Genomic DNA, 57,333 nt, shown 5'->3' on the forward strand with positions numbered 1-57,333 from the left:
CAACTTCCTCATCGAGGGCTTCACCGCCTCGGTCGCGCAGCACGAGGGCGAGGTGCTCTACGTCGAGCTCCCGGCCGCCGTCGAGCTGACCATCCAGCACACCGACCCCGGTGTGCAGGGCGACCGCTCCACCGGTGGCACCAAGCCCGCCACCCTGGAGACCGGTTACGAGATCGGCGTCCCGCTGTTCATCACGACCGGCGAGAAGATCAAGGTCGACACCCGCACGGGCGACTACCTCGGCCGGGTGAACAGCTAACCGTGGCCGCTCGCAACAACGCCCGCAAGCGCGCGTTCCAGATCCTCTTCGAGGCCGATCAGCGCGGCACGTCCGTGCAGAATGTCCTCGCGGACTGGGTCCGGCACTCGCGGAGCGACGAGCGACAGCCGCCGGTGACCGAATACACGATGGAACTCGTCGAGGGGTACGCCCAGTACGCGCCCCGCATCGACGAGCTCATCGAGACCTATGCCGAGGGCTGGGACCTCGACCGCATGCCGGTCGTGGACCGCAACATCGTCCGGCTCGGCACGTACGAGCTGGTGTGGGTGGACGGGACCCCGGACGCGGTGGTGATCGACGAGGCGGTTCAGCTCGCCAAGGAGTTCTCCACCGACGAGTCCCCGTCGTTCGTGAACGGCCTGCTCGGCCGCTTCAAGGATTTGAAGCCGAAGCTGCGCCGCGAGGAGAGCTGACGCTCGCCGCGCGGGGTTCTCTGCCGACGAAGGGCCTGCGGTACGGGATCACCCGTACCGCAGGCCCTTCGTCGCGTCGGGACCCCCGGGCGGGGTTTCCGCCACAGGCGCGCGGGAGCCTCGCGTGGGAGCGTCGTGGGGCCCGGTCCCGTGCAGGTGCGTGGTGGCTCGTCGCGCCCGCGCGGCGGAGCCGCACATCGGCCCGGCCCCCGCCCCCCTGACGGCATGCCCGCCGGGCAGCCATTCCCGCCGCCCGGCGGCCCCGCGCGCACGAAAACCGCCGGGGGCGGTGGGAGGCCCATGGCTCCCACCGCCCCCGGCGGTACGTTTCTTCTCTTGCGGCTCCCGGCTCGACGGGGCCCGGGATCAGACCTCTTCGTGGCCGACGGCGCGCCGCGCGTCCGCGTCCAGGACGCCCCAGCTGATGAGCTGTTCGGTCAGGACCGAGGGCGACTGGTCGTAGATCACGGCCAGGGTGCGCAGGTCGTCCTGACGGATCGACAGCACCTTGCCGTTGTAGTCGCCGCGCTGCGACTGGATCGTGGCGGCGTACCGCTGGAGCGGGCCGGCCTTCTCCGCCGGAACGTGCGCGAGACGCTCCAGGTCGAGACGGAGCTTCGGCGGGGGCTCGGCCGCTCCGCCGGGCGTCGTGCCGGGCAGGAGCTCCTGGACGGGGACCCCGTAGAAGTCCGCCAGCTCGGCGAGGCGCTGCACGGTCACGGCACGGTCGCCGCGCTCGTACGAACCCACCACGACCGCCTTCCAACGGCCCTGGGACTTCTCCTCGACACCGTGGAGGGAAAGGCCCTGCTGGGTGCGGATCGCGCGGAGCTTGGCCCCGAGCTGCTTGGCGTATTCGCTGGACATAAAGCTCCCCGGACGCTGGAACATTGCGGCTCCGCCGCGTGGCTGGTAACTCACTGTGAGGTTACGCAGCGTTACTTGTCCGCGTCAAGCCGAACGGGTGGGAGCCCTGTGGGAGAAGGGGTCCGAGGGGGTCGGCCCCCGGGGAGGAGGCATTCCGGACCCCCTGGTACCGTGGACCACGCACATCTCGACGTCCTTTAAGAACCGTCCCGTGAGGCGGAGAAGGAGGTCCGTTTCCCATGGACACCAATAACACCGGTACTTCCGGCGAAGGCGATGCGGCACGGCCCGTTCTCGAAGGCCCCGACATCGCCCGCGTGCTGACCCGTATCGCCCACGAGATCGTCGAACGCGCCAAGGGCGCCGACGACGTGGTCCTGCTCGGCATTCCGACCCGCGGTGTCTTCCTCGCCCGCCGGCTCGCCGCCAAGCTCGAAGAGATCACCGGCCGCCCCATGCCGGTCGGCTCCCTCGACATCACGATGTACCGCGACGACCTGCGCATGCGCCCCGCGCGCGCCCTGGCCCGCACGGAGATCCCCGGCGACGGCCTCGACGGCCGCCTGGTGGTCCTCGTGGACGACGTCCTCTTCTCCGGCCGCACCATCCGCGCCGCCCTCGACGCCCTGGGCGACCTCGGCCGCCCGCGCGCGGTCCAGCTCGCGGTCCTGGTCGACCGCGGCCACCGCGAACTGCCGATCCGCGCCGACTACGTCGGCAAGAACCTCCCCACGTCCCTGCGGGAGACGGTCAAGGTCCAGCTCGCCGAGGAGGACGGTCGCGACACCGTGCTGCTCGGCCTCCAGCAGACCGCCCCGGCCGACAGCAAGTAGCCCCTGCCGCCGCCCGCGGCCCGCGATCCGGGTCGCAGGGACGCTGCTGCCTGCCGTCCTGCCTGCTGCCCACCTCCTCCGTACACCTGGAGAGAACCCCCGATGATGCGTCACCTCATCTCGGCCGCCGACCTCACCCGCGACGACGCCGTCCTGATCCTCGACACCGCCGAGGAGATGGCCCGGGTCGCCGACCGGCCGATCAAGAAGCTGCCCACGCTGCGCGGGCGGACCGTCGTCAACCTCTTCTTCGAGGACTCGACGCGGACCCGGATCTCCTTCGAGGCCGCCGAGAAGCGGCTGTCGGCGGACGTCATCAACTTCACCGCCAAGGGGTCCTCGGTCTCCAAGGGGGAGTCCCTCAAGGACACCGCGCAGACCCTGGAGGCCATGGGCGTCGACGCCGTCGTCATCCGGCACGGCGCGAGCGGGGCCCCGTACCGGCTCGCCACCTCCGACTGGATCGACGCGACCGTCATCAACGCCGGTGACGGCACCCACCAGCACCCCACGCAGGCCCTGCTCGACGCCTTCACCATGCGGCGGCGGCTGGTGGGCCGCGACGCGGGCCTGGGACGGGACCTGGAGGGCAAGCGGATCACACTGGTCGGCGATGTGCTGCACAGCCGGGTCGCCCGCTCCAACGTGGACCTGCTGCACACCCTCGGCGCCGAGGTCACCCTCGTCGCCCCGCCCACCCTGCTGCCGATCGGCGTGGAGAACTGGCCCGCCCGGGTCTCGTACGACATCGACAGCGTCCTCGCGAAGTCCGACGCGGTGATGATGCTCCGCGTCCAGCGCGAGCGCATGAACGCCGCCTTCTTCCCGACCGAGCGCGAGTACTCGCGGCGGTACGGGCTGGACGGCGAGCGGATGGCCAAGATGCCCGAGCACGCCATCGTCATGCACCCCGGGCCCATGGTCCGCGGCATGGAGATCACCGCCGAGGTCGCCGACTCCGACCGCTGCACGGTCGTCGAACAGGTCGCCAACGGCGTCTCCGTGCGGATGGCCGTCCTCTATCTGCTTCTCGGCGGCAACGAGTCCGCCGCCCAGTGACACCCTTCGTACCGAGGAGAACCGAGAAATCATGAGCAAGACCCTGATCCGTGGTGCGAAGGTGCTGGGCGGCGAGGTCCAGGACGTCCTGATCGACGGCGAGACCATCGCCGAGGTCGGCACCGGTCTGTCGGCGGAGGGCGCGGAGGTCGTCGAGGCCGACGGCAGGATCCTGCTGCCGGGCCTGGTCGACCTGCACACCCATCTGCGCGAGCCCGGCCGCGAGGACTCCGAGACCGTGCTGACCGGCACCCGGGCCGCCGCCTCCGGCGGCTACACCGCCGTCTTCGCCATGGCCAACACCTTCCCGGTCGCCGACACCGCCGGCGTGGTCGAGCAGGTCTACCGGCTCGGCAAGGAGTCCGGCTACTGCGACGTGCAGCCCATCGGCGCCGTCACCGTCGGCCTGGAGGGCAGGAAGCTCGCCGAGCTGGGCGCCATGCACGACTCGGCCGCCGGGGTGAAGGTCTTCTCCGACGACGGCAAGTGCGTCGACGACGCGGTGATCATGCGCCGTGCGCTGGAGTACGTGAAGGCCTTCGGCGGCGTCGTCGCCCAGCACGCCCAGGAGCCCCGCCTCACCGAGGGCGCCCAGATGAACGAGGGCGTCGTCTCGGCGGAGCTCGGCCTCGGCGGCTGGCCCGCCGTTGCCGAGGAGTCGATCATCGCCCGGGACGTGCTGCTCGCCGAGCACGTCGGCTCCCGCGTGCACATCTGCCACCTGTCGACCGCCGGCTCGGTGGAGATCGTACGGTGGGCCAAGTCGCGCGGCATCGACGTCACCGCCGAGGTCACCCCGCACCACCTGCTCCTCACCGACGAGCTGGTCCGCTCGTACGACCCCGTCTACAAGGTGAACCCGCCGCTCCGTACGGAGAAGGACGTGATGGCGCTCCGCACGGCGCTCGCGGACGGCACGATCGACATCGTCGCCACCGACCACGCCCCGCACCCGCACGAGGACAAGGACTGCGAGTGGGCCGCCGCCGCCATGGGCATGGTCGGCCTGGAGACCGCGCTGTCGGTCGTGCAGCAGACGATGGTGGAGACCGGGCTGCTCGACTGGGCCGGCGTCGCCGAGCGCATGTCCGCCAAGCCCGCCGCCATCGGCCGCCTGGCGGGCCACGGCCGGCCCGTCGCCGCGGGGGAGCCCGCGAACCTCACCCTCGTGGACGCCGCTTACCGTGGACAGGTGGACCCCGCGGGCTTCGCCTCCCGCAGCCGCAACACCCCCTACGAGGGCCGTGAGCTGCCGGGACGCGTCACCCACACCTTCCTGCGGGGCCGGGCAACGGTCGTGGACGGGAAACTCACGTGACATCTCACCTGGTAATGGCGGCAGGCCTGGCAGCCGAGCCGAAGTCGGCGGAGGTGACGAACTGGGCCGGCCGCATCGGCTGGGTCGTCGGACTCGCCCTCTTCGTCGCCCTCGTCTACTGGCTGATGCGCCAGGGCTGGAAGTGGCGCGCCACCCTCCAGTCGGACCTGCCCGAGCTCCCCGAATCGCCGGCGGAGCCCGGTGCGGCGAAGCTGAGGATGAGCGGCCGCTACCACGGCTCCACCACCGCCGGGCAGTGGCTCGACCGGATCGTCGCCCACGGTCTGGGCACGCGCAGCCGGGTCGAGCTGACCCTGACCGAGCAGGGGCTGGACGTCGTACGCCCCGGCGCGGACGACTTCTTCGTCCCGCGCGAGCGGCTCGTCGAGGCCCGCCTCGACAAGGGCATCGCGGGCAAGGTCCTCGCGGAGGGCGGCCTGCTGGTCGTCACCTGGGAGCACGGGGGAAAGCAGCTCGACTCCGGCTTCCGCTCCGACAGGGCCGCCGAGCACGCGGCCTGGGTCGAGGCCATCAACTCCATGAACAACGTACGTACTACGGAAGGCACCGCACGATGACGATCTCCACCCGGGGAGCCGGACAGGCTCCCGCCGTACTCGTCCTGGAGGACGGCCGCAGCTTCCGCGGCCGCGCCTACGGGGCCGTGGGGGAGACCTTCGGCGAGGCGGTGTTCAACACCGGCATGACCGGTTACCAGGAGACCCTCACCGACCCCTCGTACCACCGCCAGGTCGTCGTGATGACCGCCCCGCACGTGGGCAACACCGGCTACAACGACGAGGACGACGAGTCGGCGAAGATCTGGGTCGCCGGATACGTCGTGCGCGACCCCGCCCGCGTTCCGTCCAACTGGCGCTCGCGGCGCTCCCTGGACGACGAGCTGGCCGAGCAGGGTGTCGTCGGGATCTCCGGGATCGACACCCGCGCCCTCACCCGCCACCTGCGCGAGCGCGGCGCGATGCGCGTCGGCATCTTCTCCGGTTCCTCGCTCGCGGACGACGCCGCGCTGCTGGCCCGCGTCAAGGAAGCCCCCCAGATGAAGGGCGCCGACCTCTCCGCCGAGGTCGCCACCAAGGAGACGTACGTCGTCCCCGCGGTCGGTGAGAAGAAGTTCACCGTCGCCGCCATCGACCTCGGCATCAAGGGCATGACCCCGGCGCTGATGGCCGAGCGCGGCATCGAGGTCCACGTCATGCCCGCCACGGCGAGCGCCGAGGAGCTGTACGCCGTGCACCCCGACGGCGTCTTCCTCTCCAACGGCCCCGGCGACCCGGCGACCGTGGACCTGACGGTGATCAAGGAGGTCCTCGCCAGGAAGACCCCCCTGTTCGGCATCTGCTTCGGCAACCAGATCCTCGGCCGCGCGCTCGGCTTCGGCACGTACAAGCTGAAGTACGGCCACCGCGGCATCAACCAGCCGGTGCAGGACCGCACCACCGGCAAGGTCGAGGTCACCGCGCACAACCACGGCTTCGCCGTCGACGCGCCCCTCGACAAGGTCTCGGACACGCCCTTCGGCCGCGCCGAGGTCTCCCACGTCTGCCTGAACGACCAGGTGGTGGAGGGCCTCCAGCTCCTCGACCAGCCCGCGTTCAGCGTCCAGTACCACCCCGAAGCGGCGGCCGGTCCGCACGACGCCGCTTACCTGTTCGACCGCTTCATCTCGCTCATGGAGGGCCAGCGTGCCTAAGCGCACCGATATCCAGTCCGTCCTGGTCATCGGCTCCGGCCCGATCGTCATCGGCCAGGCCGCGGAGTTCGACTACTCCGGCACCCAGGCCTGCCGCATCCTCAAGGCCGAGGGCCTGCGGGTCGTCCTGGTCAACTCGAACCCCGCGACGATCATGACCGACCCGGAGATCGCCGACGCCACGTACGTCGAGCCGATCACCCCGGAGTACGTCGAGAAGATCATCGCCAAGGAGCGCCCCGACGCCCTCCTGCCCACCCTGGGCGGTCAGACCGCGCTCAACACCGCCATCTCCATGCACGAGCAGGGCGTCCTGGAGAAGTACGGCGTGGAGCTGATCGGCGCCAACGTCGAGGCCATCAACAAGGGCGAGGACCGCGACCTCTTCAAGGGAGTCGTCGAAGAGGTCCGCAAGAAGATCGGCCACGGCGAGTCCGCCCGCTCGGTCATCTGCCACTCGATGGACGACGTCCTCCAGGGCGTCGACACCCTCGGCGGCTACCCGGTGGTCGTGCGCCCCTCCTTCACCATGGGCGGCGCCGGCTCCGGCTTCGCGCACGACGAGGAGGAGCTGCGCCGCATCGCCGGCCAGGGCCTCACGCTCTCCCCGACCACCGAGGTGCTCCTGGAGGAGTCCATCCTCGGCTGGAAGGAGTACGAGCTGGAGCTGATGCGCGACAAGAACGACAACGTCGTGGTCGTCTGCTCCATCGAGAACTTCGACCCGATGGGCGTCCACACCGGCGACTCGATCACCGTCGCCCCGGCGATGACGCTCACCGACCGCGAGTACCAGCGGCTGCGTGACATCGGCATCGCGATCATCCGCGAGGTCGGCGTCGACACCGGCGGCTGCAACATCCAGTTCGCGGTCAACCCCGAGGACGGCCGCATCATCGTCATCGAGATGAACCCGCGCGTCTCGCGCTCCTCGGCCCTGGCCTCGAAGGCGACCGGCTTCCCGATCGCCAAGATCGCCGCCCGCCTCGCCGTCGGCTACACGCTGGACGAGATCCCCAACGACATCACCGAGAAGACCCCGGCCTCCTTCGAGCCGACCCTCGACTACGTCGTCGTCAAGGTTCCGCGCTTCGCCTTCGAGAAGTTCCCGGCCGCCGACGCCACCCTCACCACCACCATGAAGTCGGTCGGCGAGGCCATGGCCATCGGCCGCAACTTCACCGAGGCCCTGAACAAGGCGCTGCGCTCGCTGGAGAAGAAGGGCAGCCAGTTCACCTTCACCGGCGAGCCCGGCGACAAGGCCGAGCTGCTGGAGACCGCCAAGGTCCCCACCGACGGCCGCATCAACACCGTCATGCAGGCCATCCGGGCCGGCGCCACCCAGCAGGAGGTCTTCGACGCCACGAAGATCGACCCGTGGTTCGTCGACCAGCTCTTCCTGATCAAGGAGTACGCGGACGAGCTGGCCGCCGCCGACAAGCTCGACCCCGAGCTGCTCGCCGAGGCCAAGCGCCACGGCTTCTCCGACGTGCAGATCGCCGGGATCCGCGGCCTGCGCGAGGACGTCGTCCGCGAGGTCCGGCACGCGCTGGGGGTCCGCCCGGTCTACAAGACGGTCGACACCTGCGCCGCCGAGTTCGCCGCGAAGACCCCGTACTTCTACTCCTCGTACGACGAGGAGTCCGAGGTCGCCCCCCGCGAGAAGCCCGCCGTGATCATCCTGGGCTCGGGCCCGAACCGCATCGGCCAGGGCATCGAGTTCGACTACTCCTGCGTCCACGCCTCCTTCGCGCTCAGCGACGCGGGCTACGAGACCGTGATGGTCAACTGCAACCCGGAGACCGTCTCCACCGATTACGACACCTCCGACCGCCTGTACTTCGAGCCGCTCACGCTCGAGGACGTGCTGGAGATCGTCCACGCCGAGTCGCTGGCCGGCCCCATCGCCGGTGTGATCGTCCAGCTCGGCGGCCAGACCCCGCTCGGTCTCGCCCAGGCGCTCAAGGACAACGGCGTGCCCGTCGTCGGCACCTCCCCGGAGGCCATCCACGCCGCCGAGGACCGCGGCGCGTTCGGCCGGGTGCTCGCCGAGGCCGGCCTGCCCGCGCCCAAGCACGGCACCGCCACCACCTTCGCCGAGGCCAAGGCCATCGCCGACGAGATCGGCTACCCCGTCCTCGTCCGCCCCTCGTACGTGCTCGGCGGCCGCGGCATGGAGATCGTCTACGACGAGACGCGCCTCTCCTCGTACATCGCCGAATCCACCGAGATCAGCCCCACCCGGCCGGTCCTGGTCGACCGCTTCCTCGACGACGCGATCGAGATCGACGTGGACGCCCTCTACGACGGCACCGAGCTCTACCTCGGCGGCGTCATGGAGCACATCGAGGAAGCCGGCATCCACTCCGGCGACTCGGCGTGCGCGCTGCCCCCGATCACCCTCGGCGGCCACGACATCAAGCGCCTGCGCGCCTCCACCGAGGCCATCGCCAAGGGCGTCGGCGTGCGCGGACTGATCAACATCCAGTTCGCCATGGCCGGGGACATCCTGTACGTCCTCGAAGCCAACCCGCGCGCCTCGCGCACCGTCCCCTTCACCTCGAAGGCGACCGCGGTGCCGCTGGCCAAGGCCGCCGCCCGCATCTCGCTGGGCGCCACCGTCGCCGAACTGCGCGCCGAGGGCATGCTGCCGAAGACCGGCGACGGCGGCACGCTGCCGCAGGACGCGCCGATCTCCGTCAAGGAGGCCGTGATGCCGTGGAGCCGCTTCCGCGACATGCACGGACGCGGCGTCGACACGGTGCTCGGCCCGGAGATGCGCTCCACTGGCGAGGTCATGGGCATCGACTCGGTCTTCGGCACGGCGTACGCCAAGTCGCAGGCCGGCGCGTACGGCCCGCTGCCCACCAAGGGCCGCACCTTCATCTCGGTCGCCAACCGCGACAAGCGCTCGATGATCTTCCCGGCCCGCGAGCTGGTCGCCCACGGCTTCGAGCTGCTCGCCACCTCGGGCACGGCGGAGGTGCTCAAGCGCAACGGCATCAACGCCACTGTCGTGCGCAAGCAGTCCGAGGGCGAGGGCCCCAACGGCGAGAAGACCATCGTCCAGCTCATCCACGACGGTGAGGTCGACCTCATCATCAACACCCCGTACGGCACCGGCGGCCGCCTCGACGGCTACGAGATCCGCACCGCGGCGGTCTCCCGCTCCGTGCCCTGCCTCACCACGGTGCAGGCGCTCGCCGCCGCCGTGCAGGGCATCGACGCCCTCAACCGCGGCGACGTGGGGGTCCGCTCCCTCCAGGAACACGCGGAACAGCTGACCGCGGCCCGCGAGGACTAGCGGCCGCCGAGGGGGACACCGGAAGCATCCGGTGTCCCCCTCTTCGCGAGCCCCCTCACCCAGACCTCTGCGAAGGCACCCATGTACAAGTTCTTCTTCCGCCTCGTCTTCAAGCGGATGGACCCCGAGCAGGCCCATCACCTGGCCTTCCGCTGGATCCGCCTGGCCGCCCGCGTCCCCGTCCTGCGCACGTTCGTCGCCGCCGCCCTCGCGCCCCGGTACACCTCGCTGCGCACCGAGGCCCTGGGCCTGCGCATGCACGGCCCGTTCGGTCTCGCCGCCGGCTTCGACAAGAACGCCGTCGCCGTCGACGGCATGGCGATGCTCGGCTTCGACCACATCGAGATCGGCACCGTCACCGCCCAGCCGCAGCCCGGCAACCCCAAGAAGCGCCTCTTCCGCCTGATCGCGGACCGCGCGCTGATCAACCGCATGGGCTTCAACAACGAGGGCTCCGAGGCCGTCGCCGCCCGCCTGGCGGCCCGCAACCCGGTCTTCAGGACGACCGTCGGCGTCAACATCGGCAAGACCAAGGTCGTCCCGGAGGAGGAGGCGGTCGCCGACTACGTCACGTCCACCGAGCGCCTCGCCGCCCACGCCGACTACCTCGTCGTGAACGTGTCCTCCCCGAACACCCCCGGCCTGCGCAACCTCCAGGCCACCGAGTCCCTGCGCCCGCTGCTGACCGCCGTACGGGAGGCGGCCGACCGCACGGTCACGGGCCGGCGCGTTCCGCTCCTGGTCAAGATCGCCCCCGACCTCGCGGACGAGGACGTCGACGCGGTCGCCGACCTGGCCCTGGAGCTGGGGCTGGACGGCATCATCGCCACCAACACCACCATCGCCCGCGAGACCCTCGGCCTGAAGTCCTCCCCGGAGCTCCGCAACGAGACCGGCGGCCTCTCCGGCGCGCCCGTCAAGGCGCGCTCCCTGGAGGTCCTGCGCCGCCTGTACGCCCGCGTGGGCGACGACCTCACCCTCATCGGGGTGGGCGGCATCGAGAACGCCGAGGACGCCTGGCAGCGCATCCTCGCGGGCGCGACCCTCGTCCAGGGCTACAGCGCCTTCATCTACGAGGGCCCCTGCTACGCCCGCGCCATCCACAAGGGCCTGGCGGCGCGCCTGGCCAACAGCCCGTACCAGACCCTCGCCGAGGCCGTCGGCGCCGACACCCGTAAGAAGGCCGCCGCATGACCGTGACCCCCTTCGGTACGCGCCTGCGCGCCGCCATGGACACCCGCGGCCCCCTCTGCGTCGGCATCGACCCGCACGCCTCGCTCCTGAGCGCCTGGGGCCTGGGCGACGACATCAAGGGCCTGGAGACCTTCACCCGCACCGTCGTGGAGGCGCTGGCCGACCGGGTCGCCGTCCTCAAGCCGCAGTCCGCCTTCTTCGAGCGCTTCGGCTCGCGCGGCATCGCCGTCCTGGAGAAGGCCGTGGAGGAGTCCCGGGCCGCCGGGGCCCTGGTCCTGATGGACGCCAAGCGCGGCGACATCGGCTCCACCATGGGCGCGTACGCCGCCACCTACCTGGACCCGGCCTCCCCGCTGTTCTCCGACGCGGTGACCGTCTCCCCGTACCTCGGCTTCGGCTCACTGCGCCCCGCGCTGGACCTCGCCGCCGCCCACGGAGCCGGTGTCTTCGTGCTCGCCCTCACCTCCAACCCCGAGGGCGCCGAGGTGCAGCGCGCCACCGCCGCCGACGGGCGCTCGCTGGCGCAGCTCATGCTGGACCACATGGCCGCCGAGAACGCCGGCGCGGACCCGATGGGCTCCGTCGGCGCGGTCGTCGGCGCGACCCTGGGCTACGCGGGCGCGGACCTCGCGATCAACGGACCGCTGCTCGCTCCCGGCATCGGCGCGCAGGGCGCGACCCCGGCCGACCTTCCGGGCGTCTTCGGCGCGGCCGTGGGCAACGTCGTGCCGAGCGTGAGCCGGGGCGTCCTGCGGCACGGCCCGGACCGGACCGGACTGCGCGATTCCGCGGCGCGCTTCGCGGACGAGGTGCGCGAGGCGGTCTCCGCAGCCTGAGGGCTGCGGGGGTCCCGGAGCCCGTGAGCCCGGGAGGCGTGCGGGGGAGCCGGGGAGCAATGTTGACGCGATCCTTATCAAAAACCCGGCCGATATGGGGCAAATGTCCTGGTCGTCCGAGGCTGACCAGGACTTTTAGTCCGTTCTCACTGACGGGAGCGGCCAACCCCGCTAGTCTCCGACGAGAGCAAACGCACAGCTCCACCGTGTGTTTGGTCACCGTGTGCGGGGTTACTAGCTCTGCGCCCGGTCCGTATCCGACAGTTCGACATCCGAGGTGACGTAGGCGTGGCTCTTCCGCCCCTTACCCCTGAACAGCGCGCAGCCGCGCTCGAAAAGGCCGCCGCGGCTCGCCGGGAGCGGGCCGAGGTCAAGAATCGACTCAAGCACTCCGGCGCTTCCCTCCACGAGGTCATCAAGCAGGGCCAGGAGAACGACGTCATCGGGAAGATGAAGGTCTCCGCCCTCCTGGAGTCCCTGCCCGGCGTGGGCAAGGTCCGCGCCAAGCAGATCATGGAGCGGCTCGGCATCTCCGAGAGCCGCCGGGTGCGCGGTCTCGGCTCCAACCAGATCGCATCCCTGGAGCGCGAGTTCGGCGGCAGCCCGGCCTGATCGTCCCTCCGGGACGACCGGGCCGTGCTCCCCGTCCACGCGCGCGGCGATTGACTCGCGGTCCGGGCACGCCCGGGAAGCTGGAATAATCGCTCCATGGCTGCAACATCCCGGGGGACGTCCCCCGTACCCCCGGACGCACGTCCGCGGCTGACCGTGCTCTCCGGCCCCTCCGGGGTCGGCAAGAGCACGGTCGTGTCGCACATGCGCAAGGTCCACCCCGAGGTCTGGCTCTCCGTGTCCGCCACCACCCGCAAGCCGCGGCCCGGTGAGAAGCACGGCGTGCACTACTTCTTCGTCACCGACGAGGAGATGGACAAGCTGATCGCCAACGGCGAGCTGCTGGAGTGGGCCGAGTTCGCGGGCAACCGCTACGGCACCCCGCGCGACGCGGTCGTCGAGCGGCTGGAGGCCGGCGAGCCCGTCCTCCTGGAGATCGAGCTGGAGGGCGCCCGCCAGGTCAAGGAGTCGATGTCGGACTCCCTGCTGGTCTTCCTCGCCCCGCCGAACTGGGACGAGCTGGTCCGCCGCCTCACCGGGCGCGGCACCGAGTCGGCCGAGGTCATCGAGCGTCGGCTGGCCGCAGCCAGGGTCGAACTGGCCGCCGAGTCCGAGTTCGACACCACCCTTGTCAACACCTCCGTCGAGGACGTAGCACGTGAGCTGCTAGCCTTGATGGAAGTTGTTTGATCTTTGTCCACTTTTTTCGGGCGCCCCAGAAGACCGGTCCTCCGGGAAGCCGGGTATCCCGGAAGTTTTCGGAAGGTAGAGCGTGTCCTCTTCCATCACCACGCCCGAGGGCATCATCAACCCGCCGATCGATGAGCTGCTTGAGGCCACGGACTCCAAGTACAGCCTCGTGATCTACGCGGCCAAGCGCGCGCGCCAGATCAACGCGTACTACTCCCAGCTCGGCGAAGGCCTGCTGGAGTACGTCGGTCCGCTGGTGGACACCCACGTCCACGAGAAGCCCCTCTCGATCGCCCTGCGTGAGATCAACGCGGGTCTGCTGACCTCCGAGGCCATCGAGGGCCCGGCCCAGTAGGCACAACCAGAGCACCTTCGCCACAGGCCCGACGGGACTCCCGTCGGGCCTGTGGTGTGTGATGGTCCTGTACGCATTCGAACAGAGCGGGGAGCGGTAGTGGTGGAGAAGCCGAGGGTCGTCCTGGGGGTCAGCGGTGGCATCGCCGCCTACAAGGCGTGCGAGCTGCTGCGCCGGCTGACCGAGTCCGGGCACGACGTACGGGTCGTGCCGACGGAGGCCTCGCTGCACTTCGTGGGGGCCGCCACCTGGTCGGCCCTGTCCGGGAACCCGGTCTCCACCGAGGTCTGGGACTCCGTCCACGAGGTCCCGCACGTGCGCATCGGCCAGCACGCCGACCTCGTCGTCGTCGCCCCCGCCACCGCGGACATGCTCGCCAAGGCCGCGCACGGCCTCGCCGACGACCTCCTGACCAACACCCTGCTCACCGCCCGCTGTCCGGTGCTCTTCGCCCCGGCCATGCACACGGAGATGTGGGAGCACCCCGCCACCCAGGAGAACGTCGCCACGCTGCGCCGCCGGGGCGCGGTCGTCCTGGAGCCCGCCGTCGGCCGCCTGACCGGCGTCGACACCGGCAAGGGCCGCTTCCCCGACCCGGTGGAGATCTTCGAGACCTGCCGCCGCGTCCTGGCCAGGGGCGCCGGGGAGCCCGACCTCGCCGGCCGTCACGTCGTGATCAGCGCGGGCGGCACGCGCGAGCCGCTGGACCCGGTCCGCTACCTGGGGAACCGTTCCTCCGGCAAGCAGGGGTACGCGCTCGCGCGCACCGCCCTGGCACGCGGCGCGCGGGTCACGCTCATCGAGGCCAACACCGGCCTGCCCGACCCGGCGGGCGCCGACGTGGTGCGCGTGGGCACCGCCGTGCAACTGCGCGAGGCGGTCCTGAAGGCCGCCGCCGACGCGGACGCGGTGGTGATGGCCGCGGCCGTGGCGGACTTCCGCCCCGAGACGTACGCCACCGGCAAGATCAAGAAGCAGGACGGCCAGGAGCCCGCGCCGCTCGCCCTCGTCCGCAACCCGGACATCCTCGCCGAGGTCGCGGGCGGCACCACCGGGGCCCGGCCGCGGCCCGGCCAGGTGGTGGTCGGCTTCGCCGCCGAGACCGACGACGTACTCGCCAACGGGCGCAAGAAGCTGCTGCGCAAGGGCTGCGACCTGCTCGTCGTCAACGAGGTGGGGGAGCACAAGACCTTCGGCTCCGAGGAGAACGAGGCCGTGGTGCTCGCGGCGGACGGGGCGCAGACCCCGGTCCCGTACGGTCCGAAGGAAGCCCTGGCGGATGTCGTGTGGGATTTGGTCGTTCCCCGGCTGGAAACCGGACGCGCCTGACGCCTCGCGCACCCCTTCGGGAGTGGACAAAGCGTTCGAATCGCCTTTTTCCCTCCCTCGTCCCGTCCTTCTTCCGTGCCGCGCGACGCAGTGCCTCGAATCACACAACCGTGATTCGGTGAGACACGTGGTCCGCTGGGCGGGAGCGACCGATAAAGTGGTCGCGGACCGACGCCGGGCGCAGCTCCCGGCAGGTCCGCCAATGATCAGCCAGCAGCCGCTGCAACCCCAGGGAGCGTTGTGTCCCGTCGTCTCTTCACCTCGGAGTCCGTGACCGAGGGCCACCCCGACAAGATCGCTGACCAGATCAGCGACACGATTCTCGACGCGCTCCTGCGGGAGGACCCGACCTCCCGGGTCGCCGTGGAGACCCTGATCACGACGGGCCTCGTGCACGTCGCGGGCGAGGTCACCACGAAGGCGTACGCGCCGATCGCCCAGCTCGTGCGCGAGAAGATCCTCGACATCGGCTACGACTCGTCCAAGAAGGGCTTCGACGGCGCCTCCTGCGGCGTCTCGGTGTCCATCGGCGCGCAGTCCCCGGACATCGCGCAGGGCGTCGACACGGCGTACGAGAAGCGCGTCGAGGGCGATGAGGACGAGCTCGACAAGCAGGGCGCGGGCGACCAGGGCCTGATGTTCGGCTACGCGTGCGACGAGACCCCGGAGCTGATGCCGCTCCCGATCCACCTCGCGCACCGTCTGTCGCGCCGCCTGTCCGAGGTCCGCAAGAACGGGACGATCCCCTACCTGCGCCCCGACGGCAAGACCCAGGTCACCATCGAGTACGACGGCGACAAGGCCGTCCGTCTCGACACGGTCGTCGTCTCCTCGCAGCACGCGTCCGACATCGACCTGGACTCCCTGCTCGCGCCCGACATCCGCGAGTTCGTCGTCGAGCACGTCCTCAAGCAGCTCGTCGAGGACGGCATCAAGCTGGACACCGAGGGCTACCGCCTGCTGGTGAACCCGACCGGCCGCTTCGAGATCGGCGGCCCGATGGGCGACGCGGGCCTCACCGGCCGCAAGATCATCATCGACACGTACGGCGGCATGGCCCGCCACGGCGGCGGCGCCTTCTCCGGCAAGGACCCGTCCAAGGTCGACCGCTCGGCCGCGTACGCGATGCGCTGGGTCGCCAAGAACGTCGTGGCCGCCGGTCTCGCCTCGCGCTGCGAGGTCCAGGTCGCGTACGCGATCGGCAAGGCCGAGCCGGTCGGTCTCTTCGTCGAGACCTTCGGCACCGCCACCATCGACACCGACAAGATCGAGCACGCCATCGCCGAGGTCTTCGACCTCCGCCCGGCCGCGATCATCCGCGACCTCGACCTGCTGCGCCCGATCTACGCGCAGACGGCCGCGTACGGCCACTTCGGCCGCGAGCTGCCCGACTTCACGTGGGAGCGCACCGACCGCGTGGAGGCCCTGAAGCAGGCCGCCGGCCTGTAGGACCTCACGACGCGCACGGGCATCGCCCGCGCGACGGCCCCACACCGCCCGGACGCGGTGTGGGGCCGTCGTGTTGTCGGGTGCCTGCGGCGCGGGGCGTGAGCGGCACAGCGGCCGGGCTGTCAGTCCCTTCTGGTAGGTATGGGGCTGTGAGCAGCAACGACGAGCAGGGGCAGGACGCGGTGGAGGGGCCGCCCGAGCAGCTGGCGCTGATGCGGGAGTTCCTCCGGCACGAGAAGCAGGTGCCGAAGGCGAAGCCGCGGACGTGGCGGGGGGCGCCGCTGGCCGAGGAGCTGCCCGTCGCGCGCGTCATGGTGAACAAGGGCGTGCTGCACCTCGACCGGTACTTCGACTACGCCGTGACCGAGGAGCTGGACGCCGCCGCCCAGCCGGGGGTGCGGGTGCGGGTGCGGTTCGGGGCCGGCGCGCACCGGGTGCGGGACGGGCGCCGGGAGGGCGGCGGGCTGATCGACGGGTTCGTCGTCGAACGGGTCGCCGAGTCCGACTACCAGGGGCCGCTGGCGGCGCTGGCCCAGGTGGTGTCGCCGGAACCGGTGCTCAGCGCGGAGCTGCTGGGGCTGGCGCGGGCGGTCGCCGACCGGTACGCGGGAAGCCTGGCGGACGTGTTGCAACTGGCCATTCCGCCCAGGAACGCGCGGGCGGAGAAGAAGGACTTCCCGCCGCCGCTGCCCGCGCCCGGGGCTCCCGACGCGGGGAGCTGGGCGCGGTACGAGCAGGGGCCGGCCTTTCTGGAGGCGCTGGCCGGGGGCGGTGCGCCGCGGGCCGTGTGGACGGCGTTGCCGGGGCCGCTCTGGGCCGAGGAGATCGCCCGGGCGGTCGCTGCGACGCTCGCCTCGGGGCGGGGCGCCGTGGTGGTCGTGCCCGACGGGCGGAGCGTGGAGCGGGTGGACGCCGCGCTCGCCGACGTGCTGGGGGCGGGGCGGCACGCGGTGCTCACCGCGGACGCCGGGCCTGAGAAGCGGTACCGGGAGTGGCTCGCCGTGCGGCGGGGGGCCGTGCGGGCGGTGGTCGGGACCAGGTCGGCGATGTTCGCGCCGGTCAGGGACCTGGGGCTGGTCGTGGTGTGGGACGACGGGGACTCCAGCCTGAGTGAACCGCACGCCCCGTTGCCGCACGCCCGGGAAGTGCTGGAGCTGCGGGCGACCCTCGACAAGTGCGCCTTCCTGCTGGGCGGCACGAGTTGCACGGTGGAGGCCGCGCAGTTGGTGGCGAGCGGATGGGCGCGGCCGCTGGCCGCCGCGCGGGAGCAGGTGCGCAGGTCCGCCCCGCTCGTACGGACCGTGGGCGACCAGGAGCTGGCGCGGGACGAGGCGGCGCGGGCGGCACGGCTGCCGAGCCTCGCCTGGCAGACCGTGCGGGAGGGGCTGAAGACCGGTCCCGTCCTGGTGCAGGTACCCCGGCGCGGGTACGTCCCGAGGCTGGCGTGCGAGCGGTGCCGGACGCCCGCCCGGTGCGGGAACTGCGCGGGCCCGCTGGAGGCCCCCGACGCGCAGGACCTGCGGTGCGGGTGGTGCGGGCGGACCGAGAGCGGATGGCGGTGCGCGGAGTGCGGGTTCCACCGGCTGCGGGCGCAGATCGTGGGGGCGCGCAGGACCGCGGAGGAGCTGGGGCGGGCGTTTCCGGCGGTGCCGGTGCGGACGTCGGGGCGCGACCACGTGCTGGACGTGGTGCCGGGGGCTCCGGCGCTGGTCGTGAGCACGCCGGGGGCCGAGCCGGTCGCCGAGGGCGGGTACGCGGCGGCGCTGCTGCTCGACGGCTGGGCCATGCTCGGCCGGCCCGACCTGCGCGCCGGGGAGGACGCGCTGCGGCGGTGGATCGCGGCGGCCTCGCTGGTACGGGGCCAGGAGGCGGGCGGGGTCGTGGTCGTCGTCGCCGAACCGACGCTGCGGCCGGTGCAGGCACTGGTGCGCTGGGACCCCGTGGGGAACGCGCAGCGAGAACTGGCCGAGCGGGCCGAGCTGGGCTTCCCGCCGGTGTCGCGGATGGCGGCGGTCAGCGGGCGGGCGGAGGACGTGGAGGAGTTCCTGCGGGTCGCGGAACTGCCCGCCGAGGCAGAGGTGTTGGGGCCGATCCCGCTGCCGGTGACGGAGGCGGGGAGGCCGCGCCGGGCGCAGGACCCGCCGGTGGGGGAGCGGTGGGAGAGGGCGCTGGTGCGGGTGCCGCAGGGGAGGGGGGCGGCGTTGGCGTCGGCGTTGAAGGTGGCGCAGGCGGCGCGGCTGGCGCGGGGAGGCGGGGGCGAGGGGGTGCGGATCCGGGTGGACCCGCCGGACATCGGCTGAGGGTGCGTACGTACAGGAACCGGCCGCCCGTGACGGGACTGACCGGAAGCCTTCCGGGCGTGCGGGCAGCGGCGGGGCCGGGGCGGCCCCCGGTCCGCCCCCGCCTCCCGCTCCGGGGGCGGTTGCCCGCAGGGCACGCCGTCAGGGGCACGGGAACGGCGCCACCAGCCACCACACGGGCCCGCGCGGAACCCGGCGAGCGCCCCGAGGCGGCGTGCCGAGGCCCCCGCCGGAAGACGGCGAGGGCCTTGCGGGGGAGGGGGGTCAGCCGTTGCGGGGGCTGAGGAAGGGCGGCGGCAGGGGACGGGAATCCTCGCGGAGCGCCTGGCTGGAGGCTGACGGCTGCGGCGGCATCGACCGCGCCGCGGGCACCGCCGGGAGCATGCCCGGCATCGTCCGCGTCACCGTCGGAGCCGGCGCGGTCGTGACCGCCCCGTTCGACGCCGCGGCGGCGGGGGCGGGGGAGACCGGGCCCCCGGAGGACGCGGCATCCGTGCTGTTCGGATCCTGGGCGGCGGAGGCCGCAGCCCCGGTCCCGGCGGCGGACTGTGCGGCCGCCCGGCGTACGCCGTACCGGCGGTGCACCGCCTGCTTGGTGACCCCGAGCGCCGAACCCACCGCGTCCCACGAGAACCCGAGCGAGCGGTCGAAGTCCACGGCGGCGGTCACCAGGGTCTCGACGCTGTCCCGCAGTTCCTGCGCGAGGCGGACGGTCGGGGCAGGGGCCCGCCCGTACACGACGAAGCCCGTGGAGGGACCCGATCGGCGCGGGCGGTAGACGTTGCCCAACTGGGCGGTGAGGGTACGCAGTGCGTCCACCTGCCGGCGGACCCGCTCGATGTCCCGTACCAACAGGTGCAGGCTGGCCCGCGCTTGGGCGTCATGGGTTGCGTGGTCGGCCATGAAAAAGCCTCTCGAACCGGCGTTGAGTGAAGAAGGACGAAGAAGGACGGGGCCGTCAGGTTGGCGACCCGTTTCGGTCAATCTCTTTTGACCAACGCGCCACCCGGCGTTGTGGTCACGCTCCAGGGGCGCGTCCGCATATGCGCGGGGCGCACGGACATGCGTACGCCCCCGGCCTCCGGAGCGTTCGAGGGCGTCGGGGGTCCGCCCGCCCCGCCGCCGCGGTCGCCCCCCGGAGCGGTCCGGGGGCCGCGCCCCTAGACTGGTGCGCTGCCCGCGTCCACAGGTCCGTCGGGCCGTTCCTTCGCCCGAACGAGAGGCTCGCCACCCATGAAGCTCGTCTTCGCCGGTACCCCCGAGGTCGCCGTCCCCGCCCTGGACGCCCTGATCGACTCGCGGCACGAGGTCGTCGCCGTGGTCACCCGGCCCGACGCCCCGGCCGGCCGCGGCCGGCGTCTCGTCGCGAGCCCGGTCGCGGAGCGCGCGCAGGAGGCGGGCATCGAGGTGCTCAAGCCGGTGAAGCCGCGCGACGAGGAGTTCCAGGCGCGGCTGCGCGAGATCGGCCCGGACTGCTGCCCGGTCGTCGCGTACGGCGCGCTGCTGCCCAAGTCCGCGCTGGAGATCCCCGCCCACGGCTGGGTCAACCTGCACTTCTCCCTCCTGCCCGCCTGGCGCGGCGCGGCCCCCGTGCAGCACGCGGTGATGGCGGGCGACGAGGTGACCGGCGCGTCCACCTTCCAGATCGAGCAGGGCCTCGACTCGGGGCCGGTGTACGGGGTGGTCACCGAGGACGTACGGCCGAGCGACACCAGTGGCGACCTGCTGACCCGGCTGGCCTTCGCCGGGGCGGGGCTGCTGGTGGCGACCATGGACGGCATCGAGGACGGTTCGCTGAAGCCCGTCGCGCAGCCCGCCGACGGCATCACGCTCGCTCCGAAGATCACCGTCGAGGACGCGCAGGTCGACTGGGCGGCCCCGGCGCTGCGCGTCGACCGGATCGTGCGCGGCTGCACGCCCGCACCCGGCGCGTGGACCGTCTTCCGCGGCGAGCGCCTGAAGCTGGTGCAGACGGCCCTGGTCGCCGACCGCACCGACCTCGCCCCCGGCGAGCTGTCCGCGGGCAAGAACAACGTGTACGCCGGCACCGGTTCGCACGCCGTCGAGCTGCTCTGGGTGCAGCCGCAGGGCAAGAAGCCGATGCGGGCCGCCGACTGGGCGCGCGGTGTGCGCATCACCGACGGCGAGCTGCTGACCAGGGCCGCGTCCGCCTGAGCGGGCCGCCCGCCGAGAGAGACCGACGTAACCTGAGGGGGAACCACCCTTCACTCAAGCGGAGCACCTTTTGAGCGACCAGAAGTCCCAGCAGAACCGTCCCCGCAAGCAGGGCGGGCCGGGCACCAAGCCGCCGGGCGGTAAGCCGCAGGGCAAGCAGCCGTACAGGCCCCACCGCAAGCCGGAGAAGGACCCGGTCCGCTTCCTCGCCTTCGAGGCGCTGCGCGCGGTCGACGAGCGGGACGCGTACGCGAACCTGGTGCTGCCGCCGCTGCTGAAGAAGGCCCGCGAGAAGAACGAGGGCTTCGACGGCCGCGACGCCGCGCTCGCCACCGAGCTGGTCTACGGCACGCTGCGCCGCCAGGGGACGTACGACGCGATCGTCGCGGCCTGCATCGACCGGCCGCTGCGCGAGGTGGACCCGCCGGTCCTGGACGTGCTCGCGCTCGGCGCGCACCAGCTCCTCGGCACCCGCATCCCGACCCACGCGGCCGTCTCGGCGAGCGTGGACCTGGCCCGACTGGTGCTCGGCGAGGGGCGCGCGAAGTTCGTCAACGCGGTGCTCCGCAAGATCTCCCGGCAGGACCTGGACACCTGGGTGGAGCAGGTCGCCCCGCCGTACGACGAGGACGCCGAGCAGCACCTCGCCGTCGTGCACTCGCACCCGCGCTGGATCGTCTCCGCCCTGTGGGACGCGCTGGGCGGCGGCCGGGCGGGCATCGAGGACCTCCTCGAAGCGGACAACGAACGCCCCGAGGTGACGCTGGTCGCCCGCCCCGGCCGGTCCACGACCGAGGAGCTCCTGGACGTCCTGGGCGAGGAGTCCGGGCTGCCGGGGCGCTGGTCGCCGTACGCGGTGCGGATGGCCGAGGGCGGCGAACCGGGTGCGCTGGACGCCGTACGGGACGGCCGGGCCGGCGTCCAGGACGAGGGCAGCCAGCTCGTCGCCGCCGCCCTGGCGAACGCCCCCGTCGAGGGCCGGGACGAAAGGTGGCTGGACGGCTGCGCGGGCCCCGGCGGCAAGGCGGCGCTGCTCGCGGCGCTGGCCACCGGACGCGGGGCGGTGCTGCTGGCCTCCGAGAAGCAGCCGCACCGGGCGCGGCTGGTGGAGCAGGCGCTGGCGGGCAATCCCGGGCCCTACCAGGTCATCGCCGCGGACGGAACGCGTCCGCCGTGGCTGCCGGGGACCTTCGACCGCGTCCTGGTGGACGTGCCGTGCTCGGGGCTCGGTGCGCTGCGCCGGCGGCCCGAGGCGCGGTGGCGGCGGCGGCCGGAGGACCTGGAGGGGTTCGCGCCGTTGCAGCGGGGACTGCTGCGGGAAGCGCTGAAGGCCGTGCGCGTCGGCGGTGTGGTGGGGTACGCGACGTGCTCGCCGCATCTCGCGGAGACGCGGACCGTCGTGGACGACGTGATCCGGGGACGCGGTGCGGGCAACGAGCCGTTCGAGGTGGAGTGGGTGGACGCGCGGCCGCTGATGCCGGGGGTCTCCGCACTGGGGGACGGCCCCGACGTACAGCTGTGGCCGCACGTGCACGGCACGGACGCGATGTACCTGGCGGTGCTGCGGCGCGTGGCGTAGGGGACGCCGCCCCTCGGCGGCGGCGGGGCGGCGGGCGCGCCTCGCGGGCGGCCGGGGGGACGCGGCGCCGACGGTCCCGCGGGGGCCGTCGTGCGGGCGGGCGCCGGGGGACCGGCCCCGTCCGTGAAGTCCCGCACGGCATGGCAGTCTTGGGGCATGGCAGCGCAGATCAATCCCAGCATCCTGTCCGCGGACTTCGCCCGGCTCGCCGAGGAGGCCCGGGCCGTCGAGGGCGCCGACTGGCTCCACGTCGACGTCATGGACAACCACTTCGTCCCCAATCTCACCCTCGGCGTCCCGATCGTGGAATCGCTCAGCAGGGCCACGGACATTCCGCTGGACTGCCACCTCATGATCGAGGACCCGGACCGGTGGGCCCCGCAGTACGTGGAGGCGGGTGCGGGGTCGGTCACCTTCCACGCGGAGGCGGCCGCCGCCCCCGTCCGCACCGCCCGCGAGATCCGCGCCAAGGGCGCCCGCGCCTCCATGGCGCTCAAGCCCGCGACGCCCGTCGAGCCGTACGAGGACCTGCTCCCCGAGCTCGACATGCTGCTGATCATGACGGTTGAGCCGGGCTTCGGCGGGCAGTCGTTCCTGGACATCATGCTGCCCAAGATCCGCCGCACCCGGCAGCTCATCGCCAAGCACGGCCTCCAGCTCTGGCTCCAGGTGGACGGCGGGGTCTCCGCCTCCACCATCGAGCGCTGCGCCGAGGCGGGCGCGGACGTCTTCGTGGCGGGTTCGGCCGTCTACACCACGGACGACCCGGCGGCCGCCGTGCGCATGCTGCGCCACCAGGCCGAGGAGGCCACCGCGAAGGCTCCCTGGGCCTGCGCCCACTGAACGTCGCCGCAGCATCGGGGCGGCCACGGTAACAAGACGGCAAAATGAACGTGGGCCCGCAGGGCTGATCAAGGTCCGTCGCATCTGACAGGATGAACGACGAACCATTGTGTGAAAGTGAACCAAGGTTAAGGAGATCGCGGTGTCTGCGATGTCAGCGGGCCGGTCGGCCATGCGGATGGGACCCGCTGAACTGGTGCAGGCGGCGGCCATGGCCCGCCGCTTCTACCTGGAGGGCAAGTCCAAGATCCAGATCGCCGAGGAGTTCGGCGTCAGCCGTTTCAAGGTGGCCCGGGTGCTGGAGACCGCCCTGGAACGCGATCTCGTACGGATCGAGATCCGTGTCCCGGCCGAACTGGACGCGGAGCGTTCCGACGCCCTGCGCGCCCGGTACGGCCTGCGGCACGCGGTCGTCGTCGAGTCCCCGGCGGACGCGGCCGACGACGCCCCCGATCCGGAGAACCTGGGCGAGGTCGCCGCCGACCTGCTGGGCGAGCTGGTGAACGAGGGCGACGTGCTCGGGCTCGCCTGGGGGCGCTCCACCATCCACATGGCCGCCGCCCTCCACCACCTGCCGCCGTGCACGGTCGTCCAGCTCACCGGCGTGTACGACGCCGGGACCGCCGAGCGCGGCTCGGTCGAGGCGGTCCGGCGGGCCGCCCAGGTCTCCGGCGGCGAGGCCCACCCCATCTACGCGCCGATGCTGCTCCCCGACCCGGCGACGGCCGCCGCCCTGCGCAACCAGACGGGCATCGCCCGCGCCTTCGACTACTTCGACAAGGTGACGGTGGCGTGCGTGTCCATCGGGTCGTGGGAGCGGGGCATCTCCACCGTGCACGACATGCTCACCGACGAGGAGCGCGCGCACTACGCCTCCCTGGGCGTCGCCGCCGAGACCTCCGCGCACCTCTTCGACGCCCAGGGCCGCCGGGTCGGCCGGGACCTCGGCGAGCGCTGCATCACCGTCGAGGCGGACCGGCTCCGCCGCATACCCGAGGTCGTCGCCATCGCGGGCGGGCTGCGCAAGGCCGCGGCCATCGACGCGGTGCTGCGCTCCGGGCTCGTGACGAGCCTGGTCACCGACACCGCGGCGGCCGACTACCTGCTGAGCGCGGGCGGCCCGCCGCCGCGCCCGGCGCTGGACCGCGCGGACCCGGACGACTGAGCGGCACCGGGCGCGGCCGCACGCGGTTTCCGCCGTACGAGGAAGGGGGCGACCGGCGAGCTGCCGGCCGCCCCCTTTCTCGTACCCCCGGGGCGCCGGGGGCCGGGCAGCGCCCCGGAAGCGGCGGCCGGTCTGCCTGCCGGCCGGGCCCGGCGGAGGCCTCAGCCCTTGGAGCATCGGCCAGAGCAGGGGCGCGGCACCTGGAGGATCACCCCGGGGCGCGGAACCGGGCACTCGTGGGACAATCAAGTACGTGCGTTTTCCCCCGGGCTGAAATGCCCCGGGGCCAACACCGAACGACTGGATGTTCCGCGCGTGCGTTTCCTCAACGATCTCAAGCCGCCGTACGACCTCACGTACGACGACGTCTTCATGGTGCCGAGCCGCTCCGCGGTCGGTTCCCGCCAGGGAGTGGACCTCTCCGCCCCCGACGGCACCGGCACCACGATCCCGCTGGTCGTCGCCAACATGACCGCCATCGCCGGCCGGCGCATGGCGGAGACGCTGGCCCGCCGCGGCGGCCTCGTCGTCATCCCGCAGGACATCCCGATCGAGGTCGTCACCGAGGTCGTGGCCTGGGTCAAGACCCGCCACCTCGTCCTCGACACGCCGATCGTGCTGGCCCCGACCCAGACCGTCGCCGACGCGCTGTCCCTGCTGCCCAAGCGGGCGCACAACGCCGGTGTCGTCGTGGACGACGAGCAGCGGCCGGTCGGTGTCGTCACCGACCAGGACCTCGCCGGGGTCGACCGCTTCACGCAGCTCTCCGAGGTCATGTCCAAGGACCTGGTGCTCCTGGACGCCGACATCGACCCGCGCGAGGCCTTCAACAAGCTGGACGGCGCCAACCGCCGCTACGCCCCGGCCGTGCACCGGGACGGCCGCCTCGCGGGCATCCTGACGCGCAAGGGCGCGCTCCGCGCCACCCTCTACACCCCGGCCGTCGACGCCGACGGCAAGCTGCGCATCGCCGCCGCCGTCGGCATCAACGGCGACGTCGCGGGCAAGGCCAAGCAGCTCCTGGACGCCGGCGTCGACACCCTGGTCGTCGACACCGCGCACGGCCACCAGGAGTCGATGATCGCCGCGGTCAGGGCCGTGCGCGCCCTCGACCCGCAGGTGCCGATCGTGGCGGGCAACATCGTCGCCGCGGAGGGCGTGAAGGACCTGATCGAGGCAGGCGCCGACATCATCAAGGTCGGCGTGGGCCCCGGTGCCATGTGCACCACCCGCATGATGACCGGCGTCGGCCGGCCGCAGTTCTCCGCCGTCATGGAGTGCGCGGCCGAGGCCAGGAAGCACGGCAAGCACGTCTGGGCCGACGGCGGCGTGCGGCACCCGCGCGACGTGGCGATGGCGCTCGCCGCCGGTGCGTCCAACGTCATGATCGGCTCCTGGTTCGCGGGGACCTACGAGAGTCCCGGCGACCTCCAGCAGAGCGCCGACGGCCGCTGGTACAAGGAGTCCTTCGGCATGGCCTCCGCCCGCGCGGTCAAGAACCGCACGAGCGAGGAGTCGGCGTACGACCGGGCCCGCAAGGCGATCTTCGAGGAAGGCATCTCGACGTCGCGGATGTTCCTGGACCCGGCCCGCCCGGGTGTCGAGGACCTGATCGACTCGATCGTGGCCGGGGTGCGGTCCTCCTGCACCTACGCCGGGGCCGCCTCCCTGGAGGAGTTCGCCGAGAAGGCCATCGTCGGTGTGCAGAGCGCCGCCGGTTACGCCGAGGGCAAGCCGCTGCACGCAAGCTGGAGCTAGTGCGCGTCGTCCGTGTACGGGCCCGCCTTCCCGTGTCCGGGGAGGCGGGTCCGTGGCGTCCGGCGGGCGGGGACAGCGTCCCGGTGCGACGCGGACACGGACGACGACAGGAGGGGGAGCCGCATTGATCCGGGTGCTGCTGGCCGACGACGAGGCGATGATCCGGGCCGGGGTGCGGGCCATCCTTTCGTCGGCGGACGACATGGAGATCGTCGCCGAGGCGGGTGACGGGCACGAGGCCGTCGAGCTCGGCCTCAAGCACCGGCCCGACGTGTGCCTCCTCGACGTCCGGATGCCCCGGGTCGACGGGCTCAGGGCGGCCGAGGAACTGCGGCGGGTCCTGCCGGAGGCGGCCGTCGTCATGCTGACGACGTTCTCCGAGGACGAGTACATCGCGAGCGCGCTGGGCTCGGGAGCCGCCGGATTCGTCCTCAAGTCCGGGGACCCGCGCGAACTGGTCGCCGGGGTGCGGGCCGCCGCCGAGGGCGGCGCGTACCTCTCGCCCACGGTCGCCCGCCGGGTCCTCACCCACTTCGGTTCCGGGCAGCTCGGCAGGCGGAGCGCGGCCCGGGCCCGCGTCGGCGAACTCACCGCGCGGGAGCGGGAAGTGCTCGCCCTCGTCGGAGCCGGGCTCTCCAACGCGGAGATCGCCCGTCGGCTGCACGTCGTCGAGGGCACGGTGAAGGCGTACGTCAGCCGGATCCTCGCCCGGCTCGGCCTCCGGAACCGGGTCCAGGCGGCGATCCTCGCGTACGAGGCGGGCCTCGTCCGGGAGGAGTGACCCGGGCCGCCGCCCGTGGCAAGCTGGAGGAAGGACCGCTGTGGGCGGTTTGGGGAGGCTTGATACGGGGAGGGGGTGGTAAATCCGCGATGCGAGGGTGGTGTTGAATAAATTAGCGGTGCGTGACCACGCATGGCCCGCGGCTGTCCGGGTACACGCGCCCTGCGCTGATATACCGATGAAGGGGAGGACACCGTGTCCATGGCGACCGCAGTCCCGACGGGAACCACGCGAGGAGTGACCGAGACCGCGCCCGCGGAGAGGGAACTTCCGTACGTGGCGAACCCGTCGGAGGTAGCCCCGAAGGACGCCCGTGAGCTGTCCAGGCTTTTCTTCGCCCGGCTCGCAGTCCTCGAAGAGGGCACGCACGAGTACCAGTACGCGCGCAACACCCTGATCGAGCTCAACCTGGCCCTGGTCAAGTACGCGGCGACCCGCTTCCGCAACCGCGCCGACCAGATGGAGGACATCGTCCAGGTCGGCACGATCGGCCTGATCAAGGCGATCGACCGGTTCGAGCTGACCCGTGAGGTCGAGTTCGCCACCTTCGCCATGCCGTGCATCGTCGGCGAGATCAAGCGGTTCTTCCGCGACACCAGCTGGTCCGTGCACGTGCCGCGTCGCCTCCAGGAGCTGCGGATAGACCTCGCGAAGGCGTCCGACGTGCTGTTCCAGCAGCTCGACCGGGCCCCGACGACCAGCGAACTCGCCGCCTACCTCGACATGGAGGAGGACGAGATCGTCGAGGGTCTCGTCGCCTCCAACGGTTACACGGCGGGCTCCATCGACATCCCGCTCGACGACGGCGCGGACTCCGGTGCGCAGACCCTCGCCGACCGCCTCGGCGACACCGACGCCGACATGGAGATCGTCGAGAACGTCCAGGCGCTCAAGCCCCTCATCGACGAGCTGGACGAGCGCGACAGGCGCATCCTGAGCATGCGGTACGGCGCGGAGATGACCCAGTCGCAGATCGGGGCCGAGCTGGGCGTGTCCCAGATGCAGGTGTCCCGGCTGCTGACGCGCATCACCAAGCGGCTGCGCGAAGGACTGCTTGTCCAGGAGTGAGTGCGGAGAAGCATCGAAAGGGCCCGGATCCGCTCGCTTGCGGGATCCGGGCCCTTTTTCACGTCCACTCTCCGTCCGCTTCCGCTGACGTGGCCGCCGTCGACGTCCGCGTCAGCGCCGGTTCCTGACCGGCTCGGTGCGTGCGCACCGGGTGTGTGCGTACGGTTCCGGGGCCGCCCGTCCCGCGCCTCAGCAGACCGCGTCCGCCGGGCGGAGCCAGGTGGCCCGCACCTGCTTGCCGTCCGGCAGGGGACGCACCTCCACCTGACCGGCCAGGCGCTGCACCATGTGCCAGCCGAAGCCGCCTCCGCCCGCGAAGTCCGGCTCCCGGGGGACCGGCGGCTCCCGGCTGGAGTCCTCCATGTCGATCACGAGCTGTTCCTTGCCGACGCGCAGCCGCAGCCGCCACCAGCCGGACGTGTGCCGTACGGCGTTGGTGACCAGTTCGCTCACCACCAGCAGGACCGCGTCGAGATCGGCCCAGGGGCAGTGCTGGGCGAGATACACGGCGGCGGCGTCTCGGGCGGTGGCACTGTCTCCCTGCGCTCCTTGCGGTGAATCCAGGACAACCACGGGCGGCTCCTCAGTCATCAACCGCTCGCATACCCCGACATCACCCACTCATCGCCCCCGTGCCCGTTCAGTTGTGCACGCTCTCGGCGAAGGCCGCCTCGGGGTCGGCGTAGGTGCGGAAGACCTCGTCCAGACCGGTGATGCGGAATATCTTCGCCACCATCGGCGTGATCCCCGTGACGACGATCTCCGCGCTCGCGGCCTGCGCCACCTTCCGCGCGATGACCAGCATCGTCACCCCGCTGGAATCGAAGAAGGTCACTTCGGAGAGGTCCATCACCAGCAGGTCGCCGGGGGCCGGCGAGAGCCCGTTCAGCGCCGTGCGCAGCCGGGGGGAGTTGTCGAAGTCCAGGTCGCCCGCGACGGCCAGCACCACGCCGGCGTCGCGGCCCCGGACCGTGACGGTCCGCACGTCGACGGTCAGTTCGCGGGCGGGGGGAAGGTCAGGGTTCATGCGCTGTCCTCGCGGGTTCTGCGGACGGTCAGGGCCACGGTGTCGTCCGGGTGCAGGATCACCGTGTGCATGTCGGCGGCGATCGCGCCGGGGATCTTCTCTATGGGCAGGTGGCGGTGGGCGCGGGCGGCCTCCAGGAGTCGCTGCTCGCCCTCGCGGGGGTCGCGGCGGCTCTCGGTCAGGCCGTCGGTGTAGAGGACCAGGAGGTCGCCGGGGGCCAGCTCCTCGTACAGGAGCTGCTCACTGCCGGGCAGGGGGTAGCCGATGCCCCGGCCGCGTACCTCCAGGTACTCGGCGCGGCCGTCCGCGCGCACCACCAGGGCGGGCGGGTGACTGCCGTTGGCGAGGGAGAAGGCGCCGCCCCGCGGGTCGATCCTGGCCAGCAGGACGGTCGCCATCAGGTCGCGGTCGAAGGGCAGCAGGATCTCGTCCGTGCGGGCCACGATCGACTCCAGCGGGTGGCCCTCCAGTGCCAGGGTGCGCACCGCGTGGGTGACGTTGAGGGCGCTGCGGGTGCTGGTGACGCCGTGGCCGAGGGCGTCGACGAGGGTGATGTGGACGCGGCCGTCGGGGAGCAGGAACCAGTCGTAGAGGTCGCCGCCGGTCGGCGCGTCGGTGCCCGCCGGTTCGTAGTGCACCGCCATCTCCAGGCCGGGCACCCGTACCGGCGAGGGCCGCAGGGCGTCCTCCAGCTCGCGCAGCATCTGGCCATGCGCGCGCCGCAACTGCTCGTCCCGTTCCTCCAGTTGCACGTAGAGGGCCAGTACGCCGCTGTTGGTCTCGGCCAGTTCGTGCTTGAGGCGCTTGTGGTCCTCGGCGAGCGCGTCGGCCCGGGCGACCGCGGCCCGCAGCTCCTCCTCCAGGAGTTCCGTCGTCCCCGGCGTCCCGCCGCCCTGCGCCGGAATCGTGGCCCGGGGGTGCGGCAGCCGCCACACGGCCGCCGCGTCCGCCATCCGCTCGGCGGGCAGCGGCAGGTCCCGCAGCTCCTTCGGCGACGGCGGGCGCGGCGCCAGCGGCGTGCGCAGCCGTACGGTCAGCACCGCCTCGTCGTCCTGCGGGCCGGCCTCCCGGGTGGCGTGCAGCGTGACCGAGCGGCCCGCGCCCAGCTCCTCCGCGGCCACCTGTGTCACCGCCAGCGCCAGCCGGGCGCGCTGCTCGACCGGCAGGTCCAACTGGTGGGCGAGGCGGCGCAGGGTGGTGCGCAGCCCGGGCAGGGAGTGGTGGGTGGTGCTGTGGGGGATCATGCGTCTCTCTTCGGAGCGGGCGCGGGCCCGCCCTGCGGGATCGGGGCGCCGGCCGGGGCCTGCGCGCCGGTCGCGAGCACGGTGGCGTCGTCGCGGCCGCGCCGGAAACCGTGGGCGAGCGAGGCCACCAGCAGGGGCGGCGGCAGGCGCAGCAGGAACGGGGAGGGGTCGTGCGTCCAGCGGGGGTCGATGCCGTCGCTGTGCAGGACCAGCGTCGAGCCCGGCGGCACCGGGATCCGCCGCACCCGGGGCCGCGGCATGTTCCAGCCGACCACGCCCGGCTGGCCGGTCGTCCGTGAGCGCACGCCGTCGAAGCCGACCGTCTGGGCCCGCACATTGCCCACCGAGCAGTGGTCGGCGTCCCCGTCGGGCCGCAGCCGCAGCAGCCCCACGGCCGCGCCCCGGGTGTGCCGCAGCGCCCGGTGCAGGGCGGACAGCAGCTCGGGCAGCGGCGGTTCGGGGGCGCGGCGGAACGCGCGCAGGGCGGTGTCGGCGGCCTCCTCGGCGGCCTCGCCGTGCCCGAGGCCGTCCACGACCACGACGGTGCGCCGCCCCGCCCCGGCGTCGGCGACCGCCCAGCCGTCGCCGCAGCTGTGCTCGCCCTCCACCGGCAGGCACAGGGCCGCCAGTTCGGGGCCGGGGGGAGGCGGGGCTCCGGGGGCGAAGACGCGGGCGCAGACCAGGGTGCCCCCGCCCGGCCTCGTGCGCAGGGAGAATTCGGAGGCGATGCGGCGGACCGCGCCGAGGCCCGAGCCCAGCGTGTTCGTGGTGGTCCAGCCGTCCGTGAGGGCGGCCTCCAGGTCGGGGATGCCGGGGCCGCGGTCGGTGGCGAGTATCTCCACGCCGGGGCACAGCGGCAGGGGCTGCACGAACACCGAGCCGTCCTGGGCGTGCTTGGCGATGTTGCTGGCCAGTTCGCTGGCGAGGACCGCGGCCCGCTCGGGCAGTGACCCCGGCAGCCCGCTGTCCTCGGCGGCGCGGCGGGCCGTGGCGGCGGCCAGGTGGACGGCGCTGTAGTGGTCGATCCGGACGCGGGTGGCGACGGCCGCGCCGAACCTGCCGCCGGACCCGGTCCCCCCGGGAGCCGGGCCGGCGGGTGTCGCCGCCTCGCCCTGCATCAGCGTCCGTTCCAGCGGGTGGCGACGACCGTGGTGCCCTCGCCGGCGTGGCTGTGCACGGCGAACTCGTGCATCAGGCGCCGGGCCCCGCCCAGGCCGTGGCCCAGGCCGGCGCCGGTGGTGTAGCCGTCGGTCAGCGCCGCCTCCAGGTCCGGGATGCCCGGGCCGTCGTCGCGCATGACCAGCCGCAGGCCGGTGCGGCCGCCCTCGCGCACCTGCTCCACGGTGAGACTGCCGCCGCCGCCGTGGATGTAGGCGTTGCGGGCCAGTTCGCTGGCGGCGGTGACGATGCGGGTCTGGTCGACCAGGCCGAAGCCCACCTCGACGGTGGCCGCCCGTACCGCATGACGGACCGTCAGGAGGTCTTCCTCGGTGACGACCTGGTACGTCTGCGCGCCGCCGTCGCTGCCTCCGCCGTCCCGCTCGGGGTGCGCGGCTCTGCTGAGCTGTTCATCGTAGAGAGTCACGAGGGGCCTCCCCAGGCGGCTGGGGCATGCGCTGCCAGCCCAGCGCGACGAGACCCGCTTCCGCGTTGAGGGCCGTCTCCACGCCGGTCAGTTGCAGTCCGAGTTCGACCAGGGTGATCGCCACGGCGGGCCGCATGCCCGCCACGATCACCCGGGCGCCCAGCAGCCGTGACATGGTGGTGAGTTCCATCAGCATGCGGGCCACGAAGGAGTCGACGAGCTCCAGCCGGGAGATGTCGATCAGCACGCCGCGCGCCGCGTCGCTGACGATCCGCTCGGTCAGCTCGTCGGTGAACGCCATCGCCGACTTGTCGTCCAGCTCGTTCAGCAGACCGGTCACCAGCACGTCGCCGAGCCGCAGGATCGGCACCCCGCCGTCCCGGGGGTAGGGGGTGCTCACGGCCCCGCCGGTGCGTGCGGCGTCGGGACCGACGGCTGGTCGGTGAGGCGTACCGCGGCGGTCAGGGCGTCGGCGAGCGTCGAGTGGGTCAGGATGGTGGAGAGGTCGATGCCGAGCTGGGCGATGGTCTGCGCGATCGGCGGCCGGATGCCGGAGATGACGCAGTCCGCGCCCATCAGCCGCACCGCGTTCACCGTGTGCATCAGGTGCTGGGCGACGGCGGTGTCCACGGCCGGGACGCCGGTGATGTCGATGATGGCGACCCGCGCCTCGTTGTCCTGGATGGCCTGCAGGAGGTTCTCCATCACGACCTGGGTGCGGGCCGTGTCCAGGGTGCCGATCAACGGCACCGCGAGGACGTGGTGCCACAGACGCACGACCGGGGTGGACAGCTCCATCAACTGGTTCGACTGGCGCTGGATGATCTCCTCGCGGCCCTCGACGTACGTCTCGAAGGAGAGCGCGCCCGCCGCGTCCAGCAACCGGTTCACCAGGACCGCCGCGTCGAACAGCTCGCGGGAGTCCGCGGTGGTGTGCTGCACCGCCTCCAGCAGCGCCTCCTTCAGGGACAGCACCGCGAGCGACGTCGCCGTGGGCGTCGCGCCCGCGCGGGCCCGGCGCAGCGACAGCTCTATGACCGTTCTGCGCAGTTCGTGCTGGGAGGCCACGAGCTGTCGCACCGGCACGTCGCTGGCGAGGCCCGCGCCGAGGGCGGCGATCAGCAGATCCGCCTCCTCGCGCAGTTCGTACTCGCCCAGGGCGACGCCCAGGGTCGACTGCTCCAGCTGGAGCCGGACCCAGCGATCCGCGATCTCCTGCTCCCGTTCGCGCAGGGCGTCCAGAAGACGGTCCCGCACGGTGGTCTCGCTGGTACTCAACCCTCACCTCTCGCCGTTGGCATCGCTTGCCGGGCGGCAGCCTGCCGGAGCTGCCGGTCGCCCGGGCTTTCAGCCGAACGATGGTAGTCGCACCGGCCGAACGGCCCGCACCACGCAGCCCACGGGGCCCCGGTTACCCCGCCCGCCGCGGAACATGCGCATCGCCGCCGCCCCGAATCGACGGGCTTCCGGCGGGCTGTCGGCGGACTTCGGCGGGCGAAGGAGATCCGGCTCACGCCGACGCCCGACGGCGGCGAACGAGATCCGGCTCACGCCGGCGCCCGCCCGGCGCCCCCCAGCAGTTTCGCCAGGGCTTCCGCCACCGCCGTCGCGATCAGCGCGTGCCCCGTGTCATCGGGGTGCAGGCCGTCGGCCAGGTGCTCCGGTCCCAGCAGTCCGCGTCCGGGCAGCAGGGCCAGCCGGTCGTCCCCGGCCGCCGCCTCCTCCCGTACGGCCTCCTCCAGTGCCGCGCGCAGCGCGCCCAGGGTGGCGCCTGCCGCGTTCGGGGCGTCCTCGGCGGCGGGGCGCAGCACGGGGGAGACCACCAGGAGCGGGGTGTCCGGATGGCCCCGGCGCACGAGGGCCAGGAAGGAGCGCGTCGTCTCGCGCAGCAGCGGTACGTCGAAGGGGGCGCGCCCCCAGCAGTTGGTGCCGAACGCCAGCGTCAGGGCGTCCGCCGGGAGCCCGGCGAGCTGCTGCGCCACCGCGAGCTCGGCCCGTCCCGCGCCCGCGTGCCCGAGGTTGACCGGCTCCAGGCCGAGCAGGCGGCCCGCGGCGGCCGGCCAGGCATGGGCGGGGCGGGTGGACCACCAGCCCTCGGTGATGGAGTCGCCGTGCACCACCCAGCGGGGGCGGGCGGGGGCCGGGGCGATCCGGCCGCCCAGGGCGCGTACCGCGAGCAGGCGGGGCGACCGGGTCTCGGGCGGGTAGAGGGTGAACGGTCCGGCGGGGAGGGGTGCGGGGCGGCCGGTGGCGGGCGGGAGGCCGATGCGTACGACCGACTCCTCCTCGGCCGGGTCGGCCAGCACCTCGGTGAGCTGTACGCCGCCCGCCCAGAGCCCGAAGGCGTGCGGGACCTCTCCCGGCTCGGCCCGGAAACGCACCTCCACGCTCGTCGTCCCGTACGCGAGGAAGTCCAGCGTGACGCCGACCGGCACCCGGGCCCGCTCCAGCACGTCCCACGGCAGCCGGTCCAGGTCGGCCGGGTCGGCCCGCAGCGGCAGGCCGTCCTCGTCGCGCCAGGCCACCCCGCGCAGAAAGGGTCCGGCGTCCAGCCAGGTCATCGGGGCCTCCCTCGGTCCGTCCCCGACACCCTGCCCCACCCGGGGGCTCGAACACGAGTGCGTCGTCCCGCACCGGCCGCGCCCCCGTCCCGCACCGGCCCCACGCCTTCCGCGTACCGGACATAAGGGAAATCGAAAAAGGGGGCGCAACGAACCGCCGCGGCGCGTCGATGCGCGCAATGATCGACCGCGTATGCGCAAGGTTGCTGCATTACGACCGGGAACTGACACCTCATAGGCTTCACCGCTGTACGTGGAGTGGCGGGGACCGCCTGCTCGGCGGTTCCCGGGCTCTCGGCTGTTCCGCCGTGCCTGTGCGGGGGCCGCCGCGGTCGCCCGCCGCCCGATGAGGCAGCAGAAGGAGCCACCCCCGTGTTGGACCAAGGCGCAGCGCCATCCGCCGTCCCCCCGGCGTCCCCCGGCAACCCGTTGTGGCGGCGCAAGCCGGTCGAGCGGCTGGTCAGCGAGGGTGGCCAGGGCGAGGGCGGCACGCTCCGGCGCACGCTCTCGATGTGGCAGCTGACGATGATCAGCATCGGTGCCACGCTCGGCACCGGCATCTTCGTGGTGCTCGGAACGGCCGTCCCCAAGGCCGGTCCCGCCGTCACGATCTCCTTCGTGATCGCCGGACTCACGGCGCTCTTCTCGGCCCTGTCCTACGCCGAGCTCGCGGGCAGCATCCCGGTCTCCGGATCCTCCTACTCGTATGCGTACGCAACGATGGGTGAATTCATCGCCTGGATCTGCGGCTGGTGCCTGGTCCTGGAGTACGGCGTCTCGGTGGCGGCGGTGGCCGTCGGCTGGGGCGAGTACGTCAACGAGTTCCTCGACGGGACGTTCGGCTTCACCATCCCCGACGCCCTGTCCGCCCCGCCCGGCGACGGCGGCATCTTCAACCTCCCCGCGCTGGTCGTCGTGCTCCTCGCGATGGCCTTCCTGCTCGGCGGGGCCAAGGAGTCGGCCCGCGCCAACACGATCATGGTCGCGGTCAAGATCGGCGCGCTGCTGCTCTTCTGCGTGATCGGCTTCCTCGGTTTCAAGTCCGGCAACTACGCCGACTTCATGCCGCTGGGCATGGCCGGCGTCAGCGCCGCCGGAGCCTCGCTCTTCTTCTCCTACATCGGCTTCGACGCCGCCTCCACCGCCGGTGAGGAGGCGAAGAACCCGCAGCGCGACCTGCCGCGCGCGATCATGCTCTCGCTGCTCATCGTCACCGTGCTGTACGTCCTGGTGGCGGCCGTCGCCGTCGGCGCCCGCAACTGGAAGGGCTTCGAGGGCTCGGAGGCCGCGCTCGCCGGGATCATGAAGGACGTCACGGGGCAGGCCTTCTGGGGCACCCTGCTCGCCGCCGGCGCGGTCATCGCCATCGCGAGCGTCGTCCTGACGGTCCTGTACGGCCAGACCCGCGTGCTCTTCGCGATGTCCCGCGACGGCCTGGTCCCCAAGGTCTTCGCCCGGGTCAGCCCGAAGACCGGCACGCCGCGCGTCAACACGATCATCGTGTCCCTCTTCTGCGGGATTCTGGCGGCGGCGATTCCGCTCGGCAATCTCGTGGACGCCACCAGCATCGGCACGCTCTTCGCGTTCGGCCTGGTCAACATCGCCGTGGTCATCCTGCGCAGGACCCGCCCGGACATGAACCGGACCTTCAAGGTGCCGCTCGGCCCGGTCTTCCCGATCCTGGGCTTCGCCTTCTGCGTCTACAACATGTTCGGGCTCGGTACAGCCACCTGGGTGTACTTCGGAATCTGGATGGCCGTCGGTCTCGTGTTCTACTTCGGGTACGGCATTCGTCACTCGCAGCTGGCGAAGGGCGCGCCGGAGAAGGTTTCCGCAGACGCGTAGAAAAGTGAACGACCCGCAGTGCGACTCAACGATCTCGACGAGCGAATCGTCCACGCCCTGGCGGCGGACGCCCGCCGTTCGTACGCCGACATCGGCTCCCTGGTCGGGCTCTCCGCTCCCGCAGTGAAGCGGAGGGTCGACCGGCTGCGCGCCGAAGGGGCCATCACGGGCTTCACGGTCCGGGTGGACCCGGCGGCGCTGGGGTGGGAGACCGAGGGGTTCATCGAGATCTACTGCCGTCGCAACACCTCGCCCGAGGCGATCAACCGCGGGCTGGAGCGGTACCCGGAGATCGCGTCCGCGTCCACCGTCACGGGGGAGGCGGACGCGATCGTTCAGGTCTTCGCTTCGGACATGCGGCACTTCGAGAGGGTGCTGGAGAGGATCGCGGGGGAGCCGTTCGTGGAGCGGACGAAGTCGGTGCTGGTGCTGTCGCCGTTGCTGAGGCGTTACTCCTCGGGGTCCCCGGCGTAGCTCCCCCCTCCGACACCGGGCCTCCCCCCGGGGGCCTGCTGCGGCCCCCGACAACCCCACCCTTCCTCTCAGGCCCGCCTTCTCCGGGCCCCGCCCCGACGCCCTTGGGGCTCCGCCCTCCGCGCCTTCGGACGTCGTTCAACCCCTTTCGGGCTTCGCCCCGGCCTTCTTCGGGCGTCGCCCCCCGCGCCTTCAGATGTCGTTCAAGCTTCTTCGGGCTTCGCCCCAGCTCCGTTCGGCGACGATCCCGCCCTCCCCGTCGCCTCCGTCCCCTGCGCGTCGCAGCCCCCCTCCGCCCCCGTCCCCTTGGGCGACGGGCCGCCCCAAGGGGGCGAGGGGGGTACCCCCTGCTCGAGCGAAGCCGAGAGCTTGGGGGAGGGCGGGCAAGGGGGCGGCCCACCGCTCCCGGCCTGCCCGGGTGCCGCCCCGTTGCGTGAGGCCTGTGCCGGGCAAGGTCCTCCGCGAGGGCCGGGAGTTCAGCCCCGGCACCGGATGCGTCAGCCCCTGCCGCTCAAGCAGGGGGCCCCGGACCCGCCCCTTTCCCTAAAGCGCTCGCCGCGCGGCTGTCCAGGGTTCACTGCGGGTGCGTCGTGGTTGCTCGCGCAGTTCCCCGCGCCCCTGAAGGGGCGCACCCCCCGGCGAGAACAGTGCAGGAGCGTCGTGGCTGGTCGCGCAGTTCCCCGCCCCCCCTGGAGGGTGCGGCCCCGGTGGGAGCCGTGCGGGTGCGGTTGGTTTCTCCCGCGTCCCGGGGGGCCCTTCGGGGGTGGCGCAATGAATCGGTGTCGGGAGGGGGGTGTGCGCAACGGATCGACGGTTGGTGCGCAACGGTCGAGCCTTGTCGGGGTGATCGGCGGACCGTACCGTCAATACGTCTTCCCACCCCCCTCCCACCCGCCCGAGGTTCGCCATGCCGTCGCCCCTGCCCGCGCAGCCCCCGCGCATCGCCCTGCTCCAGAGCTCCGGGCGCCCCGGCTCCGTGGCCGCGAACCTCCAGGTCCTCGACGAGGCCGCCGGGCGGGCCGCCGAGGCCGGCGCCGGGCTGCTGGTCTGCCCGGAGATGTTCCTGACCGGGTACGCCATCGGCAAGGACGCCGTGCACCGGCTCGCCGAGGCCGCCGACGGGGAGGGCGCCGACGCCGTCGCCGAGATAGCCGCCCGGCACGCGCTGACGATCCACTACGGCTACCCCGAGCGCGACGGCGACCGCGTCTTCAACTCCGCCCAGCTCATCGACGCCACCGGCGCCCGCCGCGCCAACTACCGCAAGACCCACCTCTTCGGCGGCTTCGAGCAGGAGGTCTTCACGGCCGGTGACGACACCGTCGTCCAGGCCGAGTGGGACGGCCTCACGCTCGGGCTGATGATCTGCTACGACGTGGAGTTCCCGGAGAACGTCCGCGCGCACGCCCTCGCCGGCACCGACCTGCTCCTCGTGCCGACCGCCCAGATGCACCCCTTCGAGTTCGTCGCCGAGTCCCTCGTCCCGGTCCGCGCCTTCGAGAGCCAGATGTACATCGCGTACGTCAACCGGACCGGCCCGGAGGGGGAGGGCGACGAAGCCTTCGAGTTCGTCGGCCTGAGCTGCCTGGCGAGCCCCGACGGGGCCACCCGGGTCCGCGCCGGACGCGGCGAGGAGCTCGTCCTCGGCGAGGTCGACGCCGCCCTGCTGCGCGCCTCGCGCGAGACCAACCCGTACCTCCGCGACCGCCGCCCGGGCCTCTACGGCTCCCTGGGCTGAGCGGCGCCGCTCCGGAAAACCCAGCCCGCCCCACTTCCCCGTTCCGCCCCCGCAAGGAGTCCGTACCCCATGACGTCCACGGTGCCCACCGCCGTCCAGCACACCGACGCGCAGCCGCCGATCACCATGTTCGGTCCGGACTTCCCGTACGCGTACGACGACTTCCTCGCCCACCCGGCGGGCCTGGGCCAGATACCCGCCGCCGAGCACGGCACCGAGGTCGCGGTCGTCGGCGGCGGGCTCTCCGGCGTCGTCGCCGCGTACGAACTGATGAAGATGGGCCTCAAGCCCGTCGTGTACGAGGCCGACCAGATCGGCGGCCGGCTGCGCACCGTCGGCTTCGACGGACCGAGCACCGAGGGCCTGACCGCCGAGATGGGCGCGATGCGCTTCCCGCCGTCCTCGACCGCCCTCCAGCACTACATCGACCTGGTGGGGCTCACCACCAAGCCGTTCCCGAACCCGCTCGCCCCCGAGACCCCCTCCACGGTCGTCGACCTCAAGGGCGAGTCGCACTACGCCGAGACCGTCGCCGACCTGCCGCAGGTCTACCGCGACGTCGCCGCCGCCTGGGCCGCCTGCCTGGAGGAGGGCGCCGACTTCTCCGACATGAACCAGGCCATGCGCGAGCGCGACGTCCCGCGCATCCGCGAGATCTGGGCCGCGCTCGTCGAGAAGCTCGACAACCAGACCTTCTACGGCTTCCTCTGCGAGTCCGACGCCTTCAAGTCCTTCCGGCACCGCGAGATCTTCGGCCAGGTCGGCTTCGGCACCGGGGGCTGGGACACCGACTTCCCGAACTCCATCCTGGAGATCCTGCGCGTCGTCTACACCGAGGCCGACGACCACCACCGCGGCATCGTCGGCGGCAGCCAGCAGCTCCCGCTGCGCCTGTGGGAGCGCGAGCCGCAGAAGCTCGTGCACTGGCCGCTGGGCACCTCGCTGAAGTCGCTGCACGAGGGTGCTCCCAAGCCCGCCGTGACCCGGCTGAACCGCACGGCAAATAACCGGATCACCGTCACCGACTCCTCCGGCGACATCCGCACGTACCGGGCGGCGATCTTCACCGCCCAGTCCTGGCTGCTCCTGTCGAAGATCGACTGCGACGACTCGCTGTTCCCCATCGACCACTGGACGGCGATGGAGCGCACCCACTACATGGAGTCCTCGAAGCTCTTCGTGCCGGTCGACCGGCCGTTCTGGCTGGACAAGGACGAGGAGACCGGGCGCGACGTGATGTCGATGACCCTGACGGACCGGATGACCCGGGGCACGTACCTCCTGGACGACGGCCCGGACCGGCCCGCCACCATCTGCCTCTCCTACACCTGGTGCGACGACAGCCTCAAGTGGCTGCCGCTGACCGCGCGGGAGCGGATGGAGGTCATGCTCAAGTCGCTCGGCGAGATCTATCCGAAGGTCGACATCCGCAAGCACATCATCGGCAACCCGGTGACCGTGTCCTGGGAGAACGAGCCCTGGTTCATGGGCGCGTTCAAGGCCAACCTGCCGGGCCACTACCGCTACCAGCGCCGCCTGTTCACCCACTTCATGCAGGACCGCCTCCCCGAGGACAAGCGCGGCATCTTCCTCGCGGGCGACGACATCTCCTGGACGGCCGGCTGGGCCGAGGGTGCGGTGCAGACCGCGCTGAACGCGGTCTGGGGCGTCATGCACCACTTCGGCGGCACCACGGACACGACCAACCCGGGTCCGGGCGACGTGTACGACGAGATCGCCCCGGTGGAGCTGCCGGAGGACTAGGTCCGCGTACGGAAAGGGCCGGGCGTACGTCCGTACGGACGCGTCCGCCCCCGGGGGTCAGCGCAGCGGGGTGAGCAGGCACCGCCCCACCAGCCCGGCCCCCGCGTCCATCCGCTGCGCGAACTCCCGGGCCAGATCCGGGAGTTCGCGCAGCCCCCAGAGCACCCGGGCCGCCGCCCACGCCGCGTCCCTGGCCCGCTCCAGGCTCCAGGCGCCGATCAGATGGGTGAGCGGGTCCGCGATCTCCAGCAGGTCCGGGCCCGGCATCAGCTCCTCCCGGATCCGCTCCTCCAGCGCCGCCAGGGTCTCCCCGACCCGGTCGAAGTCCGCCTCCACCTCGGCGGGCCCGCACCCCAGCGTCCGGCACGTGTCGACGACCGCCAGCGCCAGGTCGTGCCCGATGTGCGCGTTGATCCCCGCGAGGGCGAACTGCAGGGGCCGCACCCCCGGATGTCTGCGGTACTGGAACAGCGGCCGCCAGCACGCGGGAGGCCGCCCGCCCGCGGACGTCGCGTCGACCGCCGCCAGATAGCGTTCCGCGAACAGGACGTCCAGCGTGGCCGCGGCGCGCGGATCGGGGAAGCGTCCGCGGTCGATCTGCCGGGCGATCTCCTCCGTCACTGTGAGATACACCCGGTTGAACACCGCGACCCCGTCGTGCTGGGGCCACTCTTCACGGACCGTCCGCATCCGCGCCATCACGGAGTGCACGGACCCCGTGATTCCCGGGGTTTTCGAGGCGGACCGTGCGGTGCACGGGTGCGTGGGCCGTGTACGGTCCCTCTCAAAAGTGAAGTGCGTGAAGTGCTCGATCTGCGCCATGGGGGCAGCGTCCCAGTCGCGGAGCGTGCACGAGGCAGCCGGGCCGGGGCTTCCCCAGAACGAGGGAACGGAACGCCCCCGGCACCGGAGAAGAAGGGGGAGGGTCACGGTGTCAGGCATACCGGGCCGGCGCCGCAGGGGCCGCGCCGAAGGTCGGCACGGAGCCCACGGCGGAAAGAGCGGCAGCGGTACCGACAGCGGTACGAGCAGCCCGACGGGCGAGCCGCCCGCGGGGAACGCCGTCGGGACGGACGTGCCAGGTGGTACGGGCGGGTCCGGCGGTGCCCACATGGACCTGCCCGGCGGCACGGACCCGTTGGTCGCCGTCGACCGGACGGGCGGCCGGGCCGAGGCGCGCCGAGCTGCTCGCAAGGGCGGCCGCAGCGCCCGCGACGACAGGCGCGGCAGCACCTCCGCGCTGCGCGGCGCGATGGCGGTCGTCGCCTCCGTGGTGGTCGCCGTCGGCGGCGTCACCGGAGTGGTCTCCGCGACCTCGGGCGAGGACGAGCGTTCGACCGCGAAACCCGAGGTGACGCGGGCCCCGGTGGTGCCGCCGCTGCCCGCGGTGCCCAGCCCCTCGGCCACGACGCCCACGCCGTCGCCCAGCGCGACGGCGACGAAGAAGGCGGAGAAGAAGGAGGAGAAGAAGCCGCCGAAGAAGGCCGCACCGCCGCGCAAGCAGGACGCACCGGTCTCCGGCAACCTCTACCTCCACCCGCAGTCCCAGGTGCTGGACTGGGTGCGGGCCAACCGCGGCGACCCGCGGCACCAGCTCATCCAGTCGAGGATCGCCGCACAGCCGGCCGCCGTCTGGTTCGCCGAGTACAACCCGGCCACCATCACCAGCAGGGTCCGCGCGGTGACGGCCGGGGCGGCCGCCGCGGGACGCGTCCCCGTGGTCGTGCCGTACGCCATCCCCGAACGGGACTGCGGCGGGGCCTCGCAGGGCGGTGCGCCGAGCTTCGGGGCGTACGACTCCTGGATCGCGAAGTTCGCGGCCGGGCTCGGCAAGGGCGATGTCATCGTCATCCTCGAACCCGACTCCATCGCCCAGACGGACTGCCTGAACGACGGTCAGCGCGCCACCCGTTTCGCGGCGCTGTCCCGGGCGGGCAAGGCCATCCGCGCGGCCAACCCGAACGCGCGCGTCTACTTCGACGCAGGGCACTCCGGCTGGCACGCGGCCACCAAGATGGCGGGCTTCCTGCGCCAGGCCGACGCGGCGACCAGCAGCGACGGCATCTTCACCAACGTCTCCAACTTCCACCGCACCGCGGACGAGGTGGCCTACGCGAAGCGGGTGCTGTCCGCGCTCGGCGGCCCTTCCTCCCTCGGCGCGGTGATCGACACCAGCCGCAACGGGAACGGCGCGCCGGCGGCGGGCCAGTGGTGCGACCCCTCGGGCCGCGCCCTGGGCCGCCCCCCGACGACGAAGACGGGGGAGTCCCGCATCGACGCCTACCTCTGGGTCAAGCTCCCCGGTGAGTCCGACGGCTGCAAGGGCGCGGCGGGCAGCTTCACGCCGGACTACGCGGTCGAACTGGCCCGCGGCTGACCCCGCCCCCCACACGGGAAAGGGCCCGCCCCCCGGCGCTCTGGTCGCCGGGGGGCGGGCCCTTTCCCGTGCCCGGCACCTGCCTCAAGCACCTGGCCGCACGGTCGCCGCAAGGGGTGCGGGCAACCACGGCGCACCCGCGCGGAGACCGTCCACGGCACCGGGCGCCGACCGGACCCCGCCCGCCCGCGCGGCCTCAGCGCCCCTCGTCGTACGACGACGTCCCCGCGTCCAGCAGCGGCTCCCGTTCCCCGGGGCCTCCCGCCGTCTCCTTCATGTGCGCCGGCGCCAGCGCCCGCAGCACGTGGTACCCGGTGATCACCACGATCGTGCCGAGCGCGATCCCGCTCAGCTCGAAGCTGTCCGTGAACTTCAGGCTCACCCCGCCGACCCCGATGATGATCCCGGCCGCCGCCGGCACCAGGTTCAGCGGATTGCGCAGGTCCACCTTCGCGTTGATCCAGATCTGCGCGCCGAGCAGCCCGATCATGCCGTAGAGGATCACCGTGATCCCCCCGAGCACACCTCCGGGGATCGCCGCCACGACCGCCCCGAACTTCGGGCACAGCCCGAACAGCAGGGCGAAGAAGGCGGCGGCCCAGTAGGCCGCCGTCGAGTAGACCCGGGTGGCCGCCATCACGCCGATGTTCTCGGAGTACGTCGTGTTGGGCGGCCCGCCGACCGCCGTGGACAGCATCGAGGCCGCACCGTCCGCCGCGATCGCGGTGCCCAGCTTGCCGTCCAGGTTGTCGCCGGTCATCTCGCCGACGGCCTTCACATGGCCCGCGTTCTCCGCGATCAGCGCGATCACCACCGGCAGCGCGACCAGGATCGCCGACCACTCGAAGCTCGGGCCGTGGAAGGACGGCAGACCGATCCAGTCGGCCTTGGCCACGCCCGACAGGTCCAGCCGCCAGTGGTCGACGGCCGCTCCGCCGCCCACCGGCGAGTTGATCTTCCCGAAGACCTGGTCGAAGACCCAGGAGATGCCGTAGCCGAAGATCAGCCCGAGGAAGATCGCGATGCGGGAGAGGAAGCCGCGCAGCGCCACTACCGCCAATCCGGTGAAGAGCATCACCAGCAGCGCCGTCCACTGGTCCTGCGGCCAGTACGTCGAGGCGGTCACCGGCGCCAGGTTGAAGCCGATCAGCATCACGACCGCGCCCGTCACCACCGGGGGCATCGCCGCGTGGATGATCCGCGCCCCGAACCGCTGGACGGCCAGACCCGCCAGGAAGAGCGCCGCACCCACCACGAACACCGCGCCGGTGACGGTCGCGCTGTCGCCGCCGGTGGCCCGGATCGCCGCCGCCACCCCCACGAAGGACAGCGAACAGCCCAGGTAGGAGGGGACCCTGCCGTTGGTCGCCAGGAGGAAGATCGCCGTTGCGACACCCGACATCATGATGGCGAGGTTCGGGTCGAGACCCATCAGGACGGGAGCCACGAACGACGCGCCGAACATGGCCACCACGTGCTGCGCGCCCAGCCCCGCCGTGCGCGGCCACGACAGCCGTTCGTCGGGTCGGACGACGGCTCCGGGCGCGGGCGTGCGCCCGTCGCCGTGCAAGGTCCAGCGGACGCCGAGGCCCATGGGTGCTCCCGTTCAGCTCTGTTCTGATCCAGCTATGCAACTGATCCTGCTCGGTCAAGATCGATCGAGCAGGATCAAATGCTATGGCTGAAAACGGGCGCTCACTCCCCGGCCCGGGTCCTCACTTCGCGGCGGGCTCCAGCGGAGCCGACTCCCGGCCCGCCCCGCGCAGCACCTGCGCACCCACCACCAGGCCGAACGCCAGCACGGTCACCAGCCCGAACGACACCACCAGCGACGTCGCGTCCGCGACCGCGCCGATCGCCGAGGGGGCGATCAGACCCGAGGTGTACGTGATCGTGGCGACACCCGCGATGGCCTGACTGGGGTTCGGGCCGCTGCGCCCGGCCGCCGCGAACGCCAGCGGGACCACCACCGCCACCCCCAGCCCGATGAGCGCGAACCCGGTCAGCGCGAGCGGGACGTTCGGCGCGAAGACCACCAGCAGGCCGCCGGCCGTCGCCGCCACGCCCCCGACCCGTACGGTCGGCACCGGGCCGAACCGGTCCACCACCTTGTCGCCCGCGATCCGCGCGATCGCCATCGTCAGGGCGAACGCCGTCGTCGACGCCGCCGCGAGCCCGGGGTCGGTCGACAGCACGTCGCGGAGATAGACCGCCGACCAGTCCAGGCTCGCGCCCTCCGCGAACACCGCGCAGAAGCCCACCGCGCCGATGACCAGCGCCGACTTCGGCGGCAGGGTGAAGTGCGGCGGCGCCTCGGCGTCCGGAGCGCTGCGCAGGTCCAGTACGCCCTGGCAGGCTGCCAGGCCGAGGGCGGTCAGGACCAGGGCCGCCAGCAGGTGGTGCAGCCGGGCGTCGCTGCCCAGGTGCGCGGCGAGCGTGCCGCCTGCCGAACCGATCAGCGCGCCCAGGCTCCACATGCCGTGCAGCCCCGACATGATCGACTTACCGAGCCGGTTCTCCACCTCCACGCCCAGCGCGTTCATCGCCACGTCCGACATGCCGGCCGTCGCCCCGTACACGAACAGCGCCGCGCACAGCGTCCAGATGTTGGGGGCGAGCGAGGGCAGGACCAGTGCCAGCGTCCACAGCGCGAGCAGTCCGCGCAGCGCGTTGCGCGCCCCGAGCCGGTGGGTGACCGCCCCCGCCAGCGGCATCGCGACGGCGGCTCCGAACGCCGGGAACGCCAGCGCCAGACCGAGCTGGCCCGCGCTGATCGAGGCGTGGTCCTGGATCCACGGGATGCGGGTGGCGAAGCTGCCGGTCACCGCCCCGTGCACGCAGAAGACGGCGGCGACGGCGTACCTCGCCCGCTTCACCCGTTCCGTACCGAATTCCATGACTCCCCTTCGCCCCCGTTCGCGCGGTCGCGCCCGGTCCGCTGCGTATGCGTCTCCGTGTCGCGCCGTAAACTATCAGGAAGCCTGCCTGATAAATAGTGCGGGAAGTCGTCCGCGATCTGGAAGGATTCGGCCATGCCCGCCTCTCCGAGCACCGCCCGCGCCATCAACGACCGGCGTGCCCTGCAGCTGCTCCAGGAGGAGGGGCCTCTGACGGCCGGCCAGCTCAAGGCGCTCACGGGCCTGTCCCGGCCCTCGGTCGCCGACCTGGTCGAGCGGCTCCGGGGCGCGGGCCTGATCGCCGTCGTCGGCGAGAGCGGCGCCGAGCGGCGCGGCCCCAACGCCCGGGTGTACGGAATCGTCGCCGACCGCGCGCACCTGGCCGCCCTGGACGTACGGACCGGCGGCGTCGGCGTCGGGGTCGCCGACCTCCTCGGCAACCCCCTCGCCGAGAAGACCCTCGCGGTCCCCGCGGACATGCCGACGGACCGGGCCGTGGCGGCGGCCGTCGCCCTGCTGGAACGCACCGCCCGCGAGGCGGGCACCGCCCCGCTGCACACCGTCGCCGTCGGCGCGCCCGGCCTCATCGACCCGGCCTCCGGGGAACTGCGCGACTCCGCCTCGCTGCCGCTGTGGCACCGAAGGCTGGTCGCCGCCCTCCAGGAGCGCCTGCCGGCGACCGTCCTCGTCGAGAACGAGACCAACCTCGCCGCTGTGGCCGAACAGCGCCTCGGGGTGGCGCGCGGCCACGACACCTTCGTCTTCCTGTGGCTGGGGGAGGGCGTCGGCGCGGCCGTCGTGCTCGACGGCAAGGTGCGCAGGGGAGCCTCCGGCGGCGCGGGCGAGGTGGGCTTCCTGCCCGTGCCGGGAACGTCCGGGCTGCCCTCGGCCACCGGCTGCGACGGCGGCTTCCACTCGCTGGTGGGCGGCGGCGCGGTCTGCGAGCTGGCCGCCGCCCACGGCCTGCCCGGCGGCCCCGACGGACCGGCGGTCGTCGCCGCGGCCCTGGAGGCCGGCGAGCGGGCCGACCCCTTCCTGGACGCCCTCGCCGAACGCCTCGCCCTCGGGGCGGCGGCCGTCGTGGCCGTACTCGACCCGGGCTGCGTCGTTCTCGGCGGCGAGACGGGCCTCGCGGGCGGCAAGGCCCTGGCCGCCCGCGTCGAGGCCCGGCTCGCGGAGCTCTCGCCGCTGCGCACGGAGGTGCGGGCCGGGGAGCTCGGCGGCGGCGCGGTACTGAGCGGCGCCCTGCTGATCGCCCGCGAGGCCGCCCAGGACGACCTCTTCGCGCCCCGCTGAGCGGCCCCGCCGTCCGCACGGCACTTCGCCCCGGCCCCCTCGGGTGAGGGGGCCGGGGCGAAGGCGCGAGCACGGTCCGGTGCGCAGGACCTCAGCGGTGTCTCAGCAGGCGCCCAGGTCCTGCCACACGCCCCACTCGCCGGTGGTGCCGGGCTCGGCGCCCTGCGTCCACCACTTGGCCTTCCACTGGTGCCCCTTGTGCGACACGGTCGTCCCGCCGCCGTACGCGGTGGCCGCGACGTACGCGGGCGCGGTGCACGCTCCCGGAGTGGGCGTGGGAGTGGGAGTGGGCGTCGGTCCCGGCCCCGGTCCCGGACCCGTGCCCGGCTCCACCGTCTCGGTGCCGCGCGCCAGGTCGCCGGCGAGCGCGTACGACGTACCGCCGATGTTCACCGTCCAGTTCCACGGGGTGGACACCGGCAGGTAGTAGTTGAAGGACAGGTCGACCGACGCGCCGGGAGCCAGGGACTGCCAGGCCGGGAGCTTCAGCGAGGCCCGGTGGAAGTCGCCCTTCAGGCCGCCGACGTTGCTGCCGGTGTGGTCGCTGCTGATCACCTTCGTGCCGAAGCCCGACTGGTCGGACGCGTTGTTCGGCGCGGCCGTCGCGTAGTCGAACTGGAACTCCGTGCCGCCCGGCAGCGCCGTCTTCGTGTTGTTGGTGATCTTCAGCTTGGGCGTGATCGGGTAGTTGGAGTCGCCGAGCTTGAACTCGCCGAACTCCACGCCGATGTTCACGGCCTTCTTCGGCAGCGCCTTGTTCGAGACCGCCGCGCCGTAGGGCTTCGCCGCCTTGAACTTGTCGTACATGAGCGAGGTCAGCGTGTTGCCGGTCTCGTACTGGCCCTTGGCCGCGTTCCAGCCGTAGTCGCCCGCCAGCTCCCAGATCATCGTGCCGCCGATGCCCCGGTCCACCACGTAGTCGGCCTTGGCGCCGACGGACTGCTCGTCCTCCGTCGACAGGAAGACCTTCTTCTCGGCGTTCCACAGCCACGGCGCGACCAGCGAGGAGTCGTACTTGCGGGCGTAGGAGCCGGTCAGCCTGGTGCCGGCCGGGAATCCGTACTTCCCGACGTAGTCGCCGACGATCCCCTTCTCCAGGTTCTTCGCGTGCCACATCGGGTTGGAGCCCGCCGGGGACTCCTTGCCGTTGTCGTCCTTGTCGTGCCACAGGTTGTCGATGCCGACCGCGCCGTCGCCGCACTTGGTCAGGCCGGACCCGGCCGGGCAGGTGGTCGCCGCCGCCTTGCCCCACAGGCCGTCGGTGCCGCCCTGCACGTTCTTGTGGCCGCGCGTGTAGTAGGGCAGGCCCACGTTGATGCGTCCGGCGGGCATCGAGCCGCGGAAGTAGTGGTACGCCCAGTCCGTGTTCAGGTAGCCGATGCCGCCGTACTGGGCGCTGCCGTAGACGTTGGCGGCGGCCAGCTCGCCGTCCTTGCCGTTGTCGAAGAGCGCCGCGTTCGGGCCGACGTGCTCGTTCCAGGCGCCGTGCAGGTCGTACGACATGATGTTGACGTAGTCCAGGTACTTCTGGACCTGGAAGGTCTCCATGCCGCGCAGCAGGTAGCCGGAGGAGGGGGCGGCGACGGTGAGCAGGTAGTGCTTCCCGTCGGCGGCGCCGGCCCGGTCCAGCTTCTCGCGCAGGGTCTTCATCAGGGCCGCGTAGCCCTTGACCAGACCGGTGCGGCGGGCGTTGGCCAGCGTCCAGTCGAGCGGGTTGCCCGCGTCCTTCATGGTGGTCGGGTACTCGTAGTCGATGTCGACGCCGTTGAAGCCGTACTTCTTGAGGAAGGCGACGGTGGAGTCGGCGAAGGTGTTGATGCCGGCCTGGTTGACCGAGCCGTCGGCGTTGGTGGCCATGGAGTAGAAGCCGCCGGAGTTCACCCGCTTGCCGTCGTCGCCGAAGTAGCCGCCGGTCTCGGCCCAGCCGCCCACCGAGACCAGGGTCTTGACGTCCGGGTGCTTCTTCTTGAACTTCTCCAGCAGGTTGAAGTGGCCCTTGTAGGGGAGCGCGGGGTCCATCTCCGCGCCCGCCACGCCCGGCCAGGTCATGCCGGTGGCGGCGTTCTTCTCGCCGTCCGCGCCGACCGAGATCCTGTTGTCGCCGCCGATGTGCGCGAAGGCGTAGTTGAGGTGGGTGACCTTGTCCCAGGGAATGTCGGATGCCAGGTAGGCGGGCATGCCGTCCTTGCCGGTGCGCCAGCCGGTGAAGTAGCCGATGATGCGGCGCTGGTGGTCGGCGCCCATCTTCTCGCGGCCCTCGGTGTCGTAGACCGAGCAGTACGGGACGTCCACGCCGGGCGTCTTGTGGAGCCCGTCGGGCCGACAGGACTCGTGGTCGACGGCGGCCGCGGCCGCGGGCGCCGCCGGGGCGGCGGTGGCGGAGAGGGTGCCGACGAGGAGCGCCGCGAGAGCGGTGGCGGCGGTTCCGGCGGCGAACAGGGAGGTGCGGGCGCGGGAGGGCGCGGGTCCGGCGGATCTTGTGGGGGACAGCACGTCAGGTCCTCCTGGGGAGGCTCAGCGTCACACGGCGACGGTACGGGGATGGTCCGTGATGCGGGCCCGGGGTGTGCGCACACCGGCGGGCTGTCTCCTGGGAGGTGACGCAGACGTTAAAAGGACTAGACCAAGGCGTCAATAGGTCTGGACCAGTCGGAGGTCGACCCGCCCGCACATGTGCCGAATGTGACCCCGCCCACACCCCTGTGAGTCAGCCCACAGACAAACCCCGGGAGTGCCGACGGGCAGTCGTGGCACACTGGCCCTGTACCAGCAGCAGCGCACTCCGGGGTCGGTGCAATTCCGAACCGGCGGTTATAGTCCGCGACCCGGTCACCTCCAGTGACCGGTTGACCAGGTGTAATTCCTGGACCGACGGTGAAAGTCCGGATGGGAGGCAGTGCGCGGCGGGCCGTCACAGGCTTTTTTCGGTACGCCGCCGTCGGCGGTTCCGTACCCGGACCCTCCCGGGCGGAGCCCTCTTTTCCGGCTCGGCGTGACCGTTGTCCTACCTCCGTGACGCACCCGTTCCTCTGTCGACATCGACAGGCCCCGGAGTCCGTGCCCGAAGAGGCAGGAGGACCCGGTGGCAACCGCCGCAGCCGAGCAGCCAGGCCCCAGCGGCCAGGCCGACGAGAACGCCATGCGCCGAGCGATCGAGCTCGCCGCCCGCGCGCTCGGCGCCACCAGCCCCAACCCGGTCGTCGGCTGCGTCATCACCGACGCCTCGGGCGAGGTCGTCGGCGAGGGCCACCACCAGCGTGCGGGCGGCCCCCACGCCGAGGTCCACGCCCTGCGCGCCGCGGGCGACCGGGCCCGCGGCGGCACCGCGTACGTCACCCTGGAGCCCTGCAACCACACCGGCCGCACCGGCCCCTGCGCGCAGGCCCTCATCGACGCCGGAACCGCCCGCGTCCACTACGCGGTCGGCGACCCGAACCCGCGGGCCACCGGGGGAGCGGACACCCTGCGCGCCGCCGGGATCGCGGTCACCCAGGGCCTCCTGGAAGCCGAGGCCGCCGCCGGGAACGCCGCCTGGCTCACCTCCGTACGACTGGGCCGCCCGTACGTCCTGTGGAAGTACGCTTCCACGCTCGACGGACGCGCCGCCGCCGCCGACGGCACCAGCCGCTGGATCTCCTCCGCCGCCTCCCGCGCCGACGTGCACCGGCTGCGCGCCGAGGCCGACGCGGTCGTCGTCGGCTCCGGCACGCTGCGCGCCGACGACCCGCACCTCGCCGTGCGCGGCATCGACGGCGCGGTCCAGCCGCTGCGCGTCGTGCTCGACACCAACGCCACGATCACTCCCGCAGCCCGTGTCCTCGACGACGCCGCGCCCACCCTGATCGCGGTCGCCGAGGACGCCGAGACCGGCCTCCCCGGCGTGCTGCGGCTGCCCCGCGCGGCCACCGGCCTGGACGTGAACGCCCTGCTCGCCGAGTTGTACGCCCGAGACGTCCGCTCCGTGCTGCTCGAAGGCGGACCCACCCTCGCGGGCGCGTTCGTCGCCGCCGGAGCCGTGGACAAGGTCGTCGGCTACCTCGCCCCCGTCCTCCTCGGCGCGGGCCCCGCGGCCCTCGCCGACGCAGGAATCTCCACCCTCGCGGACGCGTTGCGCCTCGATGTGACCGAAACGGTGCACATCGGGCCCGACCTCCGCGTCACCGCCGTCCCCACCGCCACCAAGGAGCGCTGAGCGTGTTCACCGGAATCGTCGAAGAACTGGGTGAGATCACCGCCGTCGAGAACCTCGGCGACTCCTCCCGCTTCCGCCTGCGCGGCCCCCTGGTCACCGAGGACGCCCGGCACGGCGACTCGATCGCCGTCAACGGCGTGTGCCTCACCGTCGTCGAGACCGCCGACGGCGAGTTCACCGCCGACGTGATGGCCGAGACCCTGAACCGCTCCAGCCTCGGCGCCCTCGCCGTCGGCTCCCGGGTCAACCTGGAACGCCCGATGGCGCTCGGCGGACGCCTCGGCGGCCACCTCGTCCAGGGCCACGTCGACGGCACCGGCACCATCGTGGCCCGCGAGCCCTCCGAGCACTGGGAGGTCGTCAGGGTCGCCCTCCCCGCGGGGCTCTCCCGGTACGTCGTCGAGAAGGGCTCCATCACCGTCGACGGCGTCAGCCTCACCGTGGTCGAAGCCGGCGACGACTACTTCACCATCAGCCTCATCCCCACCACGCTCGCCCTGACCACGCTCGGCGTCAAGCAGCCCGGAGACCCGGTCAACCTCGAAGTCGACGTGCTCGCCAAGTACGTCGAGCGCCTGCTCGGCACGCAGCACGGCAACCCCGCCCGCACCGACACCGGCACCGGCACCGACAAGGAGACCGTGAAGTGAGCGCCCTGTCCTGGCTCAACTCCGAAGCCTTCACGGCCTTCGGCCAGCACATCCTGTGGTCCGACATGATCGGCAACTCCGTCGGCCTGCTCGCCCTCGCCCTGGGCTGGCGGCGCTCCATATGGACCTGGCCCGCCCAGCTCGCCTCCGGCCTCATCCTGGTCGCCGCCTACGCCTCCGTGCACCTCAGCGGCGGTGTCGGCAAGCAGCTCCTGGTCATCGGGGTCGCCCTGTGGGGCTGGCGGCAGTGGCAGCGCGGCAAGCAGCAGGCGCAGGACGGCACCATCGCCGTCCGCTTCGCCACCTGGCGCGAGCGCGGCCTGCTGCTGGGCGGCGCGGCACTCGGCACCCTCGCCGTCGGCGGCCTCTTCACGCTCTACCCGTCGCTGTCCTGGAGCCCGTGGGCGGACGCGTACATCTTCGTCGGCACCCTCGCGGCGATGGTGGCGCAGGCCCGCGGCCTGGTCGAGTTCTGGTTCGCGTGGCTGCTCGTCGACCTGGTCGGCGTCCCGCTCGCCTTCTCCAGCGGACTGGCCTTCTCCGGTTTCGTCTACGTCATCTACCTCGCCCTCGTCCTGTGGGGGATGCGGGACTGGTGGCTGCGCTCCCGCGCCGCCGCCGGACCCGCGCTCGAAGGAGCCACGGCATGACCACCGCGCTGACCCCCGCCCCGTACGACAGCCGGGAGACACTCGTGGACCCCCACAACGACCACGACGACCTCGCCCTCGACCCCGTCGAGCAGGCGATCCGCGACATCGCGGCCGGCCGGCCCGTCGTGGTCGTCGACGACGAGGACCGCGAGAACGAGGGCGACCTGGTCGTCGCCGCCGAGCTGATCACGCCCGAGATCGTGGCGTTCATGATGAGCGAGTGCCGCGGCCTGATCTGCGCCCCCATGGAGGGCCCGGAGCTGGAGCGGCTCGCGCTGCCCCAGATGGTCGAGCACAACACCGAGTCGATGCGCACGGCCTTCACGGTCTCCGTCGACGCCTCCGCCGAGCACGGCGTCACCACCGGCATCTCCGCCGCCGACCGCGCCACCACGCTGCGGCTGCTGGCCTCCGGCGGGAGCACCGCCGGCGACTTCGTCCGCCCGGGCCACATCTTCCCGCTGCGCGCCCGCCCCGGCGGCGTGCTGGTCCGCGACGGCCACACCGAGGCCGCGGTCGACCTCGCCCGCCTCGCCGGGCTGCGCCCCGCCGGGGCCATCGTGGAGATCGCCGACGAGAACGGCGTGATGCTCCGCCTCCCGGAGCTGATCCCCTTCGCCCGCAAGCACGGCCTGACGATCATCTCCATCGAGGACCTGATCGCCCACCGCCGCGCCACCGAGACCCCCGCCCCCGCGCCCCGGGCCCCCGCCGTCCTGCGCGAGGCGGCCGTCCACCTCCCCACCTCCTTCGGCGAGTTCACCGCCTACGGCTACCGCGCGCCCGACGGCGTCGAGCACGTCGCCCTGGTCCACGGCGAGATCGGCGACGGCGAGGACGTCCTGGTCCGCCTGCACTCCGAGTGCCTGACCGGCGACATCTTCCACTCCCTGCGCTGCGACTGCGGCCCCCAGCTCGACGCCTCGCTGCGCAGGGTCACCGAGGCGGGCCGGGGCGTCGTGGTCTACCTGCGCGGCCACGAGGGCCGGGGCATCGGCCTGCTGTCCAAGCTGCGTGCGTACGAACTCCAGGAGCGCGGCGTCGACACCCTCGACGCCAACCTGGAACTCGGCCTCCCGGCCGACGCCCGGGACTACGCGGCGGGCGCGCAGATCCTCGCCGACCTCGGGGTCCGCAGCCTGCGTTTGATGACGAACAACCCGGACAAAATCACCGCGCTGGTACGCAACGGACTCACCGTCTCCGCACGCGAGGCCATGCCCGTCACCGCCGGCGAGCACAATCTGCGCTACCTGCGCACCAAGCGGGACCGCATGGGCCACGACCTGCCCTGGCTGGACGGCGCGGCCGCTCCCACCTGCGGCAACCAGTAACCAGACCACCACCGAGCAAGGAGAAACGCGCGTGAGCGGCAAGGGTGCACCCGAACTGAGCGTCAAGAACTGCAACGACCTGCGGGTGGCGGTGATCGCGGCCCAGTGGCACGAGAAGATCATGGACGGCCTCGTCGACGGCGCCCTGCGCGCCCTGCACGAGCTGGGCATCGACGAGCCCACCCTGCTGCGCGTCCCCGGCAGCTTCGAGCTGCCCGTCGTCGCCAAGGTCCTCGCGGGCCGCGGCTACGACGCGATCGTCGCCCTCGGAGTCGTCATCCGGGGCGGCACCCCCCACTTCGAGTACGTGTGCCAGGGCGTCACCCACGGCCTCACCCAGGTCTCCGTCGACACCGGCGTCCCCATCGGCTTCGGCGTGCTGACCTGCGACACCGAGGAGCAGGCCCTCGACCGCGCCGGGCTGTCCGGCTCCACCGAGGACAAGGGCCACGAGGCGGTCACCGCCGCCGTCGCCACCGCCACCACACTGCGCACGGTCGCCGAACCCTGGCGCTGAGTGGCCGCCCCTGACGCCGGACGCCGAGGGGGCACCCCGTACTCTAAGGACCATCATGGCCAACAAGACTTTCGAAGAGCTCTTCACCGAGCTCCAGCAGAAGGCCGCCACCGGCGACCCCACCACCTCCCGCACCGCCGAACTGGTGGGCAAGGGCGTCCATGCCATCGGCAAGAAGGTCGTCGAGGAGGCCGCCGAGGTCTGGATGGCCGCCGAGTACGAGGGCAAGGAAGCCGCCGCCGAGGAGATCTCGCAGTTGCTGTACCACGTCCAGGTGATGATGGTCGCCCGCGGGATCTCGCTCGACGACGTCTACGCCCACCTCTGAGCACGCACCCCCCTCTTTTTTCCCTCCCCGCAACTCCCTTCGCACCAAAGGAAGCCGACCTCATGCTGCGCATCGCCATCCCGAACAAGGGCTCCCTCTCCGGACCTGCGTCGGCGATGCTCCATGAGGCCGGCTACCAGCAGCGCAAGGAGTCCAAGGAACTCGTCCTGGTGGACCCGGCGAACGAGGTGGAGTTCTTCTACCTCCGCCCCAAGGACATCGCGATCTACGTCTCGGCCGGCCGCCTCGACATCGGCATCACCGGCGAGGACCTCCTGGTCGACTCCGGGGCGGGCGCCGAGCCGATCCTCCCGCTCGGCTTCGCCCGCTCCACCTTCCGCTTCGCCGCCAAGCCGGGCACCGCCACCTCGGTCGAGGACCTGGCCGGCAGGACCATCGCCACCTCGTACGAGGGCATCGTCGCCAAGTTCCTCGCCGAGCGCGGCATCGACGCCTCCGTCGTCCACCTGGACGGCGCCGTCGAGACCGCCATCGAACTCGGCGTCGCCCAGGTCATCGCGGACGTCGTGGAGACCGGCACCTCGCTGCGCAACGCGGGCCTGGAGGTCTTCGGCGAGCCGATCATGACCTCCGAGGCCGTCGTGATCCGCCGTACCGGCGCGGAGACGGACGACCCCAAGGTCCAGCAGTTCCTGCGCCGCCTCCAGGGCGTCCTGGTGGCCCGTTCGTACGTGATGATGGACTACGACTGCCGGGTCGAGCACCTGGAGAAGGCCGTGGCCCTCACCCCCGGCCTGGAGTCCCCGACCGTCTCCCCCCTCCACCACGAGGGCTGGGTCGCGGTCCGCTCCATGGTCGCCGCCAAGGAGGCCCAGCGGATCATGGACGACCTGTACGAGCTGGGCGCGCGCGCCATCCTCACCACGGCCATCCACGCCTGCCGCCTCTGACTTCCGCCGCTCCCCCTCTCGTCCCCACGAAGGATGCCGTCCGCCGTGTCGCAGCCGCCGCTCCCCGCCCTCCCGGTCACCTTCCGGCCCAACCGGACCAGGGCGGTGCTGCTGACCATAGGCACCGCGATGTTCGTGGTCGTCTCGGCGATCGGCTTCCTGCTGCCAGGACTCGGCCCCGGCGAGCGGCTCACCTTCGTCTTCACCGGTGCGCTGTTCTTCGGCGTCCTGCTGCTGCTCAGCCGCCCCAAGGTGGTCGCCGACGCGGACGGCGTCACCGTCGTGAACCTCACCACCAAGCGGCGTCTCGCCTGGGCGGAGATCCTCAAGGTCAATCTGCGCCCCGGTGACGCCTGGGTGTTCCTCGACCTCAGCGACGGCACCAGCCTGCCCGCGCTCGGCATCCAGCCGGGCATCGCCAAGGAGAAGGCCATCCGCGACGCCCGCGCGCTGCGCGACCTCGTCGAGGCGCACGGCCTCCACGCGGACTGAGCGTCCTCGCCCGCAGGACCTGTGCGCCTGCCCGTCCCGGCGCCTCGTTGATTACTCTGTGGGGTGGCGTGCCACGGGCGCGCCGCCCCGCTCTGCACGGCCCTCCGGGGCCCCGCGGGGTCGTCCCTTCGACCCGAGGAGTGACTCCCTCCAGCAATGGACGGATCGTCCGGTAGTACCTGCGCCGCCCCCTCCCTCCACGAGGCGGCGGCATGACCATCCCGCTTCTGCTGCTCGCCGCAGCGTTCCTCCTGATCCTCGCCAACGGTTTCTTCGTGGCGGCCGAGTTCGGCCTCGTCACCGTCGAGCGGCCGGACGCCGAACGCGCGGCCGCCGCGGGCGACCCACGCGCGGCCACCGTCGTGAACTCCCTGCGCGAGCTGTCCTTCCAGCTCTCCGGCACCCAGCTCGGCATCACCCTCACCTCGCTGGTGGTGGGCATGCTCGCCGAGCCCGCCCTCGCACAGCTCCTCGGCGGACCGCTGACCGCCGTCGGCATCCCCACGGGCGCCGTTCCCGGCGTCAGCGTCGTCATCGGCATGCTGCTGGCGTCCGCCGTGCAGATGGTGATCGGCGAACTCGTGCCGAAGAACTGGGCGGTCGCCAAGCCGCTCCAGGTGGCCCGTTTCGTGGCCGGCCCGCAGCACCGCTTCTCGACCCTGTTCCGTCCGGTGATCACCCTGCTCAACGCCACCGCCAACCGTCTCGTACGGCTGCTGGGCGTCGAGCCGACGGACGAGCTGGCCTCCGCCCGCACCCCCGGCGAACTGGTCTCCCTGGCCCGCCACTCGGCACGGGCCGGGGCCCTGGAGCAGGAAACCGCGGACCTCTTCGTCCGCACCCTGTCCCTCGGCCACCTCACCGCGCAGCACGTGATGACGCCGCGGGTGAAGGTCGCCTCCCTCCAGTCGACGGCCACCGCCGCCGACGTCCTCAACCTCACCCGGGCCACCGGCCTCTCGCGCTTCCCGGTCTACCGCGAGCGCATCGACGAGATCGTCGGCATGGTGCACCTCAAGGACGCCCTCTCCGTCCCGGCGCACGAGCGGATGCGGGTCCCCGTCGGCCGGATCGCCGTCGCACCCCTGCTCGTACCGGAGACACTGCCCGTGCAGCGGCTCCTGGAGCGGCTGCGCAGCGAGCAGCCGATAGCGGTCGTGGTGGACGAGTACGGCGGCACGGCCGGGGTGGTCACCCTGGAGGACATCGTCGAGGAACTCGTCGGCGAGGTCCGCGACGAGCACGACGCCCAGGGCGCGGACCGGCCGGAACTCGCGGCCGTGGCCCCCGCCGAGGACGGCAGCCCGGCCTGGGAGGCCGACGGCGGCTGCCGGGTCCTGACGCTGCGCCGGATAGGACTCGACGTCCCCGAGGGCCCGTACGAGACGGTGGCCGGCCTCGTCGCCGACCTCCTCGGCCGCATCCCCGCCCCCGGCGACCGGGCCGAACTCCCCGGCTGGCAGCTCTCGGTCCGCCAGGTCGGCCGCTACCGGGCGGAACGCGTCCGCCTGGTGCGCCGCGCCGCC

At 72.4% G+C, this 57,333-nt stretch carries 52 protein-coding genes and 1 riboswitch (2 of these 53 only partly in view); of the genes, 38 read left to right on the plus strand and 14 right to left on the minus strand.

Annotated features, from left to right (window positions below; translation table 11 throughout):
- A protein-coding gene (gene efp, locus ACZ56L_RS25835; protein ID WP_185030603.1) for an elongation factor P crosses the window boundary here: on the plus strand, positions 1-259 show its 3' end. Its footprint begins 308 nt before the window's first position; 259 of the gene's 567 nt are visible here — the last part of the coding sequence; the start codon falls outside the window, past its left edge; it ends in the stop codon at positions 257-259.
- A 2-nt stretch (positions 260-261) separates the two neighbouring features.
- The gene (gene nusB / locus ACZ56L_RS25840) at positions 262-696 is read left to right on the plus strand and encodes a transcription antitermination factor NusB (protein WP_189827350.1); all 435 of its coding nucleotides are present in this window, start codon (positions 262-264) and stop codon (positions 694-696) included.
- Positions 697-1,062: 366 nt separating this feature from the next.
- Here the strand turns inward: nusB and bldD are convergent, their stop codons facing one another.
- The gene (gene bldD / locus ACZ56L_RS25845; RefSeq protein WP_185030598.1) at positions 1,063-1,563 is read right to left on the minus strand and encodes a transcriptional regulator BldD; all 501 of its coding nucleotides are present in this window, start codon (positions 1,561-1,563) and stop codon (positions 1,063-1,065) included.
- Positions 1,564-1,802: 239 nt separating this feature from the next.
- Between bldD and pyrR the strand changes: the two genes are divergently transcribed.
- The 14 genes from pyrR (at position 1,803) to ACZ56L_RS25915 (ending at position 18,553) form a co-directional block, all read left to right on the plus strand.
- Positions 1,803-2,396 carry a bifunctional pyr operon transcriptional regulator/uracil phosphoribosyltransferase PyrR gene (pyrR, locus tag ACZ56L_RS25850; protein WP_471066604.1) on the plus strand — a complete coding sequence of 198 codons (594 nt, stop codon included), beginning with the start codon at positions 1,803-1,805 and terminating at the stop codon, positions 2,394-2,396.
- A 102-nt stretch (positions 2,397-2,498) separates the two neighbouring features.
- On the plus strand, positions 2,499-3,455 hold the full coding sequence (locus ACZ56L_RS25855) for an aspartate carbamoyltransferase catalytic subunit (protein WP_471066606.1): 957 nt from the start codon (positions 2,499-2,501) through the stop codon (positions 3,453-3,455).
- 31 nt (positions 3,456-3,486) lie between these two features.
- The gene (locus ACZ56L_RS25860) at positions 3,487-4,773 is read left to right on the plus strand and encodes a dihydroorotase (RefSeq protein WP_345224966.1); all 1,287 of its coding nucleotides are present in this window, start codon (positions 3,487-3,489) and stop codon (positions 4,771-4,773) included.
- Between the two features lie 14 nt (positions 4,774-4,787).
- The gene (locus ACZ56L_RS25865; protein WP_345226657.1) at positions 4,788-5,351 is read left to right on the plus strand and encodes a PH-like domain-containing protein; all 564 of its coding nucleotides are present in this window, start codon (positions 4,788-4,790) and stop codon (positions 5,349-5,351) included.
- Positions 5,348-6,484: a glutamine-hydrolyzing carbamoyl-phosphate synthase small subunit gene (gene carA / locus ACZ56L_RS25870; RefSeq protein WP_401760698.1), complete on the plus strand. Its 1,137-nt coding sequence runs from the start codon at positions 5,348-5,350 to the stop codon at positions 6,482-6,484. The genes ACZ56L_RS25865 and carA overlap by 4 nt, the downstream gene beginning before the upstream one ends.
- Positions 6,477-9,788, plus strand: a complete 3,312-nt coding sequence (carB, locus tag ACZ56L_RS25875) for a carbamoyl-phosphate synthase large subunit (protein WP_345224970.1) — start codon at positions 6,477-6,479, stop codon at positions 9,786-9,788. The genes carA and carB overlap by 8 nt, the downstream gene beginning before the upstream one ends.
- Before the next feature lie 81 nt (positions 9,789-9,869).
- Positions 9,870-10,982, plus strand: coding sequence for a quinone-dependent dihydroorotate dehydrogenase (locus ACZ56L_RS25880; RefSeq protein WP_468688057.1), 1,113 nt, complete (start codon positions 9,870-9,872; stop codon positions 10,980-10,982).
- A complete protein-coding gene (gene pyrF, locus ACZ56L_RS25885) occupies positions 10,979-11,818 on the plus strand; it encodes an orotidine-5'-phosphate decarboxylase (protein ID WP_471066609.1) in 840 nt (279 codons plus the stop codon). The genes ACZ56L_RS25880 and pyrF overlap by 4 nt, the downstream gene beginning before the upstream one ends.
- A gap of 288 nt (positions 11,819-12,106) precedes the next feature.
- Positions 12,107-12,430 carry an integration host factor gene (locus ACZ56L_RS25890; RefSeq protein ID WP_003970367.1) on the plus strand — a complete coding sequence of 108 codons (324 nt, stop codon included), beginning with the start codon at positions 12,107-12,109 and terminating at the stop codon, positions 12,428-12,430.
- A gap of 96 nt (positions 12,431-12,526) precedes the next feature.
- On the plus strand, positions 12,527-13,120 hold the full coding sequence (gene gmk / locus ACZ56L_RS25895) for a guanylate kinase (protein WP_345224977.1): 594 nt from the start codon (positions 12,527-12,529) through the stop codon (positions 13,118-13,120).
- 82 nt (positions 13,121-13,202) lie between these two features.
- Complete coding sequence (rpoZ, locus tag ACZ56L_RS25900; protein WP_003970369.1) at positions 13,203-13,475, plus strand: DNA-directed RNA polymerase subunit omega; 273 nt, start codon at positions 13,203-13,205, stop codon at positions 13,473-13,475.
- 102 nt (positions 13,476-13,577) lie between these two features.
- Entirely contained in the window at positions 13,578-14,804 is a 1,227-nt protein-coding gene (gene coaBC / locus ACZ56L_RS25905) for a bifunctional phosphopantothenoylcysteine decarboxylase/phosphopantothenate--cysteine ligase CoaBC (protein ID WP_345224980.1), read from the plus strand.
- A gap of 240 nt (positions 14,805-15,044) precedes the next feature.
- Entirely contained in the window at positions 15,045-16,253 is a 1,209-nt protein-coding gene (gene metK, locus ACZ56L_RS25910; RefSeq protein ID WP_345224982.1) for a methionine adenosyltransferase, read from the plus strand.
- A 212-nt stretch (positions 16,254-16,465) separates the two neighbouring features.
- Entirely contained in the window at positions 16,466-18,553 is a 2,088-nt protein-coding gene (locus ACZ56L_RS25915; protein WP_471066710.1) for a primosomal protein N', read from the plus strand.
- 264 nt (positions 18,554-18,817) lie between these two features.
- On the opposite strand, the gene ACZ56L_RS25920 is transcribed toward ACZ56L_RS25915, so the two are convergent.
- Positions 18,818-19,456 (minus strand): hypothetical protein, encoded by a 639-nt coding sequence (locus tag ACZ56L_RS25920; RefSeq protein WP_471066612.1) that lies wholly within the window; start codon positions 19,454-19,456, stop codon positions 18,818-18,820.
- Between the two features lie 330 nt (positions 19,457-19,786).
- Between ACZ56L_RS25920 and fmt the strand changes: the two genes are divergently transcribed.
- The 7 genes from fmt to ACZ56L_RS25955 all read left to right on the plus strand — a co-directional run bounded on the left by fmt (position 19,787) and on the right by ACZ56L_RS25955 (position 27,922).
- Positions 19,787-20,728, plus strand: a complete 942-nt coding sequence (fmt, locus tag ACZ56L_RS25925; protein WP_468688049.1) for a methionyl-tRNA formyltransferase — start codon at positions 19,787-19,789, stop codon at positions 20,726-20,728.
- 70 nt (positions 20,729-20,798) lie between these two features.
- Positions 20,799-22,307, plus strand: coding sequence for an RsmB/NOP family class I SAM-dependent RNA methyltransferase (locus tag ACZ56L_RS25930; RefSeq protein WP_471066615.1), 1,509 nt, complete (start codon positions 20,799-20,801; stop codon positions 22,305-22,307).
- Positions 22,308-22,463: 156 nt separating this feature from the next.
- Entirely contained in the window at positions 22,464-23,150 is a 687-nt protein-coding gene (gene rpe / locus ACZ56L_RS25935; RefSeq protein ID WP_345224992.1) for a ribulose-phosphate 3-epimerase, read from the plus strand.
- 151 nt (positions 23,151-23,301) lie between these two features.
- Complete coding sequence (locus ACZ56L_RS25940; protein WP_401761017.1) at positions 23,302-24,315, plus strand: sugar-binding transcriptional regulator; 1,014 nt, start codon at positions 23,302-23,304, stop codon at positions 24,313-24,315.
- A gap of 372 nt (positions 24,316-24,687) precedes the next feature.
- Positions 24,688-26,073: a GuaB1 family IMP dehydrogenase-related protein gene (locus ACZ56L_RS25945; RefSeq protein ID WP_380837923.1), complete on the plus strand. Its 1,386-nt coding sequence runs from the start codon at positions 24,688-24,690 to the stop codon at positions 26,071-26,073.
- A 157-nt stretch (positions 26,074-26,230) separates the two neighbouring features.
- Complete coding sequence (locus tag ACZ56L_RS25950; protein WP_401761014.1) at positions 26,231-26,854, plus strand: response regulator; 624 nt, start codon at positions 26,231-26,233, stop codon at positions 26,852-26,854.
- Positions 26,855-27,049: 195 nt separating this feature from the next.
- Positions 27,050-27,922, plus strand: coding sequence for an RNA polymerase sigma factor SigF (locus ACZ56L_RS25955; protein WP_380837877.1), 873 nt, complete (start codon positions 27,050-27,052; stop codon positions 27,920-27,922).
- A gap of 189 nt (positions 27,923-28,111) precedes the next feature.
- Here ACZ56L_RS25955 and ACZ56L_RS25960 read toward each other — a convergent pair whose 3' ends face one another.
- The 8 genes from ACZ56L_RS25960 to ACZ56L_RS25995 form a co-directional block, all read right to left on the minus strand.
- Positions 28,112-28,495 carry an ATP-binding protein gene (locus tag ACZ56L_RS25960; RefSeq protein ID WP_345225003.1) on the minus strand — a complete coding sequence of 128 codons (384 nt, stop codon included), beginning with the start codon at positions 28,493-28,495 and terminating at the stop codon, positions 28,112-28,114.
- A 67-nt stretch (positions 28,496-28,562) separates the two neighbouring features.
- Positions 28,563-28,949, minus strand: coding sequence for an STAS domain-containing protein (locus ACZ56L_RS25965; protein ID WP_345225005.1), 387 nt, complete (start codon positions 28,947-28,949; stop codon positions 28,563-28,565).
- Positions 28,946-30,193, minus strand: a complete 1,248-nt coding sequence (locus ACZ56L_RS25970) for a PP2C family protein-serine/threonine phosphatase (RefSeq protein WP_345225007.1) — start codon at positions 30,191-30,193, stop codon at positions 28,946-28,948. The genes ACZ56L_RS25965 and ACZ56L_RS25970 overlap by 4 nt, the downstream gene beginning before the upstream one ends.
- The gene (locus ACZ56L_RS25975) at positions 30,190-31,311 is read right to left on the minus strand and encodes an ATP-binding protein (protein ID WP_471066619.1); all 1,122 of its coding nucleotides are present in this window, start codon (positions 31,309-31,311) and stop codon (positions 30,190-30,192) included. The genes ACZ56L_RS25970 and ACZ56L_RS25975 overlap by 4 nt, the downstream gene beginning before the upstream one ends.
- The gene (locus ACZ56L_RS25980; RefSeq protein ID WP_468688043.1) at positions 31,311-31,778 is read right to left on the minus strand and encodes an anti-sigma regulatory factor; all 468 of its coding nucleotides are present in this window, start codon (positions 31,776-31,778) and stop codon (positions 31,311-31,313) included. Before ACZ56L_RS25980 ends, ACZ56L_RS25975 begins: the two co-directional genes overlap by 1 nt.
- Positions 31,762-32,178 (minus strand): STAS domain-containing protein, encoded by a 417-nt coding sequence (locus tag ACZ56L_RS25985; protein WP_468688041.1) that lies wholly within the window; start codon positions 32,176-32,178, stop codon positions 31,762-31,764. Before ACZ56L_RS25985 ends, ACZ56L_RS25980 begins: the two co-directional genes overlap by 17 nt.
- Positions 32,175-33,056, minus strand: a complete 882-nt coding sequence (locus tag ACZ56L_RS25990) for an STAS domain-containing protein (protein ID WP_471066621.1) — start codon at positions 33,054-33,056, stop codon at positions 32,175-32,177. Before ACZ56L_RS25990 ends, ACZ56L_RS25985 begins: the two co-directional genes overlap by 4 nt.
- Before the next feature lie 269 nt (positions 33,057-33,325).
- A complete protein-coding gene (locus ACZ56L_RS25995; protein WP_471066623.1) occupies positions 33,326-34,339 on the minus strand; it encodes a GDSL-type esterase/lipase family protein in 1,014 nt (337 codons plus the stop codon).
- 372 nt (positions 34,340-34,711) lie between these two features.
- On the opposite strand from ACZ56L_RS25995, the gene ACZ56L_RS26000 reads away from it, so the two are divergent.
- The 4 genes from ACZ56L_RS26000 (at position 34,712) to ACZ56L_RS26015 (ending at position 40,160) form a co-directional block, all read left to right on the plus strand.
- On the plus strand, positions 34,712-36,184 hold the full coding sequence (locus ACZ56L_RS26000; protein WP_380837883.1) for an amino acid permease: 1,473 nt from the start codon (positions 34,712-34,714) through the stop codon (positions 36,182-36,184).
- Positions 36,185-36,202: 18 nt separating this feature from the next.
- Positions 36,203-36,658: an Lrp/AsnC family transcriptional regulator gene (locus ACZ56L_RS26005; RefSeq protein WP_189827842.1), complete on the plus strand. Its 456-nt coding sequence runs from the start codon at positions 36,203-36,205 to the stop codon at positions 36,656-36,658.
- 907 nt (positions 36,659-37,565) lie between these two features.
- A complete protein-coding gene (locus tag ACZ56L_RS26010; RefSeq protein WP_471066626.1) occupies positions 37,566-38,396 on the plus strand; it encodes a carbon-nitrogen hydrolase family protein in 831 nt (276 codons plus the stop codon).
- Positions 38,397-38,465: 69 nt separating this feature from the next.
- Positions 38,466-40,160 carry a flavin monoamine oxidase family protein gene (locus tag ACZ56L_RS26015; RefSeq protein ID WP_471066628.1) on the plus strand — a complete coding sequence of 565 codons (1,695 nt, stop codon included), beginning with the start codon at positions 38,466-38,468 and terminating at the stop codon, positions 40,158-40,160.
- 57 nt (positions 40,161-40,217) lie between these two features.
- On the opposite strand, the gene ACZ56L_RS26020 is transcribed toward ACZ56L_RS26015, so the two are convergent.
- On the minus strand, positions 40,218-40,859 hold the full coding sequence (locus ACZ56L_RS26020; RefSeq protein ID WP_471066713.1) for a DUF5995 family protein: 642 nt from the start codon (positions 40,857-40,859) through the stop codon (positions 40,218-40,220).
- 553 nt (positions 40,860-41,412) lie between these two features.
- Here ACZ56L_RS26020 and ACZ56L_RS26025 point away from each other — a divergent pair.
- Positions 41,413-42,537 carry a glycoside hydrolase family 6 protein gene (locus ACZ56L_RS26025; protein WP_401761009.1) on the plus strand — a complete coding sequence of 375 codons (1,125 nt, stop codon included), beginning with the start codon at positions 41,413-41,415 and terminating at the stop codon, positions 42,535-42,537.
- Positions 42,538-42,733: 196 nt separating this feature from the next.
- Here ACZ56L_RS26025 and ACZ56L_RS26030 read toward each other — a convergent pair whose 3' ends face one another.
- Positions 42,734-44,131, minus strand: a complete 1,398-nt coding sequence (locus ACZ56L_RS26030; RefSeq protein ID WP_345225025.1) for a uracil-xanthine permease family protein — start codon at positions 44,129-44,131, stop codon at positions 42,734-42,736.
- Between the two features lie 121 nt (positions 44,132-44,252).
- Positions 44,253-45,434: an MFS transporter gene (locus ACZ56L_RS26035; RefSeq protein ID WP_345225027.1), complete on the minus strand. Its 1,182-nt coding sequence runs from the start codon at positions 45,432-45,434 to the stop codon at positions 44,253-44,255.
- A 135-nt stretch (positions 45,435-45,569) separates the two neighbouring features.
- Here ACZ56L_RS26035 and ACZ56L_RS26040 point away from each other — a divergent pair, with 135 nt between their 5' ends.
- Positions 45,570-46,730 (plus strand): ROK family transcriptional regulator, encoded by a 1,161-nt coding sequence (locus ACZ56L_RS26040; protein WP_471066629.1) that lies wholly within the window; start codon positions 45,570-45,572, stop codon positions 46,728-46,730.
- Between the two features lie 102 nt (positions 46,731-46,832).
- Here ACZ56L_RS26040 and ACZ56L_RS26045 read toward each other — a convergent pair whose 3' ends face one another.
- Complete coding sequence (locus tag ACZ56L_RS26045) at positions 46,833-49,223, minus strand: chitinase C-terminal domain-containing protein (RefSeq protein ID WP_471066630.1); 2,391 nt, start codon at positions 49,221-49,223, stop codon at positions 46,833-46,835.
- 280 nt (positions 49,224-49,503) lie between these two features.
- A riboswitch (FMN riboswitch) is annotated at positions 49,504-49,634 on the plus strand.
- A 178-nt stretch (positions 49,635-49,812) separates the two neighbouring features.
- On the opposite strand from ACZ56L_RS26045, the gene ribD reads away from it, so the two are divergent.
- The 9 genes from ribD to ACZ56L_RS26090 form a co-directional block, all read left to right on the plus strand.
- A complete protein-coding gene (gene ribD, locus ACZ56L_RS26050; protein WP_471066632.1) occupies positions 49,813-50,922 on the plus strand; it encodes a bifunctional diaminohydroxyphosphoribosylaminopyrimidine deaminase/5-amino-6-(5-phosphoribosylamino)uracil reductase RibD in 1,110 nt (369 codons plus the stop codon).
- Positions 50,923-50,924: 2 nt separating this feature from the next.
- The gene (locus ACZ56L_RS26055; protein ID WP_471066633.1) at positions 50,925-51,572 is read left to right on the plus strand and encodes a riboflavin synthase; all 648 of its coding nucleotides are present in this window, start codon (positions 50,925-50,927) and stop codon (positions 51,570-51,572) included.
- Positions 51,569-52,222: a nicotinamide mononucleotide transporter family protein gene (locus ACZ56L_RS26060; RefSeq protein ID WP_345225035.1), complete on the plus strand. Its 654-nt coding sequence runs from the start codon at positions 51,569-51,571 to the stop codon at positions 52,220-52,222. The genes ACZ56L_RS26055 and ACZ56L_RS26060 overlap by 4 nt, the downstream gene beginning before the upstream one ends.
- On the plus strand, positions 52,219-53,559 hold the full coding sequence (locus ACZ56L_RS26065; RefSeq protein WP_468688027.1) for a bifunctional 3,4-dihydroxy-2-butanone-4-phosphate synthase/GTP cyclohydrolase II: 1,341 nt from the start codon (positions 52,219-52,221) through the stop codon (positions 53,557-53,559). Before ACZ56L_RS26060 ends, ACZ56L_RS26065 begins: the two co-directional genes overlap by 4 nt.
- A gap of 31 nt (positions 53,560-53,590) precedes the next feature.
- Positions 53,591-54,076, plus strand: coding sequence for a 6,7-dimethyl-8-ribityllumazine synthase (ribH, locus tag ACZ56L_RS26070; RefSeq protein WP_345225040.1), 486 nt, complete (start codon positions 53,591-53,593; stop codon positions 54,074-54,076).
- 55 nt (positions 54,077-54,131) lie between these two features.
- The gene (locus ACZ56L_RS26075) at positions 54,132-54,404 is read left to right on the plus strand and encodes a phosphoribosyl-ATP diphosphatase (RefSeq protein ID WP_345225042.1); all 273 of its coding nucleotides are present in this window, start codon (positions 54,132-54,134) and stop codon (positions 54,402-54,404) included.
- 62 nt (positions 54,405-54,466) lie between these two features.
- Positions 54,467-55,315 (plus strand): ATP phosphoribosyltransferase, encoded by an 849-nt coding sequence (hisG, locus tag ACZ56L_RS26080; RefSeq protein WP_345225045.1) that lies wholly within the window; start codon positions 54,467-54,469, stop codon positions 55,313-55,315.
- A gap of 33 nt (positions 55,316-55,348) precedes the next feature.
- Entirely contained in the window at positions 55,349-55,807 is a 459-nt protein-coding gene (locus ACZ56L_RS26085) for a PH domain-containing protein (RefSeq protein ID WP_345225047.1), read from the plus strand.
- A gap of 212 nt (positions 55,808-56,019) precedes the next feature.
- A protein-coding gene (locus ACZ56L_RS26090; protein ID WP_471066637.1) for a hemolysin family protein crosses the window boundary here: on the plus strand, positions 56,020-57,333 show its 5' portion. Its footprint extends 45 nt past the window's final position; only the first 1,314 of its 1,359 coding nucleotides appear in the window; its start codon is at positions 56,020-56,022; its stop codon lies beyond the right edge, outside the window.

Source organism: Streptomyces sp. NPDC039736 (genome assembly GCF_055596485.1).

Bases quoted from the DNA above. Each gene is read 5' to 3' on its own strand.
- pyrF (WP_471066609.1), top strand. From the start codon at position 10,979: ATGACCGTGACCCCCTTCGGTACGCGCCTGCGCGCCGCCATGGACACC.
- ACZ56L_RS26075 (WP_345225042.1), top strand. From the start codon at position 54,132: ATGGCCAACAAGACTTTCGAAGAGCTCTTCACCGAGCTCCAGCAGAAG.
- ACZ56L_RS25975 (WP_471066619.1), bottom strand. From the start codon at position 31,311: ATGCAGGGCGAGGCGGCGACACCCGCCGGCCCGGCTCCCGGGGGGACC.
- ACZ56L_RS25880 (WP_468688057.1), top strand. From the start codon at position 9,870: ATGTACAAGTTCTTCTTCCGCCTCGTCTTCAAGCGGATGGACCCCGAG.
- ACZ56L_RS26025 (WP_401761009.1), top strand. From the start codon at position 41,413: ATGGCGGTCGTCGCCTCCGTGGTGGTCGCCGTCGGCGGCGTCACCGGA.
- ACZ56L_RS26010 (WP_471066626.1), top strand. From the start codon at position 37,566: ATGCCGTCGCCCCTGCCCGCGCAGCCCCCGCGCATCGCCCTGCTCCAG.
- ACZ56L_RS26020 (WP_471066713.1), bottom strand. From the start codon at position 40,859: ATGGCGCGGATGCGGACGGTCCGTGAAGAGTGGCCCCAGCACGACGGG.
- ACZ56L_RS25965 (WP_345225005.1), bottom strand. From the start codon at position 28,949: ATGAACCCTGACCTTCCCCCCGCCCGCGAACTGACCGTCGACGTGCGG.
- ACZ56L_RS26065 (WP_468688027.1), top strand. From the start codon at position 52,219: ATGACCACCGCGCTGACCCCCGCCCCGTACGACAGCCGGGAGACACTC.
- ACZ56L_RS26015 (WP_471066628.1), top strand. From the start codon at position 38,466: ATGACGTCCACGGTGCCCACCGCCGTCCAGCACACCGACGCGCAGCCG.
- carA (WP_401760698.1), top strand. From the start codon at position 5,348: ATGACGATCTCCACCCGGGGAGCCGGACAGGCTCCCGCCGTACTCGTC.
- rpe (WP_345224992.1), top strand. From the start codon at position 22,464: ATGGCAGCGCAGATCAATCCCAGCATCCTGTCCGCGGACTTCGCCCGG.
- ACZ56L_RS26085 (WP_345225047.1), top strand. From the start codon at position 55,349: ATGCCGTCCGCCGTGTCGCAGCCGCCGCTCCCCGCCCTCCCGGTCACC.
- ACZ56L_RS25920 (WP_471066612.1), bottom strand. From the start codon at position 19,456: ATGGCCGACCACGCAACCCATGACGCCCAAGCGCGGGCCAGCCTGCAC.
- ACZ56L_RS26040 (WP_471066629.1), top strand. From the start codon at position 45,570: ATGCCCGCCTCTCCGAGCACCGCCCGCGCCATCAACGACCGGCGTGCC.
- ACZ56L_RS25860 (WP_345224966.1), top strand. From the start codon at position 3,487: ATGAGCAAGACCCTGATCCGTGGTGCGAAGGTGCTGGGCGGCGAGGTC.
- ACZ56L_RS25865 (WP_345226657.1), top strand. From the start codon at position 4,788: ATGGCGGCAGGCCTGGCAGCCGAGCCGAAGTCGGCGGAGGTGACGAAC.
- ACZ56L_RS25950 (WP_401761014.1), top strand. From the start codon at position 26,231: ATGATCCGGGCCGGGGTGCGGGCCATCCTTTCGTCGGCGGACGACATG.
- bldD (WP_185030598.1), bottom strand. From the start codon at position 1,563: ATGTCCAGCGAATACGCCAAGCAGCTCGGGGCCAAGCTCCGCGCGATC.
- hisG (WP_345225045.1), top strand. From the start codon at position 54,467: ATGCTGCGCATCGCCATCCCGAACAAGGGCTCCCTCTCCGGACCTGCG.
- ACZ56L_RS25915 (WP_471066710.1), top strand. From the start codon at position 16,466: ATGCGGGAGTTCCTCCGGCACGAGAAGCAGGTGCCGAAGGCGAAGCCG.
- ACZ56L_RS25855 (WP_471066606.1), top strand. From the start codon at position 2,499: ATGATGCGTCACCTCATCTCGGCCGCCGACCTCACCCGCGACGACGCC.
- ACZ56L_RS26030 (WP_345225025.1), bottom strand. From the start codon at position 44,131: ATGGGCCTCGGCGTCCGCTGGACCTTGCACGGCGACGGGCGCACGCCC.
- gmk (WP_345224977.1), top strand. From the start codon at position 12,527: ATGGCTGCAACATCCCGGGGGACGTCCCCCGTACCCCCGGACGCACGT.
- pyrR (WP_471066604.1), top strand. From the start codon at position 1,803: ATGGACACCAATAACACCGGTACTTCCGGCGAAGGCGATGCGGCACGG.
- ACZ56L_RS25970 (WP_345225007.1), bottom strand. From the start codon at position 30,193: ATGATCCCCCACAGCACCACCCACCACTCCCTGCCCGGGCTGCGCACC.
- ACZ56L_RS26035 (WP_345225027.1), bottom strand. From the start codon at position 45,434: ATGGAATTCGGTACGGAACGGGTGAAGCGGGCGAGGTACGCCGTCGCC.
- ACZ56L_RS25995 (WP_471066623.1), bottom strand. From the start codon at position 34,339: ATGACCTGGCTGGACGCCGGACCCTTTCTGCGCGGGGTGGCCTGGCGC.
- ACZ56L_RS25945 (WP_380837923.1), top strand. From the start codon at position 24,688: ATGGTGCCGAGCCGCTCCGCGGTCGGTTCCCGCCAGGGAGTGGACCTC.
- fmt (WP_468688049.1), top strand. From the start codon at position 19,787: ATGAAGCTCGTCTTCGCCGGTACCCCCGAGGTCGCCGTCCCCGCCCTG.
- ACZ56L_RS25940 (WP_401761017.1), top strand. From the start codon at position 23,302: ATGTCAGCGGGCCGGTCGGCCATGCGGATGGGACCCGCTGAACTGGTG.